41 protein-coding genes, 1 tRNA gene, 4 pseudogenes and 1 riboswitch (2 of these 47 cut by a window edge) are annotated in these 57,671 nt (G+C 57.6%); of the genes and pseudogenes, 21 read left to right on the top strand and 25 right to left on the bottom strand.

The window, feature by feature from the left end:
- Positions 1 to 634, bottom strand: the 5' portion of a protein-coding gene (locus LCH65_RS24690) for a MipA/OmpV family protein (protein ID WP_003435876.1). The gene continues 215 nt to the left of window position 1, outside the view; the window shows 634 of its 849 coding nt (coding positions 1-634); its start codon is at positions 632 to 634; its stop codon lies off the left edge, out of view.
- Positions 635 to 653: 19 nt separating this feature from the next.
- Positions 654 to 2,126 carry an efflux transporter outer membrane subunit gene (locus LCH65_RS24685; RefSeq protein WP_003372021.1) on the bottom strand — a complete coding sequence of 491 codons (1,473 nt, stop codon included), beginning with the start codon at positions 2,124 to 2,126 and terminating at the stop codon, positions 654 to 656.
- Between the two features lie 98 nt (positions 2,127 to 2,224).
- Between LCH65_RS24685 and LCH65_RS24680 the strand changes: the two genes are divergently transcribed.
- Positions 2,225 to 2,914: a response regulator gene (locus LCH65_RS24680; RefSeq protein WP_003435879.1), complete on the top strand. Its 690-nt coding sequence runs from the start codon at positions 2,225 to 2,227 to the stop codon at positions 2,912 to 2,914.
- A gap of 5 nt (positions 2,915 to 2,919) precedes the next feature.
- The gene (locus tag LCH65_RS24675; RefSeq protein ID WP_003435881.1) at positions 2,920 to 4,095 is read left to right on the top strand and encodes an ATP-binding protein; all 1,176 of its coding nucleotides are present in this window, start codon (positions 2,920 to 2,922) and stop codon (positions 4,093 to 4,095) included.
- A 23-nt stretch (positions 4,096 to 4,118) separates the two neighbouring features.
- On the opposite strand, the gene LCH65_RS24670 is transcribed toward LCH65_RS24675, so the two are convergent.
- Complete coding sequence (locus tag LCH65_RS24670) at positions 4,119 to 5,606, bottom strand: SulP family inorganic anion transporter (protein WP_003411446.1); 1,488 nt, start codon at positions 5,604 to 5,606, stop codon at positions 4,119 to 4,121.
- 428 nt (positions 5,607 to 6,034) lie between these two features.
- Here LCH65_RS24670 and mapR point away from each other — a divergent pair, with 428 nt between their 5' ends.
- The 5 genes and pseudogenes from mapR to LCH65_RS24650 all read left to right on the top strand — a co-directional run bounded on the left by mapR (position 6,035) and on the right by LCH65_RS24650 (position 9,847).
- A complete protein-coding gene (gene mapR / locus LCH65_RS24665) occupies positions 6,035 to 7,444 on the top strand; it encodes a GntR family transcriptional regulator MpaR (protein WP_058417309.1) in 1,410 nt (469 codons plus the stop codon).
- 543 nt (positions 7,445 to 7,987) lie between these two features.
- Positions 7,988 to 8,179, top strand: a pseudogene (locus tag LCH65_RS26355) (aldo/keto reductase); the annotation flags it as partial.
- 1 nt (position 8,180) lies between these two features.
- Positions 8,181 to 8,723, top strand: a pseudogene (locus LCH65_RS24660) (carboxymuconolactone decarboxylase family protein); the annotation flags it as partial.
- A gap of 23 nt (positions 8,724 to 8,746) precedes the next feature.
- Positions 8,747 to 8,866 (top strand): annotated as a pseudogene (locus tag LCH65_RS24655) (alpha/beta hydrolase); the annotation flags it as partial.
- A gap of 88 nt (positions 8,867 to 8,954) precedes the next feature.
- Positions 8,955 to 9,847, top strand: a pseudogene (locus LCH65_RS24650) (LysR family transcriptional regulator).
- 105 nt (positions 9,848 to 9,952) lie between these two features.
- Here LCH65_RS24650 and LCH65_RS24645 read toward each other — a convergent pair.
- The 4 genes from LCH65_RS24645 to LCH65_RS24630 form a co-directional block, all read right to left on the bottom strand.
- Positions 9,953 to 11,161 (bottom strand): glycosyltransferase family 4 protein, encoded by a 1,209-nt coding sequence (locus tag LCH65_RS24645; protein ID WP_122241543.1) that lies wholly within the window; start codon positions 11,159 to 11,161, stop codon positions 9,953 to 9,955.
- 54 nt (positions 11,162 to 11,215) lie between these two features.
- Positions 11,216 to 19,249 carry a calcium-binding protein gene (locus tag LCH65_RS24640; protein ID WP_226439878.1) on the bottom strand — a complete coding sequence of 2,678 codons (8,034 nt, stop codon included), beginning with the start codon at positions 19,247 to 19,249 and terminating at the stop codon, positions 11,216 to 11,218.
- 5 nt (positions 19,250 to 19,254) lie between these two features.
- Positions 19,255 to 19,752, bottom strand: a complete 498-nt coding sequence (locus LCH65_RS24635; RefSeq protein WP_226439877.1) for a hypothetical protein — start codon at positions 19,750 to 19,752, stop codon at positions 19,255 to 19,257.
- Positions 19,753 to 20,626: 874 nt separating this feature from the next.
- Positions 20,627 to 20,702 (bottom strand) — tRNA-Asn (locus tag LCH65_RS24630).
- 330 nt (positions 20,703 to 21,032) lie between these two features.
- Between LCH65_RS24630 and LCH65_RS24625 the strand changes: the two genes are divergently transcribed.
- Entirely contained in the window at positions 21,033 to 23,030 is a 1,998-nt protein-coding gene (locus tag LCH65_RS24625; protein ID WP_057403346.1) for a methyl-accepting chemotaxis protein, read from the top strand.
- Between the two features lie 41 nt (positions 23,031 to 23,071).
- Here the strand turns inward: LCH65_RS24625 and LCH65_RS24620 are convergent, their stop codons facing one another.
- The 5 genes from LCH65_RS24620 to LCH65_RS24600 are packed head-to-tail and all read right to left on the bottom strand — an operon-like array spanning position 23,072 to position 29,621.
- On the bottom strand, positions 23,072 to 23,914 hold the full coding sequence (locus tag LCH65_RS24620; protein WP_151342264.1) for an energy transducer TonB: 843 nt from the start codon (positions 23,912 to 23,914) through the stop codon (positions 23,072 to 23,074).
- Positions 23,911 to 24,357, bottom strand: a complete 447-nt coding sequence (gene tolR, locus LCH65_RS24615; protein WP_151342265.1) for a protein TolR — start codon at positions 24,355 to 24,357, stop codon at positions 23,911 to 23,913. The genes LCH65_RS24620 and tolR overlap by 4 nt, the downstream gene beginning before the upstream one ends.
- A gap of 9 nt (positions 24,358 to 24,366) precedes the next feature.
- Entirely contained in the window at positions 24,367 to 25,077 is a 711-nt protein-coding gene (gene tolQ / locus LCH65_RS24610) for a protein TolQ (protein ID WP_003435891.1), read from the bottom strand.
- A 55-nt stretch (positions 25,078 to 25,132) separates the two neighbouring features.
- The gene (locus LCH65_RS24605) at positions 25,133 to 27,067 is read right to left on the bottom strand and encodes a phytase (protein WP_065349616.1); all 1,935 of its coding nucleotides are present in this window, start codon (positions 27,065 to 27,067) and stop codon (positions 25,133 to 25,135) included.
- A 37-nt stretch (positions 27,068 to 27,104) separates the two neighbouring features.
- The gene (locus tag LCH65_RS24600; RefSeq protein WP_003435893.1) at positions 27,105 to 29,621 is read right to left on the bottom strand and encodes a TonB-dependent receptor; all 2,517 of its coding nucleotides are present in this window, start codon (positions 29,619 to 29,621) and stop codon (positions 27,105 to 27,107) included.
- Positions 29,622 to 30,186: 565 nt separating this feature from the next.
- On the opposite strand from LCH65_RS24600, the gene LCH65_RS24595 reads away from it, so the two are divergent.
- On the top strand, positions 30,187 to 31,101 hold the full coding sequence (locus tag LCH65_RS24595; RefSeq protein ID WP_003411459.1) for a GGDEF domain-containing protein: 915 nt from the start codon (positions 30,187 to 30,189) through the stop codon (positions 31,099 to 31,101).
- Positions 31,102 to 31,110: 9 nt separating this feature from the next.
- Complete coding sequence (locus tag LCH65_RS24590) at positions 31,111 to 32,148, top strand: AraC family transcriptional regulator (RefSeq protein WP_003435894.1); 1,038 nt, start codon at positions 31,111 to 31,113, stop codon at positions 32,146 to 32,148.
- 7 nt (positions 32,149 to 32,155) lie between these two features.
- Here LCH65_RS24590 and LCH65_RS24585 read toward each other — a convergent pair whose 3' ends face one another.
- The 3 genes from LCH65_RS24585 to LCH65_RS24575 are packed head-to-tail and all read right to left on the bottom strand — an operon-like array spanning position 32,156 to position 34,415.
- Entirely contained in the window at positions 32,156 to 32,830 is a 675-nt protein-coding gene (locus tag LCH65_RS24585) for a response regulator transcription factor (protein ID WP_003435895.1), read from the bottom strand.
- 20 nt (positions 32,831 to 32,850) lie between these two features.
- Positions 32,851 to 33,753, bottom strand: a complete 903-nt coding sequence (locus tag LCH65_RS24580; RefSeq protein ID WP_060707931.1) for a phosphatase PAP2 family protein — start codon at positions 33,751 to 33,753, stop codon at positions 32,851 to 32,853.
- On the bottom strand, positions 33,720 to 34,415 hold the full coding sequence (locus tag LCH65_RS24575) for a histidine phosphatase family protein (protein WP_003435897.1): 696 nt from the start codon (positions 34,413 to 34,415) through the stop codon (positions 33,720 to 33,722). The genes LCH65_RS24580 and LCH65_RS24575 overlap by 34 nt, the downstream gene beginning before the upstream one ends.
- A gap of 316 nt (positions 34,416 to 34,731) precedes the next feature.
- Positions 34,732 to 34,931: riboswitch (cobalamin riboswitch) on the top strand.
- A 129-nt stretch (positions 34,932 to 35,060) separates the two neighbouring features.
- On the opposite strand from LCH65_RS24575, the gene LCH65_RS24570 reads away from it, so the two are divergent.
- From LCH65_RS24570 to LCH65_RS24555, 4 genes are all read left to right on the top strand, one after another.
- Entirely contained in the window at positions 35,061 to 36,074 is a 1,014-nt protein-coding gene (locus LCH65_RS24570) for an ABC transporter substrate-binding protein (protein WP_003371964.1), read from the top strand.
- Positions 36,071 to 37,093 carry an iron chelate uptake ABC transporter family permease subunit gene (locus LCH65_RS24565; RefSeq protein WP_226439876.1) on the top strand — a complete coding sequence of 341 codons (1,023 nt, stop codon included), beginning with the start codon at positions 36,071 to 36,073 and terminating at the stop codon, positions 37,091 to 37,093. The genes LCH65_RS24570 and LCH65_RS24565 overlap by 4 nt, the downstream gene beginning before the upstream one ends.
- Positions 37,090 to 37,881, top strand: coding sequence for an ABC transporter ATP-binding protein (locus LCH65_RS24560; protein ID WP_058417304.1), 792 nt, complete (start codon positions 37,090 to 37,092; stop codon positions 37,879 to 37,881). The genes LCH65_RS24565 and LCH65_RS24560 overlap by 4 nt, the downstream gene beginning before the upstream one ends.
- Positions 37,882 to 37,986: 105 nt before the next feature.
- A complete protein-coding gene (locus tag LCH65_RS24555) occupies positions 37,987 to 39,993 on the top strand; it encodes a U32 family peptidase (RefSeq protein WP_003435903.1) in 2,007 nt (668 codons plus the stop codon).
- Between the two features lie 56 nt (positions 39,994 to 40,049).
- Here the strand turns inward: LCH65_RS24555 and LCH65_RS24550 are convergent, their stop codons facing one another.
- A complete protein-coding gene (locus LCH65_RS24550; RefSeq protein WP_003435905.1) occupies positions 40,050 to 40,544 on the bottom strand; it encodes a GNAT family N-acetyltransferase in 495 nt (164 codons plus the stop codon).
- 741 nt (positions 40,545 to 41,285) lie between these two features.
- Here LCH65_RS24550 and nirB point away from each other — a divergent pair.
- Both nirB and nirD read left to right on the top strand, forming a co-directional pair.
- Complete coding sequence (nirB, locus tag LCH65_RS24545) at positions 41,286 to 43,847, top strand: nitrite reductase large subunit NirB (protein WP_226439875.1); 2,562 nt, start codon at positions 41,286 to 41,288, stop codon at positions 43,845 to 43,847.
- Positions 43,847 to 44,233 (top strand): nitrite reductase small subunit NirD, encoded by a 387-nt coding sequence (nirD, locus tag LCH65_RS24540; protein WP_003435908.1) that lies wholly within the window; start codon positions 43,847 to 43,849, stop codon positions 44,231 to 44,233. Before nirB ends, nirD begins: the two co-directional genes overlap by 1 nt.
- Positions 44,234 to 44,301: 68 nt before the next feature.
- On the opposite strand, the gene LCH65_RS24535 is transcribed toward nirD, so the two are convergent.
- Positions 44,302 to 45,300, bottom strand: coding sequence for an alpha/beta hydrolase (locus LCH65_RS24535; RefSeq protein WP_003435909.1), 999 nt, complete (start codon positions 45,298 to 45,300; stop codon positions 44,302 to 44,304).
- A 216-nt stretch (positions 45,301 to 45,516) separates the two neighbouring features.
- On the opposite strand from LCH65_RS24535, the gene LCH65_RS24530 reads away from it, so the two are divergent.
- The gene (locus LCH65_RS24530; protein WP_003371946.1) at positions 45,517 to 46,446 is read left to right on the top strand and encodes a LysR family transcriptional regulator; all 930 of its coding nucleotides are present in this window, start codon (positions 45,517 to 45,519) and stop codon (positions 46,444 to 46,446) included.
- On the opposite strand, the gene pstB is transcribed toward LCH65_RS24530, so the two are convergent.
- From pstB to pstS, 4 genes are all read right to left on the bottom strand, one after another.
- On the bottom strand, positions 46,447 to 47,226 hold the full coding sequence (gene pstB / locus LCH65_RS24525; protein ID WP_002553918.1) for a phosphate ABC transporter ATP-binding protein PstB: 780 nt from the start codon (positions 47,224 to 47,226) through the stop codon (positions 46,447 to 46,449).
- Positions 47,226 to 48,110, bottom strand: coding sequence for a phosphate ABC transporter permease PstA (gene pstA / locus LCH65_RS24520; protein ID WP_003435912.1), 885 nt, complete (start codon positions 48,108 to 48,110; stop codon positions 47,226 to 47,228). Before pstA ends, pstB begins: the two co-directional genes overlap by 1 nt.
- Positions 48,107 to 49,102 (bottom strand): phosphate ABC transporter permease subunit PstC, encoded by a 996-nt coding sequence (gene pstC / locus LCH65_RS24515; protein WP_003371940.1) that lies wholly within the window; start codon positions 49,100 to 49,102, stop codon positions 48,107 to 48,109. Before pstC ends, pstA begins: the two co-directional genes overlap by 4 nt.
- Before the next feature lie 81 nt (positions 49,103 to 49,183).
- Entirely contained in the window at positions 49,184 to 50,203 is a 1,020-nt protein-coding gene (gene pstS / locus LCH65_RS24510) for a phosphate ABC transporter substrate-binding protein PstS (protein ID WP_003371938.1), read from the bottom strand.
- A 519-nt stretch (positions 50,204 to 50,722) separates the two neighbouring features.
- Between pstS and LCH65_RS24505 the strand changes: the two genes are divergently transcribed.
- Together LCH65_RS24505 and LCH65_RS24500 are read left to right on the top strand one after the other, a co-directional pair.
- Entirely contained in the window at positions 50,723 to 51,010 is a 288-nt protein-coding gene (locus LCH65_RS24505) for a hypothetical protein (protein WP_003371935.1), read from the top strand.
- A gap of 110 nt (positions 51,011 to 51,120) precedes the next feature.
- Entirely contained in the window at positions 51,121 to 51,423 is a 303-nt protein-coding gene (locus LCH65_RS24500) for a hypothetical protein (protein WP_054081064.1), read from the top strand.
- Here LCH65_RS24500 and LCH65_RS24495 read toward each other — a convergent pair.
- Positions 51,399 to 53,102 carry a VRR-NUC domain-containing protein gene (locus LCH65_RS24495; RefSeq protein ID WP_226439874.1) on the bottom strand — a complete coding sequence of 568 codons (1,704 nt, stop codon included), beginning with the start codon at positions 53,100 to 53,102 and terminating at the stop codon, positions 51,399 to 51,401. The two genes, LCH65_RS24500 and LCH65_RS24495, sit on opposite strands and share 25 nt — an antisense overlap.
- Before the next feature lie 168 nt (positions 53,103 to 53,270).
- Here LCH65_RS24495 and LCH65_RS24490 point away from each other — a divergent pair, with 168 nt between their 5' ends.
- Entirely contained in the window at positions 53,271 to 53,789 is a 519-nt protein-coding gene (locus LCH65_RS24490; RefSeq protein WP_003371929.1) for a nucleoside 2-deoxyribosyltransferase, read from the top strand.
- Positions 53,790 to 53,798: 9 nt separating this feature from the next.
- On the opposite strand, the gene LCH65_RS24485 is transcribed toward LCH65_RS24490, so the two are convergent.
- Positions 53,799 to 54,701: a LysR family transcriptional regulator gene (locus LCH65_RS24485; RefSeq protein ID WP_044308784.1), complete on the bottom strand. Its 903-nt coding sequence runs from the start codon at positions 54,699 to 54,701 to the stop codon at positions 53,799 to 53,801.
- Positions 54,702 to 54,807: 106 nt separating this feature from the next.
- Between LCH65_RS24485 and LCH65_RS24480 the strand changes: the two genes are divergently transcribed.
- On the top strand, positions 54,808 to 55,896 hold the full coding sequence (locus LCH65_RS24480) for an AbrB family transcriptional regulator (protein WP_003371924.1): 1,089 nt from the start codon (positions 54,808 to 54,810) through the stop codon (positions 55,894 to 55,896).
- 33 nt (positions 55,897 to 55,929) lie between these two features.
- On the opposite strand, the gene LCH65_RS24475 is transcribed toward LCH65_RS24480, so the two are convergent.
- Together LCH65_RS24475 and LCH65_RS24470 are read right to left on the bottom strand one after the other, a co-directional pair.
- Entirely contained in the window at positions 55,930 to 57,174 is a 1,245-nt protein-coding gene (locus LCH65_RS24475; RefSeq protein WP_003371923.1) for an AGE family epimerase/isomerase, read from the bottom strand.
- Positions 57,175 to 57,299: 125 nt separating this feature from the next.
- Positions 57,300 to 57,671: the 3' portion of a methyl-accepting chemotaxis protein gene (locus LCH65_RS24470; RefSeq protein ID WP_058417298.1), read on the bottom strand. 1,254 nt of this gene lie beyond the right edge of the window; 372 of the gene's 1,626 nt are visible here — the last part of the coding sequence; the start codon falls outside the window, past its right edge — the gene reads right to left on this strand; its stop codon occupies positions 57,300 to 57,302.

The raw sequence follows: 57,671 nt of genomic DNA, 5'->3' as shown, positions 1-57,671 counted from the left end.
TCGGGCTCACGCCGAAATAGGTCTGGTTGTAACGGCCGTCACCAGCGTGCGCATCGATGTCGAGGGTCACCGTATCGGTCTGACTGTGGTAGGCGATGCCCTCGAAACCCAACCGGTAACGATTGCCACGTTTTTCACCAGCCACCCGCAGTTCGGCCTCGGCACTGACGGACAGCCACGGCATGAGTTGCTGGGAAACCATGAAGTCGCCAACGGTCGCGCCCTTGACAGTGCCCATCCCTCTCAGCTCGTTGGAACCAGGCCGATTCGTACTGTTTTTCTCGGTACGACCGAAATCGTAATTGAGTGCAGCGCTGGCACCGAACCCGGAATCCGACTGCCATTGCAGCCCCAGACCGCGCGTGGTGTCGGCGAAGAAGATACCGCGCTGGACCGTCAGCATGGGCACCACCTGACTGCGGTATTCATCGGCCCCCATGTAGCGCGGCAGCACGGCCATGCCGAGCCCGAAATTGACGTTGAACCGGTCACCCAGCATCGACTGGCCTTCGGCAGTGCTGTCCTGGGCGCAGGCCTGACCTGCCAGGGTCATGGCCGCAGAGGTGATCAACACGGTCAGCACAGGTTTAAGCAGCGCAGACCGCAGGTGAGTACGAGAGATTGCAGGGCTCATGGGGATACTCCGGTGTCATTCAGGATTGGGGTGGGGTTGTCGGTTCTGCTCCGTGCAGCACTCGAAACAGATCGATGCGGTTTTGCTGCAGCGCATCGAGGGACTGGCGAGCGGCTGCGTCGGCTTCAGCAATACGGAGAGTGGAAACCAGCAATGCAGTGCGCTCGACGGCGCCCGCATTGAGTTCAAAGGACAGGCGCCGCACTTTTTCCTGGACCAGCGCAACCCGCTCGACCTCGTTGCGGACATGGTTCAGGGCCTGCTGACGGCGGGTCAGCACAGCGGACATTTCACGGAATGCGTTCTGCACAGCCTTTTCATACTCGGCCACCGCGATCTGCTGACGCACCTTGGCAAGGTCCAGGTTGGCCTGATTACGCCCGCCGTCGAACAGCGGCAGATTCAACTGCGGCGTAAACAGCCAGGCCCCGCTGCCGTTGCTGAACAAGGTGCGCAGGCTGTCGCTCTGCAAGCCCACGCCGGTACTGAGTTTTATGGACGGAAAGAACGCCGCACGGGCAGCACCAATGTTGGCATTGCTGGCCTTGAGGGCTTCTTCGCGCTGACGGATGTCAAAGCGTTCCAGCAGACGCTGAGACGGCAGATTCGACAGCCAGGACGGCGTCTCGACCAGCGCGGTGGTCAGCGCTGGGGTGTCTGGCGTGCTGACGGGCAATACCGTCGAATAGCCGGTGAGTAACAACAAGGCCTGCGACGCGTTGGCGTGATCGCTTGCCGCATCCTGCACCTGCTGTTGCGCGCTCAGGGTGTCGAGGCGCTGTGCCATCAGATCATCCAGCGAAAGCGCACCTTGACGCTGCTGCTCTTCGGCCGCCTTGACCAGCATCAGCCGGGCCTCGTGAACCGCCTGCGCATCCTGTTGCACAGCAGCGGCCAGACGCTCGGCCAGCCAGGCGCGGGCGACTTCCGCAATCAACGCACTGCGTGCCGCCTGCTGGCCGTAGGTGCTGGCCAGATAATCGTGCCGCGCCGCCTCTGACAGGCTGCGCACGCGCCCGAAGAAATCCAGTTCAAAGTCAGAGACGCCCACCGACGCGATGGAAATGTCCTGGCCATAACGCTCGTCGGCGGCCGCATTATCGAAGTGCTGACGATCGCGCTCGACACCTGCAGCAAGGGTCGGAAAGCGATCGGCGCGGGTAATGCCGCGCATTGCCCTGGCCTCCTCCACACGCAGCACCGCCACACGAAAATCGCGATTGAACGCGAGGGCCGATTGCAGCAACCGGCGCAGTTCGCCTTTTGGCGACAACTCGCCAGCCAGCGCTTCTTCGTCGGCACTGAGCACGACGGCGCTGGAGGTATTCGAGGCCGGGACCACAGCGGACGCCTGATCGACCGGGACCGGCAACGCCGGACGCTGATAGGCCGGTATCAACGAGCAGCCCGAAAGAGTCAGGCTCGCCAGCATGGCCAGGCAACGCCAGCGGCGGTTGCGGATACGCTTGGACAGCGGTGTACTCATCGGCATAGGATCTGTCCGCGACAGTGGGCTCTGGACAGCATCCTGAACGTCGACTTTCAACAAACCGTTCGTGAATTATCAAGATTTGATCAAGAGGCGCGCTCGTGTCAGGAAAACGCATTCTTATCGTTGAAGACGACGCCGACAGTGCCAGCATTCTCGAGGCTTACCTGCGTCGTGACGGTTTCAACGTCGGGCTGGCCGAAAACGGTCAGCGCGGTATCGATATGCACCGTCAGTGGAAACCCGACCTGATTCTGCTGGACGTCATGCTGCCGCTTGTCAGTGGCACCGACGTGCTGTCGGCCGTCCGGCGCTGCAGCGACACGCCGGTGATCATGGTCACCGCCATGGGCGACGAACCGGAAAAACTCGGCGCCTTGCGCTATGGGGCCGACGATTACGTGGTCAAGCCCTACAACCCGCGAGAAGTGGTGGCCCGCGTGCATGCGGTTCTGCGGCGCTCCCAGCAGAACGGCAACAACGAGCGTCATTTGCGCTACCAGAACCTGCTGGTGGAGCTGGATGCGGTCACCGCGATCATTGAAGGTCAGGATGGCGCAGAGACCGTACTCGACCTGACACCTACCGAGTTCAAGATCCTTTCAACGCTGCTGAAAACGCCGTCCAAGGCCTTCACTCGCGAAGAACTGCTGGAAATCTGCCTTCCCGACAGCGAGGCGCTGGCCAGGGTTGTCGATGCGCATGTGCATAACCTTCGGCGCAAACTGGAGATCCATGGCGTGGAAAATGTGCTGGTCACCGTCCGTTCGGTCGGCTATCGGTTCAGGTGATCTTCATGCGAGATTTTTTCAGGCACAGACAAAAACCGTTGTGGCACTGGGTCGGCATGCGCATGAGCATGCTCGCCGTCGGTGCGGTCATCGTCATCGCGTTCTGCATGTGGCTACACGTCACAGTCTCTGACTGGCTCACCCTGCAGGCAATGCCGGCCGACGTGCGCATGGAGTTCCTGCGGCTGCAGGCCGAGCCCACCCTGGACATGGTCAAGCTGCGCGAACTGTTCTTCGAGTATTACCCGATCGAAAACCTGCTGCCGGGCATTGCCAACAAGGAATGGTGGGTGCTGGCAGCGCTGGTGTCGATCGCGATCCCGATCATCATATTCTTCGGCTTTCTGTTTTCCCGTCCGCTTTCCAGCCAGTTCTCCTCGATTGCCAGAGGCGCACGTCAGGTCGCCCAGGGTGACTTCAAGACGCGCCTGCCGATGAGCGCCAACGACCCGGACGAATTGCAGGCGCTGGTCAGCGACTTCAATACCATGACCACTCAGCTCGGCCGTTACGAACTGGAAGTCAGCGAGTCCAGTGCCATGATTGCCCATGAGCTGCGCACGCCACTGAATGCCGCCATGGGACGCATACAAGGCATGATCGACGAAGTGTTCCCGCGTGACCTGGCACAACTGGAAATGGTCCACCGCCAGCTCGGCCAGTTGAACAAACTGGTGAGTGATCTGCACCTGCTCTCGCTCGCCAGCGCGGGTCAGTTGACCCTGGACAAGACGGAGTTTTCCCTTGAGAAACTGGTGGTCGAACGTCTGGGCTGGTTTGCCACGCCGCTCGATGAGGCAGGTGTCGCCGTGACGATCGACATCCCGCGGAAATTGACCGTCAACGCCGACCGTGACCGGATCGGCCAGGTCGTGAATATTCTCGTCGATAACGCGCTGCGCTATTCGGCGATGGGTGGTGAGCTGCTGATTGTCGGCAAAGCCAGCGCAGGGCGCATGGAACTGACCGTCTCGGACCGCGGCCCCGGCTTTGACTCGGAGAACCTCGAACAGGTGTTCGACCGCTTCTGGCGTGCCGAACGTTCGCGGGCGCGCTATTCGGGAGGCAGCGGCCTTGGCCTGTCCATCGCCAGGGCGATTTGTCTCGAGCACGACGGCACTATCGAGGTCCGCAACAGGCCAGGCGGAGGATCCGTCATCCGCCTGGAGATTCCGGGCTGAGCCTGCCTGTCCGGCCCCGCAGATCAGTGCCCCATCAACGAATCGATACCGTCCGGCTTGTCATGCACACCAAAGCGGTCCACCAGCGTAGCGGTGGCCCGGTTCATACCGATAACGTCGACGCTGATGCCCGCCTTTCTCAGTTTCAAAACCACCTTGTCCAATGCGGCCACAGCGGTGATGTCCCAGAAATGCGCCTCGCGCAGATCGATGACCAGTGTCTCGAGGCTTTCACGCAAGTCGAATGAAGCCATGAAACGGTCAGCGGAGGCGAAGAATACCTGGCCGGTCACGTAGTAGGTGCGATGGCTGTGGAAGGGATCACGATGCGACGTGACATCGAGGAAGTGAGCGATCTTGCTGGCAAAGAACATCGAGGCAAGCAGAGAACCGACCAGCACACCATAGGCAAGGTTATGGGTCGCCACGACCACCACCACGGTGACCACCATCACGATGTTGGTCGAGAGCGGGTATTCCTTGAGGTTGCGGATCGATCCCCAACTGAAGGTACTGATCGATACCATGATCATCACCGCCACCAGCGCCGCCATCGGAATACGCGCCAGCCATTCGCCCAGAAACAGCATCATGATCAACAGCAGTAAACCTGCGCTGAGGGTTGAAAGACGTGTTCTGCCGCCAGACTTCACGTTGATCATCGACTGGCCGATCATGGCGCAGCCAGCCATGCCGCCGATCAGACCCGTGGCGATATTGGCAATGCCCTGCCCCTTGCACTCACGGTTTCGGTCACTGGTGGTATCAGTCAGGTCATCGACGATGGTCGCGGTCATCATCGACTCCAGCAGGCCCACCACGGCCAGCGCGGCGGAATACGGCAGAATGATCAGCAGTGTGTCGAGATTGAGCGCGACGTCCGGCCACATGAAGGTCGGCAGACTGTCGGGCATTGCGCCCATGTCACCCACGGTTCGTACATCAAGCCCCATGTAAATGGAAATTGCGGTGAGCACCAGAATGCACACCAGCGGCGAAGGCAGCAACTTGCCCAGCACCGGCACGCGCGGGAACAGGTAGATGATTGCCAGGCCCGCTGCGGTCATGGCGTAAACCGGCCAGGTCACATGGGTCAATTCCGGCAACTGGGCCATGAAAATCAGAATCGCCAGTGCATTCACGAACCCGGTAACCACCGAGCGTGAAACGAAGCGCATCAACTCACCCAGGCGCAGATAGCCGGCGATGATCTGCAATACGCCGCAGAGCAAGGTGGCGGCCAGCAAATACTGAAGCCCGTGCTCTTTGACCAGATTCACCATCAGCAAGGCCATCGCACCTGTAGCCGCAGAAATCATCGCCGGGCGCCCGCCCACAAACGCGATGACCACGCAGATACAGAACGACGCGTAAAGCCCGACTTTCGGGTCTACCCCGGTGATGATGGAGAACGCGATGGCCTCTGGAATCAGGGCCAATGCAACGACAAGCCCGGCCAATACATCGGCACGAACGTTGGAAAACCACGTAGCTTTGATTTTTTCGAGCATGGAAATACCTGTGACAGACGCAGCAAGACGCACGGCAGCGATTGCCGGACGAGCAGGAGCATCGGTTTTCGATTAAGTAGTCAGAGTGGGAGTGGCGGCGACCAAAAAACGGGCGCAGCAACGGGCGACTGCAGCAAGAAGGCAGTCAAGTGTTGCGAGGGGGGGCGTAGCGCTAAGGCGGCGTAGGCAGCCAGTTGGAACGGGACACGTCTATTTCCTTCGATGGGTCGTAAGGCGCTGGCATCATAGACCTATCCGTTTGAGTGATTCAAGCGCAAGTCATCTCCCCGAACGACCTGAGTGACGGATGACGCAACACCCTGAAACACGTGAACAAGCCATCTGATTCTGTTTTTTACAGTTGTTGTGTCTCTGTTCGTTATGGCCGGTTTCGCTCATGATGCAGCCTTGTTCATTCGATGCCGCTTATGAAACGTTACGAAAAATTCGCCGCCGACATCTCGGAAATGATTCGCAGCGGCGTCCTGCCCGCCGGGGAAAAAGTCCCGTCCGTACGCGTCGCGAGTCGCACCTGGTCCGTCAGCCCGGCGACGGTCTTCAAGGCCTATTACCTGCTGGAAGACAAGGGACTGATTCAGGCCCGCGCACGCTCCGGGTATTACGTACGCGAGCATGCCGCCAATGCACTGACCGAACCTGAACTGATCAGACACGCCAGCGAAGGCACCGAACTGGGTGTCAGCGACCTGATCTTTTCAGTGCTCGGCTCGCTCAAGGACCCGGACACCGTGCCATTTGGCTCGGCGTTTCCCAGCCCGCACCTGTATCCGTTGGCGAGCCTGGCAAAGTCGATGGCTTCAGCTGTGCGTGCGCTGACGCCTGCGGGCATCGTCAGCGACATGACCACCGGAAACCCCGAGCTGCGCCGACAGATCGCCCTGCGCTACATGATCAGTGGCGTGCGCTTGCCCGCTGACGAACTGGTCATCACCAATGGCGCCATGGAAGCCCTGAACCTGTGCCTGCAGTGCGTCACCGAGCCCGGCGACCTGGTCGCCATCGAAGCTCCGGCGTTCTATGCCTGCCTTCAAGTGCTGGAGCGTCTGAAGCTGAAAGCCGTCGAAATCCCCGTGCATCCGCGTGACGGGGTGGACCTCGATTCGCTACAGGACAGCCTGACACGCCTGCCGATCAAGGCTTGCTGGTTCATGAGCAGCTTTCAGAACCCATTGGGCGCGAGCATGACTCAGGAAAACAGGATCAGGCTCTACGACCTGCTGGAACAGCATCAAATCCCGTTGATCGAGGACGATGTGTACGCCGAACTGTATTACGGCGCCAAGGCGCCTCACCCGGTCAAAAGCCTGGATCGCAGCGGACTGGTGATGCACTGCAGCTCGTTTTCCAAGACCCTCGCGCCCGGCTATCGGGTCGGCTGGGTGGCAGGCGGGCGTTACACCGAGCAGATTGACCGCCTCAAGCTCATGACCACCCTCTCCCCTTCGGTCCCCGCTCAGGCCGCGCTCGCCGACTACCTCAAGCACGGCGGCTATGACCGCCATCTGCGTAAGCTGCGCGACACCCTCGAACTGCAACAAGGCGCGATGCTCGCTGCAGCCGCCCGCTATTTCCCGGCGGCGACACGCGTCACCCGCCCCGTCGGCGGCTACTTTCTGTGGTTCGAATTCCCCGAGCAGGTTGATTCGCTGCAGCTCTTTCAACTCGCACTCGCGCAGGGCATCAGCCTGGCACCCGGCCCGATCTTTTCCGCGTCACGGCGCTTCAAGAATTGCGCGCGCCTGAACTACGGCACTCCCTGGGACGAACGCAGCGAGCAGGCCATGGCAATGCTGGGCCGTATCATCGCGTCGTTCTGAGCGTTTTCATGCCTTGCACAAAGACAACTGATCCGTATTTTTAAGCTGTTTCTGAATCTGTACCAGAATCTGTCCGAGCACGATAATGGCAGCGCATTGAAACGCGCAGGCCAACCGCCAAGAGTGGCGCCTGCGACTCGTTACAGACAGATCGATCAGCAGGAGACGCTCATGGGCAAGCTCGGACTTTCATTGATAGGTTTTTTGTTATTGGCGATTGCGGTGGGTTTGCTGGGGACTATTTCGCCGTATTGAGCATTGATTACCGCCGTCGTGCTCATCGCTCACGTTTGTACACACACGTCCTGATGACTATCGCGCCCATGCTGCGCATGGGCGCGGAAATCTGCTCGAAACTCGTTCAGCAGCCGATTAATTAGTCTTCCTCATATACCCTTGCCGATTTACCCGTCTAGTACCTCAGCCTTCCCTCGCATAACTTCCTCTCGACCGATGTTGCTGCAGTGAAATCGTCAATGAGAACAGCCCATCCATGTTTTTTCGCCCGCGAGCTTTGCTGGTTCGTTCCACGGGAGGCACACAATGCAAAAACGTAATTTAGGCAACAGTTCTCTTCAGGTATCGGCGCTGGGCCTTGGCTGCATGAGCATGACCTAGGCCTACGGCCCGGCCGCCGACAGGCAAGCCATGATCAGCCTGATCCGCAGCGCGTAAGAAAGCAGGGTCGACTTCTACGATACCGCGGAAGCCTACGGCCCGTTCAGCAACGAAGAGGCTCGACGCTGGCCTATCCATCAGCGAGGCCAAGGAGATTCTGGTTCAGCTCTACGCCTATGCCGGGTTTCCGCGCAGCCTCAATGCGCTGAACGAACTGATGAACACGGTCGAGGCACGCAAACAGCGCGGTATTCAGGACGCACCCGGAAACGACCCCGGCCGGGCGATCCCCACAGGCGAGGCGTTGCGTGAGGCAGGAGTAGTCAATCAGACACGCATTCCCGGTGGCACCGTCAAAGGGCCTTTATTTGACTTCGCCCCTGTCATCAATCAGTTCCTGAAAACGCATCTGTTCGGCGACATCTTCGAGCGCGACAACCTCGACTGGCAAAACCGCGAGCTGGCCACCGTCGGTGCCTTGGCAGCAACGCCGGGTGCCGAGCCGCAGTTGCGTTCCCATATGCTGGCGAGCATGAGCATGGGCTTAAGCGCTGCACAGTTGCGCGAGGTGACCAACATACTCGCCGAGCAGGCAGATGAAACCATCGCCATACGCGCACGCGAGGCGCTGAAACAAGCACTCGAAACGTCAGAGGAATGATTATGAACGTGGCAAGCAACCTTCTGATTCACCGTCCTGAAATCGGCATCAAGAGCAATACGCACTTCCCGATGTCCGACCTGAACAACGTCCAGATTGCAGACCTGGTAGCGAAGTTTCTCGCCGAGAAGAATCTGGACTGACAGGTCATCGGCAACGCACGGCGTATCGGCCGATACGCAATATGCTCACATGAAGCCTGGTCCGTTCAACTCACCAAAGAACCCCTCAATGTCTCGCGCCAACCTCAACGGTCTGCAAGCCTTCGTGGTTATTGCCCACGAGGCAGTTTCACTCGCGCTGCGGCACAGCTGGGCGTATCGCAATCGGCGGTCAGCCACACCATGCGCGCACTCGAAGCGCGTCTTGGTGTGCGGCTGCTGACCCGAACCACGCGCAGCGTGTCACCGACCGAAGCGGGCCAGCGCCTGTACCAGTCGATGGCACCACGCTTCGAAGAAATCGAACTGGAACTGGCAGCCATCAGGGAGTTTCGCGACACGCCTGCGGGCAATGTGCGGATTTCCGCTTCAGAACATGCCGCCAATAACATCCTTTGGCCGAAACTGCTGAAGGTGCTTCCAAACTTTCCAGACATCCATGTAGAAATCACCGTCGATTACGCCCTCACCGACATTGTTGCGCAGCGCTATGATGCCGGTGTCCGCCTGGGCGATCAGGTGGCCAAAGACATGATCGCCGTGCCGATCGGCCCCAGACTGCGCATGGCGGTCGTGGCCTCCCCCGAGTACTTTCGCAACTACACGCCACCTGTCACACCCGGCGATCTGGCAGAACACAGCTGCATCAACCTGCGCCTGCCCACTCACGGCAGCCTGTTGCAGTGGGACTTTGAAAAGGAGGGTCACGAGCTGAAAGCGCGCGTCGAAGGGCAATGGACATTCAACAGCAGCGCGCCAATTCTGCGCGCAGCGGTTGCTGGCTGTGGCCTGGCCTTCCTGCCGGAAGACATGGTTTTAGCGCAGCTTGCCGAAGGGCGTCTGGTGCGTGTACTGGAAGACTGGTACCAACCGTTTCCCGGATACCATTTTTACTACCCCAACCGTCGCGAGCAGTCGTCAGCGTTGGGCGTCGTGATAGATGCTTTGCGCCATCAGCCCTGAATTCATCTGAGGTTGCGGCTGATTTTTTGATCGAGCAAGCCCTCTGGTGTGCAGCAACAGATAACGAAATGGTCTTAAGCCGTTTTGTAAACACATACAAAAAAATTAGATCACCACGCTATGGATGACATCCCAATATGCTGAATTGCCTTCATTGCTACTGTAAGCTCGGGCGCTCTTCTGTGCATTTCCCTTTATATATTCCTGCTTATCCAGATTATTTAAAATTGACAGCGTTTGATCGGCGATACCGGAACAATCAAAAAAGTCCACCAAGTATCCATTGACGCCATCAGTAACAACCTCTTCGACGGGCCTGGTTCTTGACCCCAAAACAACGCACCCCATCGCCATCGCCTCCAGCAATGACCAGGACAACACAAATGGATAAGTCAAGTAAATGTGCACTGATGACAATGACAACACCTGTTTGTATTTGGCATAGCTGACTTTTCCGAGAAAGTGAATACGCTTTAAATCAGATGAACTCATATCAGAAGTCATTTTCTCCCTCCAGCCTGAAGAACCGTGAGGGCGAGCTCCATAGCTGACGCTGTCACCACCGACAATCAGAACTTGTACCGAATCATGGTGATTGAGTATTCGTGACAAAGAACGCATAAATACATGAAACCCCCTATAGGGCTCAAGATTTCTGGCAACGTAGGTGATGACAGGGTCACCACAACGAATAACCTGACCATTCTCTAAAATCAAGTCACTACGGTGAACATTCATAAGCCCATCAAGATCAATTCCTTCATGTATGACTTTTATCTTGTCTCGATAGGCAGCCGGATGAAGGGAGTGCTGCCAGCGGGTCGGTGTGATACCTACATCACACTGTTCAAGGTTGAGTAAGTGAAGAGAATTGATAATCCGTAGTCGAGCACGGCTATCGGCTGATGCAGGAAACTCGGGATCAAATCCTGTATCAGCACCCATAGCATGATAGTAGTACTCGCAAAAATTAATAAGCGGCGTGTCCGGAAATGCATCTTTTATGAATAAAGCTTCTCCCCATCCTGGGTGCGCCAGAATAACAGCAGGACGGTAGCCAGTTCTTTTCAGTTGCAACAGCACTCTGAGAACCTGCTGACCATGAAGCACAGCATCCTCAAAGGTTCTTAAATAATTATGGGTCGTACTTGATACCGACCTCTTGGGCCTGTACCTGATGTGACGCACACCGTGATAGACAGGCGTAGTATCCCGAGAAATGACGGTCAACTCACACGTTGAACGACGTGAAATATCACGAACCAGATTCTTGAACTGGCCCGGAAAATTCTGATGAATAATCAATATATTCAAGTTTCTTCTTCCTGAAGCCAGCATCCAGGCACAGCGTGCCTGGATGCTGAAAGGTCACATGACAACGGGCGTAGAGTAGTTAATCCAGTTGGAGGCGATCAACGAATCAAAAACAGCTTGCTGGTCGCCGGTCAGAGTTATAAGACCATTGACGGGTTCGCCCAGCGTCGACATGACCTCTACCATGTCTTCAATGCCTTCGGCGCTGACGCTGTAACGCGGAGTTGACATCTGATCAATTTTATAATTCTCACCTAAATACCAATCAACAACAGTGACCGAATCAGACGTACCCAAATGTGAAATAATTAAGTCAGTATTATTTTTGGCAAACCAGATCGTTTTGATATCCATCACATCTAACATCAAGGAATCTTTATCTGAAGACACGGTGGAGTAGTTATTAATGACATCTTTACCCGTATCACCCCAAAAAATATTTAGATAATTGTCGTTCCCTTTTCCGCCGATAAGGTAATCATCACCGCCACCACCATACAAAACATCATCACCCGATGACCCCTCAATAAAGTCGCCAAGCTGAGTACCTACCAGAAACATATTATCGTGCCTGGCAACCATAACATTTGAATAGTCGCGCTCTTCCGGAAGGGAAGAATAAACATCAGAAATAGTGCTTGTCGATGTGTTGATACCGTATGCAGAAGCAATCGCTGCCGATGCAACGGCTCCGTCATCAAAAACTATACTTTCTATTGTAGAGTCACCGCCGACAAACCAGTTTTCGAGCGTAATAGAATCAGATGAGGAATTGACATTAATAACCAGATTATTGGCATCTTTAACCAAACCACCACTGATATCTGCACCATTGATGCCCACCAGTCGCAAAATATCTTTCCCGCCCCCGGTGTTATCAATAACATCCTGACCATCACCTTTGGCAAAAACGTAAATATCGTCACCACGACCGCCTATCAGTCTGTCGTTTCCAAGTCCCCCTGACAGCAAATCATTGCCATTCCCTCCGCTAAGCCTATCGTCTCCCCCACGCCCCAACAAAGTATCCGAGCCATTGAAGCCAAATATGTCATCGCGGACGTCAGAGCCGTTAATGACAGAATCAGCGTCTGCCAAATCATTGATACGCGAATCATAAGCAGAGGAAGAAATTAACGGCATTACGACATTGAATATATCAAATATTTTTTGAGCAGGTATGACATCACCTGCCTGGGTCACGAATTGTTCGACCAAAAACTCACCTCCGAGGAAAAAGTTTTTGACAGTCACGTGGCCGGCTGAGACAGCGTTGAAATCGAAAAGTAGATCATTGCCAACTTTCCTGACCGAAGCAGCAAGCAAATTAGCATCAACCCCTCCTTCAAATACAACAGCGTCGCTCGTGCCTCCACCCTCCTGAACTTCAAGTTGTTCGCCCATAGAGAAAAAGTATCGATCACTGCCGGCGCCACCATGAGTGTCGTCGACACCACTGTAGCCATAGATATCTTCTGGCGCATCAGAACCAAAAATCATATCGTTGCCCAGGCTACCTTGAAGTGATTGGTTAGGAATCGGCATTTCGGTCAGCATCATACTTATTTGTTCTTTACTGTAAGCTTTTCCATCAGCGGTACGTACCGTGTAGTCACCCGACCCGACAGTGCTAAAATACTCATCTATCACTGTTATTTTATTAGTATCAGAATCTACAATAATAGCCAATGACGCTGCCATTTTATGAAACGATAATCTCTCAGCAGTGACGCCATTACGAAACAAGATGCTGTCGTGTCCCTCAACAGCACCGATTACATTAGTCCAGATATCACCATTCAAAACGATAACATCGTCGCCAAATCCACCATCGACTGATGAAGCAACAGTGTTAACCACTAACGTGTCATTACCGTCCCCGCCGTATAAATAGGGCGAATACTGTCCTTTGTTAGCAACAGTCTCAAGGTAGTCGTCACCACCAAATCCATAGGCGTCATATCTGCTCGTAGTAATAGTATCGTGACCGGCGCCGCCAGCAAATGGTAATTTTTGATCAATGCGGGCACCTAACAACCCGGTGTATTCTATGTTGACTCCGTTTAAATAGAGATCGGGCACACTACTGAAGCCTTTATTAGCCATCAAATCTTTTAAGGAAATTTTCGTACCGTCAGAAAACTCGATTTGCTCAATACCCGAACCGCGCGGATCGTTAGAGTGCGGAAGCACGATTTGAACTTTGTGCCCACTCCAATTAAGGTCTAAGGTATTATAAGCCATAGCGGCTTTGGCGGCTTGTACAGCATTCGAGAATTCTGTTTCTGGAGTTTTTAATAGATCAAGACTCAAGCCCTCTAGCAACACAGTGCTCTGGGTAAGTTTCAGATCACCAATAGCGACACCGTCAGGCAGAATGACGGTATCGAGGGCGTCAAGCGAATACTCTTCATAGCCAAATGTCCAAATATGTTTATTGTCTGCAGTCCAACTATCATGATCATCAGGCTCTGGAAAGTCGGCAATAACATCAGTACCACTAAATTTATCTATAACGTAAGTGTCTTTTCCGTTACCACCAAAAAATACGTTATTTCCGCCGCCGCCAATTAAAACATCGTCACCATGATGACCGACTAACGTATCATTGCCGTCACCACCTGACATCATCGTCCCGCCGTACCAAAGATCACCATGATACGAATCTAGGGCGTAAGCGACTAATAGATCATCTCCACTACCTGCATAGAAAATATTACCGTGCTCAACATCAACTCGCCCGCTCACATTGTCGCCATAAACAATCTTATGGGTAAATGTCGTCAAGCTAGTAGACACCGAAAAAAGCTTGGAAATTTGTGTGGAGCCTTCAGGAATACCTTTATAGGAATTCGAAGAGGCCGAATTGGCTGGGGGATAAACCCACCACCCATCCGGCTTTCCAGTAACATCGTTAACCTCAACTATAGTGCTACCCAAAGCAAAATCAAATCCAGTGTTAGACACGCTAGGGTGAAACACTGCACCTGATTTTGGAACAAAATTCGATCCTGTTGAGTGGCTAGGAGCGACAGAAATAATAGCGCTATTCTCAACGCGCTTACTGGAACTCGTATCTTCGAAAAGTACAGCTACCGCTGGCTGTTTATGATGCATAGATCCGACCGGAGCTTCAACATGACCAATGACAAACTCACTGTTCCAGTTCTTATAGGAAACCCAACTCGAAAAAGCATTGTCGCCCCTGCTGACCCATTGAAAGTTACCGTCCCCCAATGAAGTGTATACATCACTGGTAAGCCGTAAAAACAAATCATTCTGGACGCTGTCAATAAATTGCTGTTGATAAGACGCGTACGCCGAAGTTTCTTGAAAAGCGGAAGCTTCAAGGACCTGATCAAACCCCTTATAAGTCACACCGGCTAAAACCGCGCTCCAACTTTGATGTAGGGTGTAATAATCCTTTAATGTAACGCTTTCTGGCCCGTTACGGCTGGTGAGAACAAGATCAGCACCCGATTGAGTTACCAGCACGTCGGACAACTTATAGTCCGAGCCGAAAATCAATGTGTTATTCGATGCGCCGTCCGCGATGAATGTGTCATTCTCCATACCTCGCGAAAAATAGAATGTATTATCTCCAGCGCCACCCTCCAACACATCGTTACCTGAACCGCCATCGAGACGATCATCGCCATCCCCACCGTATAGGTGGTCATCACCATAGCCCCCATACAACGTATCGTCTCCCTGTCCGCCTACGATACTGTCATTCCCTAAGCCGCCGTAGATGAGGTCTGCCCCGTCTTTGCCATCAAGTTGATCATCAGCATCTGTGCCGGTAATCGTATCTGCGCCGTTGCTGGAAACAGCCGGTGTTGAAGATACTATTTTCATCACGTCAGCGTGAGTGAGCACCGATCCATCAGCAAAACTATACTTCGCGATGACACTTTCAAAACCGCCTAGAATGGTTAATGAGCCGCCTGGGTACTCTACCAAGAGAACTTTCTGCAATGAAAACGTCAAGGCCTCCTTAAAAAGAACATTATCTCTGGTGATCCCCTGCCCAAAACGGACAACGTTTCCTGAAATATCACTGTCTGCAGCTACGGCATTGTTGGCTTGTTCAACAGTAAGTGGAGTGACTGTGCTAGCGGGAACCCAAACGCTATCAGATATTATGTCATCACCATCGTTTGCATTGACGATATATGTATCTGCGCCCTCTCCGCCATCTAACAGATCGTCACCGCCTTGGCCATTGAGGGAATCGTCACCGCCTTCACCATTAATGACATCAGCTAACATGGTGCCATATACAAGCTCAGACTTTTCAAAGCCGGTGTATTTCAAACTATTTTCGGAGAGTTTTATAAGCTCGGCATAGCTTAATGTAGCCCCATCGACAAAACTAAAACTGGACGTTGACCAGGCTGGCATGTTAGCGAGCAAAACATAACTGCCCAATGAGTCGCCTACATGAAGATACTGTTGACCCAACGACGGAGTTGAAATCCTGACTTCAAGAGAGTCGACCGAAAATTTACCACCAAAGAAAATCTTGTTATTGCCTCCGCTGTCTTCGATGGTGTCTGCGCCGTCCCCGCTGTTAAATAGGTACACATCATTGCCGGTAGAAGCCGAAATAAAATCGTTGCCCTGCCCGCCTTCCAGAACGTTATCTCCCATCCCCCCGAATAACACGTCGTTATCATTACCGCCGAATAACGTATCGTCACCGCCTGCACCTTGAAGGGTATCCTCGCCATTTCCTCCATCAAGGTAATCATTCCCTTCATATAAAGTTGTCAGGCCAGGAAAATCTCCCTCAAGAAAATCCGCACCTTCTCCACCATACAAGGAGTCGGAGCCGCCTCCACCCCATAGGCTATCGTTGCCTGCCTCACCAAAGATCAAATCATCCCCATGCGACTCTGCGGCAACGTCACGACCATCGCCCAAGAGAGTGTCGTTCTCGCCCCCTCCGAAAAGGGTATCGTTGCCTCCCATACCCTGAATTTCGTCATTACCTTGACCGCCATACAAGACGTCGTTGCCGTGCTGGGCTTTCGGTGCAGACGTTTCATCTCCGAACAGAAAATCTTCGCCATCGCCGCCATAGAGAGTGTCGTTATCTTGGCCTCCCATCAGATAATCCGAGCCGTCTCCTCCATCCAGGAAGTCTTGACCTGGAAGATCGTCTCCTCCAAAAAAATTATCGCCCCACAAGGTATCGTTGCCAGTGCCCCCAATTAGTATGTCGTTTAAAGCTGATCCGATCAGTTGGTCATTGCCATCACCGCCATCCAGGTAATCAGCCCCTTTTCCCAAATTTCCAGAATAGTCCAGGCTGTCTCCCGCTAGGAAATCGTCTCCCGTGCCTCCAAAAAGTGTGTCATTTCCATCGTCACCATCAAGTATGTCATTACCGGAGTCGCCACTTAGATAATCGTTTCCAAAACTCCCCCAAAGCATGTCATTTCCTGCACCACCGTACATGACGTCATCACCGCCATCCTCAATATCGTCATTCAGCCCTGCTTTAAACGTGTTGAGTAACATCAATCCATTGTTTTGCAAATCCGTAGTAAAAGACCAATCTGCATCAGGAATACCTCCTATCTCGTCACCGCCAAGAAAATCATCACCATTGCCACCTGCCAGGGTGTCCGCTCCTTCACCGCCAAGCAGCATATCCCGTGATGAGGATCCGATAAGTAGATCATCTCCTTTACCAGCATCTAGCCAATCCTGGAAATTGGCCCCATTCTTGGTTGACGTTGACATTATAAAGTCGTCTAGCGTTGTTTCCACTTCAGCATATAATTCATCATCACCATCGCTGGAAATGAGAATATCTGTTCCAACACCACCGACCAAGGTATCATCACCGACACCACCTGTTAACGTATCGTCTCCACTACCGCCATCTAGCCTGTCATCGCCACCCTGTCGAGACGTTAACTCGTCGTCACCGCCCAGCCCTAATAAATTATCATTCCCAGGGGTATCGAATAATCTATTTTCGCGGTCCGGATCTGCGACGCCAGGCATGACTATTTCATTACCCCAGCCGTCAAGGCCGACCTGAATATCCGCCTCCGTGACATCCTGATCTTCAGGTTTCAAATCTCCTTCAATGGTAGTTAAATTACCAAAACTTCGATCAGGCTCAATGTAGTCACTTAGGGTGATTCCAAAAGTACCCATTACGAAATTATCAATGACTATCCGATCGCCGTCTCCATAAAACATCGACAAGCTTTTACGGTCACCACCTTCGTCACTTAAGGAAAATCTTACATCTCCCGTTTCACTCAACCAGGTGTTAGCACCAGGACCAACTTGCTTACCACCGTGCACAGCCGCTTCATTTATTTTTATTAAACCATCCCCGTCAATAATGTGATCAAGACCGTCGCCTTTGAAGAAGCTATAAGTATCAATACCCGCCCCCCCTTCAAGCTGATCATTTCCTGAGCCGCCGGTTAAGGTATCGGCTCCGCCCATACCGATTAAACGGTCATCGTCTCGTCCACCATTCAGGTGGTCATTACCTTCCCCGCCCTCAAGCAGATCATCGCCATCACCTCCGTACAAATAATCATTACCACTTTCGCCATAAAGATGATCACGTGCCAAGCTTCCAAGCAGGTTATCATCAGCCCGAGAACCAAAGAGTATTGATTGCCGATCTATACCTTCGTTGACATAAAGAGTGTTGTAGGTCGTATTTCCTTCTTCAAACAGGAAAGCGTGCTTTGACAGCGTTATCAGAGGAGAACCCAGTGCCGTATCAGCACCTTCAGCATCAGCTTTCAATAGCAAACTCAAGTATAACGCTCTATCTGACACCCATGCCGAAGTTATATTACCTGTGCCTGTCGCCTGATTGTAATCATTCAGAGTATCGATCCCTTGCATGCCCTGATAAAAACTGTCGTTTTTCAACGCAAAACCATTAAAGTTGTAGGCTGCGTATTTATAAGCAACGTTGCTATACATGAGACTTTCGATTGCGTTAGCAGATAAACCTACCAACGAAGTAACAAAAGTAGTGGGCTTATCTCCAGCCACCCAGTGATTGTTCATAGACAATATATTTTCGTACATATCGTCACGTGAAAGCTCACTAACCCTTGCGGGCTCCTTGACAGGGCTTGAATTGATAATCGCGCTTAAAGCCGATACCACGGAGTCCAGTGCCAGGTTTTCATTAAGCGTGCTGCTGGACAATATACCTGCAATAGCACCAAGGGTCAGAGAGGGGTCAAAAAAGTGCAATAATGATGCAACTGCAAGTGCATCCGAAAGATTGACAATAGAGTGTGCCCCCACTATATCTGACAGTTCATCGAAGCTTTTATAGATGATCCCTGGCACGGTACCTATTTTGGACACCATATCGCCAGGAGATACCAGATTGGTTATTTTTTCCGGCGAGAACTTGGTACCAATCGATGTGGCTCCAGTCTCCGCAACCTGCAATGCAGCTAGCGTGTTAAATAACCATTCGGTATTATTAGCCGCGGGAACAAGTGCCGTATCGAAACCCGGCGCATTGTATGTAAATACCGATTTTACACTGTCTTCTGCCAACCTGCTCAGCACGATCGACAGGTGCCCTCCCAGAGAATGGCCTGCAATATTAAAACCACTTGAACTTAATTTATACCCGTCGCCTGCAATCTTGACCTCAGTTGTAATTCCTGCAGGAACGATGGTCAACCCGAGAGGCGTGTAAATACCCGAGCTGTAACTATAAGCAGTGTATGCTTGGCCTGCCGGCGTAGTAAGCTCTTGGTAATAATTGAATAGATCAATGCTTTGCCAAGTTGCAATTCCATTGAATCCAATCCCAATTGCGTCCGCCTCAACCATATCGTTAAAATCGCCTTCGGTCCCTCGGATTGTAAACGTAACCTCATGTGTAATACGATTTTCAAATATCGCAGCGGCAAATCCATTTTCTGTATTCTGCTGGTAGCTGACCAGTTCGTACTGCTCAACAAAATCTGTAGCTTGTACCTCCGAAAAACCTCCCTTGTCAGGATTAATTAACGCACTAATTACATCTGTATCTGCTAAAGAATAAAAAAGCCCATATGATGCCTGCGCTAACAAACTATTTACTGCATAAATTTTAATATTCTTTTCATTTCCCTGCTCAAGATAGGAGGAATAACTTCCTCGATGATGTTTTTTCCATTCAAATCACCGACACACTGCGCACTTAGCCCCACCCGATCAGCCGAAAAGAAAGAAAATAGCAAATCTTGTATTATGCCTCCATTGTACTGAACAATTATTGACTCCCCTAATATCTGATCAGAGTCTATTTTCCTTACTATGTTTTTGTCGATTTTGCCGCCGCCTAACATTTTTATATGCTTGGACTCGTACTGGTAAACACTTTGAATTTTTGTAACAGCCTCCTTATTTACATCCCCATCTTCCCCTTTATAAAATCTATATATTTGATCAGAGGCAGGCTTCAACTTGGCAAGCTCTGCACCTTCGACAAAACCATACCCCTTATTCAGAAAATATTTAGACTCTACTTGCCTAATACGAGGATAGAAAAACCCCTGCACAGGCTCTTTAGCATAAACATGCAGCCCTGCCATAGTAGCGCATGCCACTTTCCACTCAGCATACGAATAAAGCTCAGACCCATAGAATATAAACGACAAACAGAGAAATCTTATTACAACGTGAACCTTTCTTACATTACTCGAGTAACCCCACAGAGAAACTTTGCAAATAAACCAGAAAGCAAGAACATAGTATAAGTACAACAACGGCATTACGAAGATCGCCAAATTTTCACCTCTCCCTTATCATCAGAGCACGCTGATGCCACAACATTATTTAAATAAACATGCAGACCAAGTGATCTACATTCGATAACGCTATAATGCAAATGAATTCAACACGTAGTTTTCAAACCAACGTGCTGATCCAAACAGTAAAGCGCCTGGCATGCATTTTTTTGCATGCCATGAGTCCTAATAAATATCGAAAAGACATCGGTGGAGGGTCTTCTTCAGCCACCTACAACGGCCCTCGTCGACCTGTATCAAATCTTGTACAAATCTGTAGAGGAAGTAAATTGCGCTCCGTGCTGGCAGATTGCTTTTATTGCAAATACCGAATAAATCCGACGAACGGTTTGAACCATCTGCTACAGGCTCATCTGACTGCGGCTGCAGCGGCCGCGCGAAATCGCCCTTCGCTGAAAAAAACGCTGGGTTTTCCAAGAAAGGGTCTATTGGATTAGGGTTTGACGGCGGTTCGGGCGAGAGGCGAATTCAACACGTGACGACATGCGCTGTAGCACGCGGTGCTCAAGGCTATGACGCGAAAAGTGCTTGAAAAGGGAGGAGCAAAGCGAGATTTAAATTCATTACTGCCGCGAGTAAGGCTCCAAACCCTAGCTACCGCGGTTAAGTGATTGCAGAGCAATCACTTAAATCAACACTGAACTTGCATTACGGAAGGTGGCTCCACGACCTGGACTCGAACCAGGGACCCAGTGATTAACAGTCACTTGCTCTACCAACTGAGCTATCGCGGAATGAGCGCTATGTTACTGATTAGGAAAAGGAAGTCAAGCGAGGGACTGAAAAATTTTCTGCGTTGCGGCTTGCGCGATATCGGTTGTTCCTCATGCACCGTATGCAACGATCTTGCTTCCGGTTCCCGGCAGATCGCGAGCAATGCGCGGCGGCCCGGTAGCTCCCACGGCCTCCGGCCCGAAGCACGAGAAAATACCTCTAGTGCCCTACGCGACACGGGACGCAGCTGATCGTACTGAAGTTGGCACTTTTGTCACATCAAGAAATATCTATCCCGGTCGACACCTGAGTCAGGCAATTCCTTTCCTACGGACCAGGTATAACAAAAAATGGCCTCGCTCAAGACAGTACAAGCTCGCTACACCGCAACCTTCGTAGGATTCATGGCGCTGGTCATCGTTCTGACGGTTTATGGAATCGGTCAGTTCGTCTCCCCCAGGCTCACCGCCAACGATGAAAACATGCTGACCGCCAAGGCAGCAGATATCAGTAACGAGATCAAGACCGAACTGGCCCGCGTACAGGCGCAGGCGCGGGTCATTACCGAACTGGTGCCGCAACTGTCCAGTGACGATATCGATCGCTTGCTGCCGTTCATGGTCAACCAGTACGGCGAAGCCAAGGTATTCGGCGGCGGGATCTGGCCTTTGCCGAACGTGCGCACGCCCGGTCGTGCCAAGCACAGCACCTTTTACCATCGCGATGCGTCGGGCAAGTTGATCGTCAACACCCATTGGAACTCGCCTGAGTCGCTCAACTATTTCGAACAGGGCTGGCACAAAGGCGGCTTGAACTCGCCTGCTGGCCAATGCGCCTGGGCGCCCGCCTATCAGGACGCCGCCAGCCCGGAACCGCGCACCAACTGCGCCATGGCCATCACCAAAGACGGCCAGCCGTGGGGCGTGTCGACCATCGACGTGACGCTGGGCTTCTTCAACAAGCTGGTTGAAGCCAAAGAGCAGGAAGTCCACGGCCGGATCATGATCATCGAGGCCGATGGCAAGATTCTGTCCAACGTGCCGGGCAGCAGCGACAAGATCGTGCTGCGCAATGTCTCCGAACTGGCGGCGCAATCGCCGTTCATCAATGGCATCAAGTCGGCACTCGCCGCCAAAGGTACTGGCACCTCGCGTCTGACCTACCAGAACAGCGATGGCGAGGAATCGACGCTGTTTCTGATCCCGGTCACGGGCACGCCCTGGTTGCTGGCCGTTTCGCAAAACACCGACCTGCTGAAAAGCCAGAGCGAAACCGTCCTCAAGACCCTGGCCTGGCTGCAGATCCCGATGGTTCTGGTGCTGCTGGTGCTGATGATTGTTGCGTTGCGCACGCTGATGAACCGCCTGGGCGTGCTCAAAACCAACATCGACACGCTGTCGGCCGGTGATGCCGACCTCACCCGGCGCATTGCCGTCAAAGGGCACGATGAAGTGGATCAGGTGGGTGAGTCGGTCAACAACTTCATTGCCTACCTACAACGCATGATGCTCGACGTCAGCAGTTCCACCAGCGAGATTGCCAGCGGTATCGAACAACTGCGCAGTCAGGCGGGCGTTACCAATGCCATTCTGATCCGTCACGCCAACGAAACCGATCAGGCCGTTACTGCGATCACCGAGATGTCCTCCACTGCGGATGAAGTGGCCCGCAGCGCGGCGCAGACCGCAAGCTTCACGCAGTCGGCCAACGAGAACGCGCAGGTATCGAAAACTGTGGTTGCGGACGCTTCTGACAGCGTGAATGCACTGATCAGCGAGGTCGATTCGGCCACCAGCAAAGTGCAGTCGATGGAGCAGGACGCCAAGCGCATCAACGCGGTGCTGGCGGTGATTGGCGAAATCGCCGGGCAGACCAACCTGCTCGCGCTTAACGCCGCCATTGAAGCCGCGCGCGCCGGCGAACAGGGCCGTGGCTTCGCGGTCGTGGCCGATGAGGTGCGCGCCCTCGCCGCTCGTACCCAGGCCAGCACGTCGGAGATCAACGAAATGCTCGGCAGCCTGCAACAAGGCGTCAGCGCCGCAGTAGCCGCGATGGAAAAAACCCGCCAGAGTTGCCAGACCACAGCGGGCAAAACCACCGCCGTAACAAGCGGCCTGGACGACATGACTCGCTCGGTTCTGCAGATCAACGACCTGAGCACGCAAATCGCCACAGCGGCCGAGGAGCAAAGCGCGGTGTCAGAGGAAATCAGCCGTAACATCATTGCCGTTCGGCACATCGTCGAAGAGCTGGTCGAAGGCGGCTCCAGCAACGAACGCAGCACCGCTGCCCTTTCCGAGTCCAACACTCGCCTGATTGCGCTGGTACGGCGCTTCAAGGTCAGTTAAAACCTCAGCGGGCCTGTCGCAGCTTGCGTCAGGCCCGCTGTCTATTTGATCCGGTAGTGGAAGGTATTCTTCACCCCGGACACGGTCACCGCCCTGCCCTCGACAACCCGTGGCTGATAACGAAAGGTTTGCGCTGCGGCCAGTGACGGACGGATGAACAATGGATGGCACGCACCCTGCACTTGCGGGTTGACCACCGTGCCTTGCGGCGACACGTCGTAGACCACCGTGCAATCACCCTCGATGCCTTTGTCCAGAGCCCGTTCGGGATAGTCCGGAGCCTCCTTGCTGAGTGGCTGATACTGGCTGCTGTCAGCGGCGGCCTGCTGTTGTGCTGATTGCTGCGCCTGGCGGGCGCGCTCGGCAGACTGACGCGCCTGTTCGGCCTGACGTTGTTGCTCAACCTGCTGACGTTGCTGCTCGGCCAGCCGCTGCTGTTCCTGGCGCTTTTGCTGCTCGGCTTCGTGCAGGCGCTGAACGCTCTGTTGCTGTTCACGCTCGCGCTTTTGCTCGTCAACGCGCTTGCGTGCCAACGCCGCCTGTTCGACCTGGCGCTGCGGCTCTGCCTGCGGTTTTGCAGCTTCCACCGGCTGAGTGATCGGCAGCGAGGCCGGTGCAGGCGGCGGCAGTTGAACAGGCTCGACAACCGGCGCAGCGGCGACTGGAACCGGCTCAGGCGCTGGCGGCAAAATCACTAATTGCGTGGTCAGGGTTCTGGTCTGTGCGGGCGGTGCTTCGTGCGGGCTCCAGCCGAACATAAGACCGCCCAGCAGCGCGCCATGCAATGCCAGCGCGATGGCAGCAGCCAGGCCATTGCTGCGCAGCCAGGGCCCATTCACCCATTCGCGGCGCGGCATGTGGTAATCGAGGGCCAGGGTGTTCATTGCGGGGCCTCGGTCACCAAGCCCAACTGCGTTACACCACTGCGTTGCAGCGCCGCCATGGCGGCGACTACCCGGCCATAATCAGCCTTGTCATCAGCACGGATGAACACTTGCGTGTCCTTGCGCTCGGCAACCAGTCGGGCAATGCGCTCCTGCATGTCTTCAAGGCTCGCGGCCTGATCGGTCTGCGCCTGAGTATCGACCGTGTCGCCCAGGTTCCAGTAGTAGCCGCCCTTCGCCTTGACGGACAACGTCACGATACGCTGCCGGGTGTCGGTGACGAGCGCTTCGCTGGCGACTTTCGGCAACTCGATTTTCACGCCCTGGGTGAGCATCGGCGCCGTCACCATGAAAATCACCAGCAGCACCAGCATCACGTCGATGTAGGGCACGACATTCATTTCGGCCTTCGGGCCATGTTTGCGTTGCGGTTTGACCAGCATGACAAGTCCTCAGGCCGCAGCGGCCATGTTGCGTGTCAGGCCTTGCAGAGTGCGGTTCAGGCGCACCTGCAGTTCATTGCCGAAGCTGTAGTAACGCGCCGTGAGCGTCTGGCCACGCGCAGCAAAACGGTTGTAGGCGATAACGGCAGGAATGGCGGCGAACAGGCCGATGGCCGTGGCGATCAGCGCTTCGGCAATACCCGGCGCGACCGTCGACAACGTGGCCTGCTGCACCTGCGACAGGCCGATGAACGAATTCATGATCCCCCAGACGGTGCCGAACAGGCCGATATACGGGCTGACCGAGCCTACCGTGGCGAGAAACTGCAGGCCTTTTTCCAATTGCAGCTCTTGCTCGCTGATGGCGACCTGCAGCGAGCGCTCGACGCCGGAGAGCACCACATCAGGCTCGATACCCGGCCGCTGCTTGAGCTGCATGTATTCGGCGTAACCCGCCTGAAATACGTCCTCGATCCCAGTCGCATCGCGCTGCGCAGAGGATGCCTGCGCCTGCAGCGTCGCCAGGTCGGCGGCACTGCGAAAGCGTTGCTGGAAGGCATCCAGTGAGCGCTCGTAATGACGCAGGACAAGGCTGCGCTGGATGATCAGAAACCAGCTGACCAGCGAGGCGAGCAGCAAAATCAGCATCACGGCCTTGACCAGCAGGCTGGCATCGCTGATCAGGCCCCAGATGGTCATGTGTTCGAGAGTGGCGTGCATCGGGGTAGTCCTCTGTAATGGATCGAATGATTAGCACCGCTTGATGACAAACGACTTACGGCAGCTTCAAGGTCTTCATGACCTCCGCCCACGGCACGAACTTGAAGTTCTGCGCCTGCTCGGGCATGCGCTTGCGCCCGTCCTGAACCACCAGCATGCCTTTGCTCCAGGGGCCGCCGAGGTTCATGGCGGTCACTTCGATGCCGTCGGTTTCCGAGGTGCCGTCGATCCCCGCCTTCGCGTTCAGGCCGACCCGAAAGGCGCCGCGCAGTGCATAAGGCGGCTCGGCATCCACCACCACATAGCTGTCGTTGCCCTGACTGGAAATCAGCAGATAGTCATGGCCATCGCTCTGGTACAGCGCCAGCCCCTCGACATCGGCGTGCACCACTTCACCCACCTTGATCACGCTGGACAGCGTTGCAGGCTGATCCGCCCGCGCATCGACTTCCCAGACACCTACGTCTTCTTCGCCGAGAAACAGGCGCTGACGCTGGTCATCGGCCACGCAGCCTTCCGGTTGGGTGTCGACCTTGAAGCGGCGCACCAGCTCGCCTTTGGCCTTGCCGTCCGGGGCGCTGAGCCGGTATTGGAGAAAGCTGCCGTCCTTGCCGTTGGCGAAGGCATACAGCTCGCCACTGGCAGGCTTGAACAGGCAGACGCCGTAGATTTCCGCCAATGGCGTGGCAATTTCCCCCGCCTCGTGAAGCGTGCCGCTGGCGCGGTCGATGCTGAACAGGCTCAGGCTGTTGCGATCGCGATTACTCGCCACGGCCAGGTCGACGTTCTTGTTGCCCAGCATGAAACCGGGGCGCACATCGACATTGTTCAAACGCCCGACCGGCAGCTCCTGTAACTGCTTGCCGCTCAGGTCGTAAGCCAGCAAACCCTGCTTCTTATTGGTACCCAGCACCCGGCTGAGTGCCGGATTTTTCGGGTTGACCCAGATCGCCGGGTCGTCGGCGGCGTCACCCTGACGCCCGACCGACTGGCTCTGGATGGCCGGCATGACACTCGGCAGCGGCGCAGCAACCGCGACCGGTTTGGGCGTCCAGTTCAGCGCCCCCTGATACAGACGCTCACCGTCCTTGTCGTTGACCAGCACCTGCAAACCACCCTTGTTCTCATGCACCGAGAGACCTTCGGGCTTCTTCAGGTTCATCAATGACAGATCGGCCACCGGCACCCAGGCTGCCTGCTGTTGATCATCCTGCTGCTGATAGAGATGCAACGACTTGCCCTTCGGGTCCAGCGCCAGCAGACCGCCAGGCACAACGGCCATTGCCCCAGCGGCCTGTTTCAGCTCGCCAAACGGCTCGCGCAGCGCCACCGGCTGCCGGGCGACATCGGCCTCGGGATGCGCCGGGTAAGCCCACCAGCCGATGTTCGCTTCATTGACGAACAACCTGTGCGCAGCATCGTCGACCTGACAAAACTCGGCGTTGGGAGGCAGCGGAAGATTGCGCACCAGGCGCGGCTCGCCATTGAGCCGGTTGTTCGCACCAATCAGCCATTGCTCGCCCTTGCCCTCTTCGCCCACCAAAAATACAAACAGGTTGCTGGCGTCATCGCGATACAGACACAGGCCGGCCACTGAATAGTCGCGTGCCGGCAGGTAGACCGGCTTCGACCAGTGCATCTTCGCCGGGTCCAGCTGGGTCAGCAGTGCCTGTTGCCGTGCGTTGTCCAGCGTCGCGAGCAAGACACTCTCGCCCGTTGAGCGGCTGTCGAGCCCTTGAAATGAACCGGGCATGCTTGCCAATTCGCGGCCCTGCTCATCCAGCAGCAACAGGCCGGCCTTGATGCTCGCGGCCAGACGCCGACTGCCGTCACTGTCCGGCAAGAAGGCGACAGACTGAGCCTTGAACGAGGCGTTTTCAGCCCAGCGCGTCAGGTTCAGATCCATCGGCGACGAGGCCTGCGCAGCCCCGGCCGTCAGGCAAAGCAAGAGCGCCAGGCACACTGGCTTGGGTAATAGCGAAATCATCATGAACGGTTGAATCCTTTGAATGAGCGCTTCAGATCGATCAGAAATGGGTGAAGGTCAGGCCGACCTTGTAAGTCGGGCCGTACTCTTCGTACTGGCCGTTGTAGGCGCGATGGCCGCTGTAGACGAAGTACGGCTGATCGGTAAGGTTCTGGGCCTCGAAGCTGACCTTGAGGTTCTTCGTCAGTGAATAGCGCGCGCTGAAATCAACGAAGGTCTGCGCGTCCACATACTGGTCATGGTCCTTGTCGCCGATCGCCGCCAGCTCGTAGAGGTAGGCCGACTTGTAGTTGGCGGACAGACGCAGACTGAGCTTGTCGTTCTCCCAGCCGAGCATGACGTTACCGACGGTTTTCGACTGGCTGGGCAGGTCGATATCGCGTTTGCGATTGCTGCCGGTGCTCTGGTCGAAACCGTTGATGCTGGCATCCGAGCGGCTCAACGTGGCATTGGCGCCCAGCAGCAGACCGTTCCATGGCGCAGGCAACCAGTCGAGCTTCTGCGAGTAGGCCAGCTCCAGGCCATACAGCTTGGCCTTGTCGCCATTGGCAAAGGTGTTGGCCTCGGAGAAGTTCGCCCACTGCCCGGTGCCGGCCAGGTCGGTGTTGTAGACGAAATTCTGGATGTCCTTGTAGAACACGAACGCCGACACCGTGCCTGCACGGCCCATGAAGTGTTCGATGCCCAGGTCCAGGTTGCTTGACTCCAGCGGCTTGAGATTCGGGTTACCGAAAGACGCTTCGTCATCGTCGATCACAAAACCCGGTGCCAGTTGTCCGAACGTGGGACGTACCACGGTTTTGGTCCATGCAGCGCGCAGTTGGGTACTCTTGTCGATCTGATAACGGGCATGCAGGCCCGGCAGCCAGTGATGATAGCGACGGCTGGTGGTACTGGACTCGAACGCGCCATCACGCACACCAGTGCCCTTGGCGTCCATTTCCGTGCCTTCGTAGCGCAGTCCGGCGATGAAGCGCCACTTGTCGACATCCAGGGTATTCATGAAGTAACCGGCGTTGATGTCTTCGTTGATCTTGAAGTCATTGGCGCGGCTTTCGGCCTCGTCGTAGGCGTCAGCAGCGTTGAGGCCACCGATCAGCCCCTTGATCGCACCGGGGCTGATGCCGCTGCCGAAGTTGCCCAGCCGGTAGTCGATGTTGCCTTTCTGGAACTGCGTCAGGTTGAGTTGCTGGTCGCTGAAGCCCAAGTCATCGAAATCCTCGTATTTCCAGACTTCCAGGTCATTGCTCTTGTCGCGACGGCTGACCTTGCCACCAAACTTGAACTGCGAGGCATAGCCCTTGAAATCGTAATCACGGGCCAGGTCCAGACGCAGGTTTTTCTCGGTGTCCTTGGTGTACTGCTTTTCCCAGTCGACCTTGTCCAGGGTGAAGTTCGAGTTGTCGTAGAACGAGGAGCCGACAATCGGCCGCGGCTTGTCGCGGTCGTAGAAACCGGTGTCGGCAAAGTCATCGTTGCCGACGAACGTGGCGCCTGCGATATGGCCAGGGCTGTCCTCGCTGGATTCGCTGTAACCGGCCTGGCCGCTGAGGGTCCACAGGCCGACCATGCGCTCGCCACCGAACACGTAGGACTGGATTTCCTGGGTTTCAGTACGCGCCTTGAGCTTGCGCGTGCCTTCGGCATCGCCTGTCTGCCCTGCGCTTTGCGCATCGGCAAACTCGAAACCGTTGGTGGTGCGGACTTCGTCGTCCTTGAAGCGGCTGTACAGGGTGCGCAGGTAATACTTGCTGACGTCATCGGGCCGGTAATCGAAGTTCAGGCCGCCACCGGCGCGCTCGCGACTGATGTCGTAGTCGCGCTGTTCGAATGATTGCAGCCGCGCGCCATCCCAGTCACCGCCGGTTTCGACGTTGTCGGAGCCGAAGTCACGCTTCTGCCAGCTCAGCGCTGCTGCCACGCCGAAGTTGTCGATGCCGTCGCCGAGGCTGAAACGATTGCTCGCCGCGCCGGAAAACTTGGGACTGGTCTGACGGGTGTTCTTGTCGTAGCTGGCCTCGCTGCTGCCGGTGTAGAACAGGCCCTTGTGGTCGAAGGCCGAGAGGCTCTCGACATCGATGGTGCCACCCAGCGAATTGGCGTCCATGTCCGGGGTCAGGGTCTTGATCACTGACAGGGACTGCACCAGTTCGGCGGGCAGGACATCCAGCGCCACGGCGCGTCGATCACTTTCCGGGGCAGGCACCATGGTGCCGTTGATGGTCACGCTGTTCAGGTCGGGGGCCAGGCCACGAACGGTGACAAAGCGCCCCTCGCCCTGATCGCGCTCGACGCTGACGCCCGGCAGGCGCTGCACCGCTTCGGCGACGTTCTGGTCCGGTAACTGCGCAACACCGTCGGCATGCACCACGCTCTTGATGCTATCGGAGCTGCGTTGCTCCTTGAGCGCGTTGTCGATGCTCGCGGCCTGGCCGACCACTTGCACGTGCTCGGTGGTATCGGCTTCGGCGGCCTGCAAACGTTCGCTGCCGATGGCAAACGCCAGCGCGCTGAGTGTGAAACCGACCAGTTGGGCCCTGCTGCGACGCCTGTGCATGTAAGTCCTCCCCCATAAACCCGACAGACCAGGCAAATGGCCCGGCAACTGGAGGCGCAAGCTAGAGTCGTGCAGTGACGGTTCTGTGACAGTTAACGGGCCCAGGGGCTGAAAACAGCGGGTTTGAGGGGAATCGAGCAGGTAAATGAGCTGATTTGACTTTCAGGCGGGGCTGGAGCTGCAGGCCGTACTGATGCTCGGTGTGTCTGGCGCATTGCATGTATCGACTCTAATGTCGGTTCCCGACAGATCGCGAGCAAGCTCGCTCCCACGGCCGCTGACCAGAATCAAACGCCGACAGGCAGGTAACTCTGATGCGACACAACCTCATGCGTTACCCACAACCGCTGCCAACGCAGCAATGACACTGACGACGCAGAGTGCGACGTAAGTGACGGCTGAGTCCTGGCGCTGATCAGAGGTGGCTTATACGTCAGATGCGAAGCAAAAACCTGTAACACACGTGAGCTGATTCGACCTTTCGCGGTTCGCGTTACCCGTCACCGAAGTGTCATGTGCATCTGTTCTGCTGGCCGATAATCAGCACCTCGGGAGCCGTCTGTTCATGTTCAGGATCATCCAACCTCATCGCTGGAAACTCGCCGTGCTGATGGTCGCCTCCAATCTCGGCCTGCTGGCGTTTCTGGCATTCGGCACGCTCAAACATGTCAGCGAATGGCAGTGGCTGGACATCGTCGGTGAAGGTGGCTCCGCCCTGCTGTCGCTGGTCTGGCTGTTTCTGGTGTTCAAGAGCAGACCGGCCGGCCGGGTGACCAATTACCTGTCGATCGGCCTGAGTTGCGTGTTCTTCTCGTGGTGGATCGACGCGCTCGACGAATTCATCCGCCTGCCCGCCGCGATCGAATGGGATCACTGGCTGGAATCCGGCCCGATGCCGGTCGGCCTGATTCTGTTGACCCTGGGCATCTACCACTGGCATCGCGAACAACTGGCAATCAGCGCACAAATGGAAAAGCGCGAGCGCGGCTTCCGGGAGCACCGGTTGTACGACAAACTCACCCCGCTGGGCAGCGCCGACTACCTGAAGCGCCAACTGGTGGTCAGCCTGGAACAGAGTGTCTGCCAACAGCAGCCGCTGTCGCTGCTGGCGCTGGACGTGGATGGTTTCAGCGCGATCAACAATGCCTTCGGGCATGCCGAAGGCGATGAGGTGCTGTCGGCGCTCAGCCACTTGCTGGTGCTCAATCTGCGCCGTCAGGACCTGCTCTGCCGTCTGGCTGGCGACCGTTTCGTGGTGTTGTTGCCCAACACCGGAGAAAGCCAGGCAAAGCTGCTGGCGCTGGAGTTGCAGCAGGCGGTCGCCAGTCTGGCGCACAAGACCCGCCAACAGGGCGAACGCATTCACCTGTCGGCCAGCGTGGCGGTCGTCATGGCACTCAATGAAACGCCGGACAACCTGCTGCGCCGCCTCAATCTGTCGCTGGCTCGCGCCCGACGCCCTCTGACCTGCACTGCCTGAGCGCCTGCCATGACGCTTAAAAGTGACTGGTATGAAATCGACAGCCGCTTCATCCCCGGCCACTACCAGCCGGCAACGCTGATTGATCTGGCGTTGTCACGCGGTATTGACAGCCATCGCCTGCTCAAAGGCACCGGGCTGTTTTACGAGGACATCGTTGCGGGCAAGACGCGCCTGAGCCCGCAACAGTTTTTCGTCCTGATCGGTAACGCGCAACGTCAGATGGAAGCCGACGACACCAGCTTCCTGTTCGGCCAGCGGCTGTTTCCCGGCCACTACGGCGCGGCCAGTCACGCGCTGCGTCATGCGCAAAACCTGCATCAGGCGCTGGAGATACTGATCCGCCAACAGGCGCTGCTCAGCCCGCTGCTGATACCGCGTCTGGAGCTGGACGAACAGTTCGCCTATCTCTACTGGCTGGACAGTTGTGGTGCAGGTGAACAGCAACGCTTCCTGCTTGAAGCCGGCATGACCGCACTGGTGGCGATGAGTCAGTCGCTGAGCGGCGAGCGTTTGCCGTGGGAATGCAGTTTCTGTCACGAAGAGCCACGCTACATCGAGCAGTACTGGGTTCATCTGGGCGAAAACACGGCATTTGGCCGCCCGCTGAACATGATGCGCCTGCCCAGGTATTACCTTACCCATGCCTGGCCTGGCGCATCGCCCATTGCGGTGCAGGTCGCGCAGCAGGAAGCCGACGGGCAACTCGCCGCGCTGGGCATGTCGTTCAGCCTGCTGGACCGCTTGCACCAGCACCTGCGTGAACATGTGCGACAGGCCACCAGCCTGGAACAGGTCGCTCACGCTTTCGCCATGAGCCCGGCCACGCTGAAGCGCAAGCTGCACAAGCACGGCACGCACTTTCAGGCGCAGCACGACCTGGCGCGCAAGCACGTCGCGTTGTACCTGTATCAGATCAAGGGGATGAGCAACGAAGCTGTGGCGGACTACCTGAACTTCAACGACCCGGCCAATTTCCGCCGTTCATTCAAACGCTGGACCGGCAGCACACCGACCCTGATCCAGCGCCTGTTCAACTTCGAATGAGTCCGCCTCAGCGCTGCGCGCACAGCTTGTAACCCAGGCCATGGGCCGTGTGCAGCAACGGCGTGTCGTGCCCGCCATCCAGTACCCGCCTGAGCACGTGGATGTTGCTGCGCAAACTGCTGCTGTTCGGGGCATCACGGCCCCAAAGCGCCTCTTCCAGCTCGGCCCGCTTGACGATATGCGGGCTTTTGCGCATCAGCAGTTCCAATAGCTTCATGTTGGTCGGGTTGAGCTTCAAAGGCACGCCTTTGCGGGTGACCTCCAGGGTGTCGAGATCGAACTGCAGGTCGGCAACCACCATCATCCGGTTGTCCTGGCGCTGCCGTCGGCTGACGATCGCTTCTACCCTGGCGAGCACTTCGGACATTGCAAACGGCTTGGTGATGTAGTCGTCGGCCCCCACCTTGAAACCGGTGAGCCGATCATCCAGTTCATCGCGCGCGCTGAGCATCACAATCGCGACTTCCGACTTCGAATACTGGCGCAGGCTGTGGCAGATCTGGTTGCCGTCGATGCCGGGCAGCATGATGTCGAGAATGATCGCATCGAAGCGTTTCGACGCGGCCAGATGCAGCCCGCTCAGGCCGTCCAGCGCCCCTTCTACCGCATGCCCCCTGAGCTCGAAGAATTCCAGCAGGTTATCGTGGATATCACGATGGTCTTCAATAACCAGAATGTTCATTGCCGCGCCTTGTTGTTGTTCTACCCGGCCGACCGGGAACCTGTTGCCAGTGCGTCTGCAGGTCGAGTGACGAATGCATCAGGTTTGTTGACGACCAACACCTGGCGAATCGGCTGTTGCAACCTTGATCGGCCATAGAAGCACAAGGCAACCAGCAACGTGCTCAGCCACACCACAATACCTGCCCAGAAGGTGTGCGACATGAAGTGCCAGCCTTGCAGCACCCGCGTGGTGCCGTAAATCATCCCGAGCAGCAGAATGGTCGCCAGCAGAGTATTCGAATGCCGCCAGCAATAGCGACGAGCCACGAAGTACAGGGCCAGCAGACTGAACGCGCTTGACGCGTGACCGCCCGGCCAGCATCGCCCGGCGCCGGCCTCGTGCAGCAGGTTGAAGTTCCTGAACCACTCGATGTGCGCCTGACTGCCACCGTACAAGGTAGTCTCGACAGGACAGTAAACGCTGGTATGGCTTTTCAGGTAATGGATCATGGCGGTGCTCAGCGCAAAGGCAACGATGACGAAAAAGAAGTCCAGCCGGTGCCTGCGTGCAAAGCGCAGGAAGGTGCCCAACCGAGAGCCCGTCAGCCGCCTCGCGAGGCGCGAATCATCATATTTTTCCAGCAACGGCCAGACAAAGGACAGCATCGCACCAATGATCGCCAGCTCTCCGGTCCAGTTCGGAAGGATCCGCGCCCATCTGTGTGTGATGTTCTCGAACAGATGGCTCTGGCCGATGGGAAACACCCCGGCCGTCGAATCAAAAAACAGGTCACTCAGTTGCCGGTCGATCGTGGTCAAGTCGAAGGTGACGAAGACCAGTAACGCGAAAAACACCGGTACACCCAGGTTGATGCCGTAGAACCGCAGCCTGGCGCTGGAAGATGTCGTCAATTGAATTGCTCGCTGTTGAGGTTTGCCCATTGCCCGGCATTCAGGGAGCCGAGGATTTTCGGCGGATGGCTGCCGTCTATTTGTACGAAAAACGCCTGGGCGTACTCACTGGAGCGCTCGCCGCCAGGTACGCCGACCTTGCGCTCGAACTGATCGATGCAGCCACTGTGAGTCACCAGCACCATGTTCTCGCCGCTGACCTTGTGGGCCTGCACCGCTTTCATGAAACCGCTGTCACAGTCGTTGATCCAGTCCTGGCCAGCCACCGCGTGCCCGGCCAACAGTTGCGCAGTCTGTTGCGTGCGGGTCTTGGGGCTGGCGATCATGCGCGCGTGGTCCATGCCCATTTTCTGCAACCCGGCGCCCACCGCCAAAGCGGCGTCGCGGCCGTTGGAGGTAATGCCGTCGGCGTCGCTCATGCACGGGTTGCTCGAGCGGTCACAGCGTTCGGCGTGGCGAATCATCACCACCACATTGCCTTGCCGCCAGTGCTCGCGAAGGCCGGAAACGCTCAGGTTGCTGCCGACCCCCAGGTCCACCACATGCACGCCTGAGAACGCCGAGTAGAACCATGCACAGATAGCCGTCAGCACGACGGCAACGGACATCGATACGATGTGCCGATGCAATTTGTAGCGCTGACTGATGCCCGAACGGGGAAGTACATTCTTGTTGATTATCGTGTCGGTCAAAGGACCACTCCTGCCATGAACCTATGTGTGGCGTTGACCCAGGGAGTGCCCGAGGTCTGTGCCGCTCCCATGCAGGCAAGATAGGTTCAGCATCGTCCCGATGCGGTGAAGAAGATGTGAAAAACGTGTTGTGGCCCAGCGCCATGTTTTTCACGCGAACGCTCTGGAATGGGCCTTTGCGGTTTTACGGACGTGAACATGAAGATAATTTAAGCGTTTTTCCCGAAAGTTCAGTGCCCATCGGGACGGTTTTGGACTCACAGACCGTCTGCTGCAGCAGCTGTGCGCAAAGGATTAGCCACTAAAACGCTTATCGTTTACCATGCCGCGCGTCGGTTTCCGAGAGGAACTAACAGGGAATTCGCACGCCTTTCTCACCAGGCGAAAAACGAAACTGCCCCCGCAACTGTAAGCACCGAGCCTGCTCCATGACTGCCACTGGATCGTGATCCGGGAAGGCCGGAGCCTGGCGCTGACGTGTCAGTCAGGAGACCTGCCGACCCGCTTCAACCCACTAACCGGCGGGGTGTCCGGGAAGGACATCCGCACGCGTCGGCATTTCCTGTCGTGCCCGGTGATCATCCGGGGATGTGTTTCCTGATGTGCATTGCGCCCTGGCACCTGCTCCAACGGAGACCGCATTTCATGTCGCTGCCCCGCCTCGCCGCACTCGCTGCCAGCCTGACGCTGTCCACCCTGGCCCTCGCCGCCCCCACTCAGTACCCGCTGACCCTTGAAAACTGTGGCGCGACCCTGACCTTCCAGCATGCGCCGACCAAGGCCGTCACCATTGGCCAGGCCGGCACCGAAATGCTTTACGAACTGGGCCTTGGCGACAGACTGGTCGGCACTTCCCTGTGGTTCAACAATGTATTGCCACGCTTCAAGGCGCAGAACGACAAGGTCGAGCGCCTGGCCGACAACGAGCCCAGTTTCGAGGCAGTGATTGGCAAGCGACCGGAACTGGTGGCCGTGCAACTGGAGTGGATGGTCGGCAAACAGGGCGTGGTCGGCACCCGCGAGCAGTTCCATGACCTGAAGATACCCACCTACATCCTGCCGTCCGACTGCGAAGGCAAGGACAATCTGGTCGGTGCCGATGGCACACGCCTGGAGCCGTTCCGCATCGACACCATCTACAAGAGCATCGAGCAACTGGCGCAGATTTTCGATGTGCGGGATCGCGGCGACGCGCTGGTTGCCGACCTCAAGGCCCGCCTGAGCGCAGCGATTGCCAACGTCCGGCAGAACAAGGCCAATGACGTCTCGGCGCTGTTCTGGTTCTCCAGCTCCGACCTCGCCAGCGACCCTTTCGTGGCCGGCCGCAAAGGCATTCCGGACTTCATGCTCAACAGCCTGGGCATGCGCAATATCGTTCAGTCCGACGAGGAATGGCCGACTGTGGGCTGGGAAACCATCGCTAAGGCCAACCCGAGCATTCTGGTCATCGCGCGCATGGATCGCCGCCGCTTCCCGGCCGACGATTACCTGAAAAAAATCGAATTCCTCAAGACCGACCCAGTGACCCGCAACATGGACGCGGTCAAGCATGACCGGATCGTGATCATCGACGCCGAGGGCATGCAGGCTGGCCTGCGCCTGTTCACCGGGTTCGAGGAACTGGCTGACGCCGCCAACCGTTTCAACGCTGCCAAATGAGATTGCCGATAGCGTTGGTTCATGTGCTCTGGGTCTCGGCAGTGCTGGTGCTGGCGATCATGATCGGGGCCGCGATCGGCGAAACCTCGATCAGCCTGAACGTGGTTTTCCAGGTGCTGGCCAACAAACTCTGGGGCGCTGGCTATGTACTCGACCCTATAGACGAAGGCATCGTCTGGAACTACCGGCTGACCCGCGCTATTGTCGCGGCGGCCTGCGGGGCCGGGCTGGCGATCTGTGGCGTGGTGTTGCAGTCGCTATTGCGCAACCCGCTGGCAGACCCGTATCTGCTGGGGATTTCCGCAGGGGCTTCCACCGGTGCAGTACTGGTCGCCATTCTGGGCTTCGGTGCAGGTGCGATCTCGATGTCGGCGGGCGCTTTTGTCGGGGCCGTGGCGGCATTTTCGCTGGTCGCCCTGCTGGCGCACTCTTCACGCGGCACCACGGCAGCCGGGCAGATCATTCTGGCCGGGATCGCCGGGTCGCAACTGTTCAATGCCCTGACCTCGTTTCTGATCACCAAATCGGCAAGCTCCGAGCAGGCACGCGGCATCATGTTCTGGCTGCTGGGTAACCTCAGCGGTGTGCGCTGGCACTCGGTCTGGCTGGCTGTGCCGACAGTGCTGGCAGGCCTGCTGGTGTGCCTCTGGCACCGGCGAGCGCTGGACGCGTTCACCTTCGGCAGCGACTCGGCGGCATCACTGGGGATCGCGGTACGGCACGTACAGATCATCCTGATCGCCAGCGCTGCGCTGGTCACCGCGGTGATGGTCTCGATTGTCGGCTCCATCGGCTTCGTCGGGCTGGTGATCCCGCACGCGGTGCGGATGCTGGTCGGTGTCCGGCACGCCCGGCTGGTGCCGTTGAGCGCCTTGAGCGGCGCACTGTTTCTGATCGCTGCCGATATCCTTTCGCGCACCCTGATCAAGGGGCAGGCGCTGCCGATCGGTGTGATTACCGCACTGATCGGCGCACCGGTCTTCGCTTTGATTCTTATCCGGGGCAACAGCACGCGATGAATGCCTTACCTCATCCGCTCAGTGCACCGGTACTCGGTTGTTCCGGTCTGGGTTATTCGGTACGTGGCGCAGCTCTGCTGCGCGATGTCGACCTGAGCATTGCCGCAGGTGAAACCCTGGCCGTGGTCGGTCCCAACGGCTCGGGCAAATCCACCCTGCTCAAGCTACTGGCCGGTATTCAGAAGCCGGTCAGCGGCTCGGTCAGCCTGGGCGGGCAAGCACTTGAGTCATTGAGCCGCAGGGACGTGGCGCGCCTGCTGGCGGTGGTCGAGCAGCAGGCTGAAACCAGCGACGCCGTGACCGTGCTGGACGCCGTCGAACTGGGCCGCACGCCCTGGCTGTCGGCACTCGAGCCGTGGAGCGCCGAGGACGATGCAATCGTTCGCCAGGCGCTGCAGGATGTGGACATGCTGCACCTGAAAAAACGCGCCTGGCACACCTTGTCCGGTGGCGAGCGGCAACGTGTTCACATCGCCAGGGCGCTGGCGCAACGGCCGCAGATCCTTCTGCTGGACGAACCGACCAATCATCTGGACATCCAGCATCAACTGACCATCCTCGGCCTGGTCAGGGCCTTGCCGGTGACCACCGTGATTGCCCTGCACGATCTGAATCAGGCGCTGGACTGCGACCGTGTGGCGGTCATGGAAAAGGGTCGGCTGGTCGCGCTGGGTGCGCCGCTTGAGGTACTGACTCCGGAACGCTTGCTGAGCACCTTCGGCGTGGTGGCGCACTGGCTGACCGACCCCAGTGACGGGGCGAAGATTCTGCGCCTGCGCTCGCGCTGAACCACGCCGATGGTCAGTCCGGCACCTGCTGCCATCTGCAACAGGTGCACCGCGCGGTCTGTGGCACTACAATGCGCGCTTTGCCCGCAGCCGGATCCCGTTGCCATGTCGTTACCCAAGCACCACCTGGAATTGCTCAGCCCTGCACGGGATGTGACCATCGCCCGTGAAGCCATCCTGCATGGTGCCGATGCGGTGTATATCGGCGGGCCGAGCTTTGGTGCGCGGCACAATGCCTGTAACGAGGTCAGCGACATTGCCGAGCTGGTCAAATTCGCGCACCGCTACCACGCGCGGATCTTTACCACCATCAACACCATCCTCCATGACGACGAGCTGGAGCCCGCGCGCAAGCTGATTCACCAGCTCTACGACGCCGGCGTGGATGCGTTGATCGTGCAGGACCTCGGGGTGATGGAGATGGACATTCCGCCCATCGAGCTGCACGCCAGCACGCAAACCGATATTCGCACCCTGAGCCGGGCGAAGTTTCTCGATCAGGCCGGTTTCTCGCAGCTGGTGCTGGCCCGGGAACTGAATCTGCAGGAAATCCGCGCAATCGCCGATGAAACCGATGCGGCCATCGAATTCTTCATCCACGGCGCCCTGTGCGTGGCGTTCTCCGGGCAGTGCAATATTTCCCACGCGCAAAACGGCCGCAGCGCCAACCGTGGCGACTGCTCGCAGGCCTGCCGCCTGCCGTACACCCTCAAGGATGATCAGGGTCGCGTTGTGGCCTTCGAAAAGCATCTGTTGTCGATGAAAGACAACAATCAGAGCGCCAACCTGCGTGCTTTGGTGGACGCCGGCGTGCGCTCGTTCAAGATCGAAGGGCGCTACAAGGATGCGGGCTACGTGAAAAACATCACGGCCTATTATCGCCAGCGTCTGGACGAGATTCTCGAAGACCGCACGGACCTCGCACCCGCTTCCAGCGGCCGTACCGCGCACTTTTTCGTGCCGGACCCGGAAAAGACCTTTCATCGCGGCAGCACCGATTATTTCGTCAGCGACCGCAAGATCGACATCGGCGCGTTCGACACGCCGACCTTCACCGGTCTGGCGGTGGGCACCGTTGAAAAGCTCGGCAAGCGCGACCTGATCGCCGTGACCCACGAGCCGCTGTCCAACGGCGACGGCCTCAATGTGCAGATCAAGCGTGAAGTGGTGGGCTTCCGTGCCAACATCGCCGAGCTCAAGGGCGAGTTCGAAGAGGACGGCCAGAAGCGCTGGCGCTATCGCGTAGAGCCCAACGAGATGCCCGCAGCGCTGTCGCGCGTACGCCCCAATCATCCGCTGAACCGCAACCTGGACCACAACTGGCAACAGGCGCTGCTCAAGACCTCGGCCGAACGTCGTATCGGCGTTCAGTGGCAGGTTACGCTGCGCGAAGATCACTTGAGTCTGGAAGCCACCAGCGAAGAAGGCGTGAGCGTCACGGTCGGTCTCGATGGACCGTTTGGCGCGGCCAACAAGCCCGAACAGGCGCTGGATCAGTTGCGTGACCTGCTCACTCAACTGGGCACTACGATCTATCATGCCCAGGACGTCAGCCTTGACGCGCCACAGGCGTTCTTCGTACCCAACTCGCAGCTCAAGACCCTGCGCCGCGACGCCATCGAGGCACTGACCGAAGCGCGAATCAAGGCTCATCCGCGCGGTGGCCGCAAGGCGGAGACGACCCCGCCACCGGTGTACCCGGAGTCGCATCTTTCTTTTCTGGCCAACGTCTACAACCAGAAGGCTCGCGACTTCTATCATCGCCACGGCGTACAGCTGATCGACGCGGCCTACGAGGCCCACGAAGAGACCGGCGAAGTGCCCGTGATGATCACCAAGCATTGCCTGCGCTTCTCGTTCAACCTGTGCCCGAAACAGGCCAAAGGTGTGACGGGCGTGCGCACCAAGGTCGCGCCGATGCAACTGGTGCACGGTGATGAAGTGTTGACCCTCAAGTTCGATTGCAAGCCTTGCGAAATGCACGTGATCGGCAAGATGAAAGGTCACATTCTCGACTTGCCGCTCCCCGGCAGCGCGGCGGCCAAATCGGTGGTCGGCCATATCACACCGGAAGACCTGCTCAAGACTGCGCGTCAGCGTTCTCCGCACTGATCGGTACAAGGGGGTTGGCGCCCTGCCAGCCCCTTTCGTCTTCTGACAAAGCCCTCTTAAAGAACGCGCTCCATATGGGTCGTGTTCCACACCGGATCGCTCTCCACATCGGTCACGGCAAAGCCTTGTTTCTCCCAGAAACGGATCGCGCCGGGCAGAAACGGATGGGTATGCAGGTACAAAACCTCTATGCCACCTGCCTCGGCATGGGCCCAGAGCGCCTGACATAAACGGCTGGCCAGCCCGTCGCCACGAAACTCCGGCCTGACGAACAGGCGCACGATCTCAACGGTTCTGCGCCCGCGATAATCGAGCTGCGGGAAACGATGATCAAACGGCAGGTAGCCCACAGCCGCGATGATCTGCCCTTCACTGCGGGCGATCAGAAACTTGCCGTCCTCCCCGTGCAGATACACCTGCTCGAAACCGGCCAGATCGGGCGGAACGGTGACAGTGTCGAGCAAGGGAAAGATTCCGGCACGCGCACGCATGACGAAATCGACGGTGTGCGGGATCTCGGAGGGGTGTACCTCAGTAATAGTGATGTTCATGAGCACGGACTTATTGGGGGAATTGCAGGGTGATACAAATGTTACGCCAGACTTGGGCTTTTGAACGCACTGCTTAACTATAGAACAAGCGGTGCGGCGCAGAATTGTGACGCAGAGCGTCACGACAGGCATTCCCACGCGGAGCGTTCCGCGTTGTACGCAAGTCCGCTTTTGATTCTGGCCGAAGGCCGTGGGAGCGAACTTGTTCGCGAAAGGGCCGGTACAGTCTGAGGAAATGCGTCGTCTTACCCACCGTCTTCGCGAACAATGAGGATCGCCGCCCCGGTCGCTCCTGCGCCCTGCGGGCAGAATCAATGACAGACCGCAGGCACGCCGTTATCGTGCCCACGCTCCGCGTACGGCGCACAGCTTTACAGCGCAAACCCTTCGATGCGCACCAATGCAAGGCAGGAAAAGTCATGCGCCGGACGCCGCCGTAAACGCTGCGCAGCCTTGCGTGCATTGCCAATTCGGGCTTGGAGCGCTGCCGACGCAAGCTGGCACAACCTCTGCATAATCCTCAACAACCCCACCATGAATGTGGTCGGGCCGCCCCGGTTGATCGACGTGGATCGCCAGTCTCGCAGAGACCAGAGGGCTACTCGGGTGCTTCCGGCAACGTGGCTCGATGGCACCCCCGAATACCCAATAAGACAACAGGCAAAGGCGCCTGGAACCGAACGGTTCCGGGCGCTTTTTTTTTGCTTTGAAAAACCTGATTGGCCTCGGCCGGGACTCGCTATGAACACCACAGTCTTCCCCCTCAACGATGTAAAAACCCTGATCGTCGTCGGTAATGGCATGGTCGGGCATCATTGCGTCGAGCAGTTGATCGCAGGCGGCGCACTCGAACGCTATCGCATCCACGTCTTTGGCGAGGAAACACAGCGCGCCTATGACCGCGTGCACCTGTCCGAATACTTCACAGGCCGCGACGCCGAATCGCTGGCCATGAGCGAGATGTCTGTCTACGAACAACCCGGCCTGACGTTGCACCTCGGCGTACCGGTGCTGGAAATCGATCGTGATCGTCACGAAATCATCACCGCCGAAGGCTGCTTCGGTTACGACAAACTGATCCTGGCCACGGGCTCCTACCCGTTCGTACCGCCTATCGAAGGCGCGCGGGGCAATTCCCGGCTGGTCTATCGCACACTCGAGGATCTGGACAGCATTCGCTATGCCGCGTCGAAGGCCCGACGAGGCGTAGTGGTCGGCGGCGGTCTGCTCGGACTCGAAGCGGCCAATGCGCTTAAATCCCTGGGGCTGGAAGCCCATGTCGTCGAGTTCGCGCCGCGTCTCATGCCGGTGCAACTGGACGACCTCGGTGGCGCTGCATTGAAGGCGCGTATCGAAGCGCTGGGCGTCGGCGTGCATTTGTCCCGCGCCACGCAGTCGATCAGCGACGGCAAGCAGTATCGCTATCGGATGAACTTCGCCAACGACGAGTTTCTCGAGACCGACCTGATCGTGTTCTCCGCAGGTATTCGTCCGCAAGACGCCCTGGCCCGTCAGTGTGAGCTGGCGCTCGGCCCACGCGGTGGCATCGCAATCGACGAGCACTGCCGCACCAGCGACGCTGATATCTATGCCATCGGCGAATGCGCAGCCTGGAACGGCAGCGTGTTCGGCCTGGTCGCGCCCGGCTATCAAATGGCCCGCGGCGTGGCAGCACAGTTGTGCGAACAGGATACCGACGCGTTCTTCGGCGCCGACATGTCCACCAAGCTCAAGTTGCTGGGTGTGGATGTCGGCTCCATCGGTGATGCGCACGGTGCGCTGGCCGGGGCCGTCAGTTATCGCTTCATTGATGAAGCCACCGCCAGCTACCGTCGCCTGGTGGTGTCGGCCGATGGCAAGCAGGTACTCGGCGCTGTGCTGGTCGGCGATAACAGCTATTACGACACGCTGCTGCAATATGCGCAGAACGGCATCCCGCTGCCCGCCGATCCATCGAGCCTGATTCTGCCGCGTGGCGAAGGCGCGCCGACGCTGGGCGCCGATGCCCTGCCCGCGACAGCGACCATCTGCTCCTGCCATAACGTCAGCAAAGGCGCCGTGTGCTCGGCCATCGACAATGGGTGCACCGATCTGACCGCAATCAAGTCCTGCACCAAGGCCGCCACCGGCTGCGGCGGTTGCACCGCACTGCTCAAACAGGTTTTCGAGCATGAACTGTTGGCTCGCGGCGTGGCGGTCGATAAAAGCCTGTGTGAACACTTCGCTCATACCCGCCAGGAGTTGTACTCGATGGTCCGCGTCGAAGGCATCGAAACCTTTGACGAGCTGCTGACTCGCCATGGCAAAGGCGCGCATGGCTGCGACATCTGCAAGCCCGCAGTCGGCTCGATACTGGCGTCGTGCTGGAACCGCCCCATCACCGAGCCTTCGCTGGTGCCTCTGCAGGACACCAACGATACGTTCATGGCCAACATGCAGAAAAACGGCACCTACTCGGTGGTGCCACGTATTCCGGGTGGCGAGATTACCCCTGACGGCCTGATAGCGATTGGCGCGGTGGCGAAAAAATACGACTTGTACACCAAGATCACCGGCGGCCAGCGCATCGACCTGTTCGGCGCGCAACTGCACGAGTTGCCGGATATCTGGAGCGAGCTGATCGAGGCAGGCTTCGAGACCGGCCATGCCTACGGCAAGTCGACCCGTACGGTTAAATCCTGCGTCGGCAGCACCTGGTGCCGCTACGGCGTGCAGGACAGTGTCGCCATGGCGCTGCGCATCGAGGACCGCTACAAGGGCCTGCGCTCGCCGCACAAACTCAAGTTTGCGGTATCCGGCTGCACCCGCGAATGCGCCGAAGCGCAGAGCAAGGACGTCGGCGTGATTGCCACCGAAAACGGCTGGAACCTTTACCTGTGCGGCAACGGCGGCATGCGTCCGCGTCACGCCGAGCTGTTCGCCACCGATCTGGATGATGAAACCCTGGTTCGTTACATCGACCGTTTCCTGATGCTCTACATCCGCACTGCCGACAAGCTGCAGCGTACCTCGGTCTGGCGTGAATCGCTGGAAGGCGGCCTCGACTATCTCAAGGCGGTCATCATCGACGACAGCCTGGGCCTGGCCACAGAGCTGGAGTCGCAGATGCAACTGGTGGTCGACCGCTACGAATGCGAATGGGCCAACGCCCTCAAGGACCCGGAAAAGCTCAAGCGCTTCCGCACCTTCGTCAACGACGGGCGTGCTGACCCCGACGTGCAGTTCGTCAAGGAACGCGCCCAGCGCCGGCCGGCAAAACCCGAAGAGCTGGCCCTTATCCCGTTGTTCAAGGAGGTGGTGTGATGAACGCGTCTCAGACAATAATCGCCGGCAACAATGCGCCCGCGGCAGCGCAGTTACACTGGCAGCCCCTGTGCGGACGCGCGGATCTGGTTGCCAATTCAGGCGTCGTGGCGTGGCTGGACGGCGCGCAGGTCGCGCTGTTCTACCTGCCCGAAACCGCACAGGGCGAGCAGCTCTTTGCCATCGACAACCGCGACCCCAAATCCGGGGCCAACGTGATCGGGCGTGGTCTGATCGGGCAGATCGCGGGCGAGCTGGTCATCGCCTCGCCGCTGTACAAGCAGCACTTTCGCCTGCACGACGGCAGTTGCATCGAATACCCGGAACAGCGGCTGGACGTCTGGCCGGTGAGGCTCAAGGGTGATCTGGTAGAAATTGCCGTTTAATCTGCAGTGCCGGTCGCAGGCAACCTGGTGGCTGTCGGACCAGGTTGCTGCATGGCATGACGTGCAGCTTATTGAAGCTCGGAGACCAGTGCCTTGTTGAAACCCTGCGGATCCTCCATCTGCGGGGCATGGCCCTTGCCCTTGAACTCCACCAGCCTGGCGCCTGGAATCATCTGCGTCACCTGCTTGCCCAGTACCTTGTAATTGCCGATCTTTGCCTTGACCTCAGGCGGCGCGATGTCGCTGCCGATGGCAGTGGTATCGGCATCGCCAATCATCAGCACCGTCGGCACCTGCAACCTGGGAAACTCGTAGAACACCGGCTGGGTGAAAATCATGTCGTAGATCAACGCCGAGTTCCAGGCCACGATCTTGTGCCCCGGCCCTTTGTTCAGACCGGCCAGCATGTCAACCCACTTGTCATATTCCGGCTTCCAGCGGCCATCGTAGTAGGTCTTCTGCTCGTAAGCGCGAATACCTTCGGCGGTGGTCTTCAGCTCTCGTTCATACCATTGATCGACGCTGCGGTACGGCACGCCGAGTGCTTTCCAGTCTTCCAGACCGATAGGGTTGACCATCACCAGCTTCTCGGTCTGCTTCGGGTACATCAACGCATAACGCGTGGCCAGCATGCCGCCCGTGGAGTGACCGACTACCGACGCCTTGTCGATACCCAGTTTTTCCAGCAACGCATGGGTATTCATCGACAACTGCTGGAAGCTGTACTGGTAGTGCTCCGGCTTGGTCGAGGTGCAGAAACCGATCTGATCCGGTGCGACAACGCGATAGCCCGCAGCGCTCAGCCCCTTGATGGTGTCTTCCCAGGTCGCAGCGCAAAAATTCTTGCCATGCAGCAGCACCGCTGTGCGGCCATTGGCCTTGCCGCTCGGCGCGACGTCCATGTAACCCATTTCCAGCGTCTGGCCCTGGGACTGGAAACTGAATTTATGCAGCGCGTGAGGGTAAGTAAAACCCTCCAGTTGCTGGCCATAACCGGGCGTCTCAGCCAGTGCTGCGCCTGACAGCGTCAGCGACATCAACATACCGGCAATCTTTGCAGCCCGCATAAGGGGCACCTCCTGTAGCTAGGGATCGGGAATCCAAGGCGGTTTTTACGTTAAACCGCAGGCCTGCCAGTAGACCCTGTTTCCCCTTACAGATTCGCCCTTTTCCTGCCCGAAGAACCGTAAGCAGACGTTTCATCATGCAGAGGCAAAATGCTGGACGCCTTCTGCGTGGACTGCCTAGACTTGGCCGTCCAGGTCTGATGCCAAGGAACAGCAATGAATCGAAATGAACTGCGCAAGGCCGACATCAACCTGATGGTGGTATTCGAAACATTGATGCAGGAGCGTAACGTCACCCGCGCAGCCGAAAAACTGTTTCTCGGCCAACCTACGATAAGCGCTGCCTTGAATCGCCTGCGCAGTCTGCTCAATGACCCACTGTTCATCCGCGTCGGCCATCGCATGGAACCCACCGCGCGCGCTCACGAGATTCTCAAGCACCTGACGCCTGCGCTGGACGCCATGTCCACAGCGCTCAGCCTGACCACCGACTTCGACCCGTCGGTCAGCAAGATGACCTTTCGCATCGGCCTGACCGATGACGTCGAATTCGGCCTGCTGCCGGCGATGCTCAAGGCCATCCGCCAGGAAGCGCCCGGCGTGGTGATCGTGGTCAAGCACGTCGACTACCTGAATATTTCCGAGGTGCTGATGTCCGGCGATATCACCGTTGGCGTCTGCCTGACCCGTGAACTGCCCGCCAATGCCAAGCGCAAGACGCTGCGTAACGTGCAGCCGAGGCTGGTGCGCGCCGACAAGCCTGCCAGCCCCATGAGCCTGGACGAATACTGCTCGCGCCCACATGTTGTGGTGTCGCACGTCGCGAGTGTCAGCAGTTTCGCCGATGAGTGGCTGACCGCGCTGGGGCGCAAGCGTCAGGTGGTGTTGTCGGTGCCGCAGTTCGCCACCCTGCCCGCATTGATGGCCGGCACCGACATGATTTCGGGGCTGTCCGACTATGCGGCAAAGGCCATGAGCGCATTGGGCTTGCTGTATGACGAGCCACTGCCCTTCCCCACACCGGGGCTGGACCTGTCGATGACGTGGCTGAGTGTGATGGACAGCGACCCTGCCGAGCGTTGGCTACGCAGCAGGATCGAGGAGTTCATGGGCGAGCGCCAGGAAGCGCCCGCCCTGGCCGGATGATCAGCCGAAACGACCAGTGATGTAATCTTCGGTCTGGGTCTTGGAGGGCTTGGTGAAGATGGTATCGGTGTCGCCGTGCTCGATCAGTTCACCCATGAACATGAAGGCGGTGTAGTCGGAGCAACGCGCCGCCTGCTGCATGTTGTGAGTCACGATGATCACGGTGAACTGCTCTTTAAGCTCGGTGATCAGCTGTTCGATACGTCCTGTGGAAATCGGGTCAAGTGCCGAGGTCGGCTCGTCGAGCAGCAATACCTGAGGACGCAGCGCGATGGTACGGGCGATGCACAGACGCTGCTGCTGACCGCCGGACAGGCCGGTCGCGCTCTGCTTGAGCTTGTCCTTGACCTCGTCCCACAAGGCCGCGCCACGCAGGGCCTGCTCGACGCGATCTTCCATTTCCCGACGCGACAGTTTTTCGTGGTGCTTGATGGCGTAGGAAATGTTGTCGTAGATCGACATCGGGAACGGCACCGGCTTCTGGAACACCATGCCCACATGGCTGCGCAGGCGGTTCATCGAATAGCCTGGGGCCAGGATGTTCTCGCCATTGAGCAGCACTTCACCGCGCGCTTCCTGCTTCGGGTACATCGCGTAGATGCGGTTGAAGACGCGCAGCAGGGTCGATTTACCGCAACCCGACGGGCCGATGATCGCCGTGATGCGCTTCTCGGGGATGGTCATGTCGATGGACTTCAACGACTTCTGGTTGTTGTAGAAAAACTCCAGACCGCGCACTTGGATCTTGGTTTTTTCGTTGGCCAGGGAAAGGTTGTTCATCAGGACGCCCTATTGCGCAGAAGAATTAAGCGAGACAGCAGACTCAGTATCAGTACGAACAACGTCATGACCAGCGCACCGGCCCATGCCAGGGAGTGCCAGTCATCGAAAGGGCTCATGGCGTACTGGAAAACCACCACCGGAACACTGGCGATGGGTTTGAGCAGATCGCTGCTCCAGAACTGGTTGCCGAAAGCGGTGAACAGCAGCGGCGCGGTTTCGCCGGTGATGCGTGCCAATGCGAGCAATACGCCGGTTACCACACCAGCCTTGGCCGCGCGAAGGACGATTTGCAGGGTCAGCTTCCATTGCGGCACGCCCAGCGCCAGCGCAGCTTCACGCATGGTCGAGGGTTGCAGTTGCATCATTTCGTCAGTGGTACGCACCACCACAGGGATCACCAGCAATGCCAGCGCCAGCGCACCGGCAATCGCAGAAAAGCCCACCTGATGGCCTGTCACCGCGTTGAGTGGCAGTACCACGACGGTGTAGACGAACAGACCGAGCACAATCGAAGGTGCCGACAGCAGGATGTCGTTGATGAAGCGCACGGCGTTGCCCAGTTTGGTGTAGCGGGCAAACTCGGCCAGCCAGATGCCGGCCATCAGACCGATCGGCGTACCGATCAGCAGGCCGATGCCGGACATCAGCACACTGCCGTAGAACGCGTTGGCCAGTCCACCTTCGGTACCAGGCGGCGGAGTCATGCCGGTGAACAGTTGCAGGTTGAGCGCGTCGATGCCCTTGATGATAGTGGTCAGCAGAATCCACACCAGCCACAGCAGGCCGAAGGCAGTGGCACCACAGCTGAGCACCATCGCAATCTTGTTCTTGATGCTGCGAACCCGATACAGGTGCTCGCTGCCGGTCACATCCTTACTCATAACCCCTCCTTACGCGAAAGGCGCGACAGCATCAGGCGTGCAAGGGCCAGCACGATGAAGGTGACGACGAACAACAGGAAGCCAAGGGCGATCAGTGCCGAACGGTGCAAGTCGGTGTAGGCCTCGTTGAACTCGTTGGCGATCACCGAAGCGATCGAACTGCTCGGCATCATCAGCGAAGCCGAGAACTGATGCGCGTTGCCCAGTACGAAGGTTACCGCCATGGTTTCGCCGAGCGCGCGCCCCAGCCCCAGAAACACACCGCCGACCACGGCCGATCGGGTGTACGGCAGCACGATATCCCAGACCACTTCCCAGGTTGTACCGCCCAGTGCATAGGCCGACTCTTTGAGGGCCACGGGCACGGTGCGGAAGACTTCCTGCATCACCGAGGTAATGAACGGCGTGATCATGATCGCCAGTACGATACCGGCTGTCAGCATGCCGATACCCAACGGCGGCCCTTGGAACATCGGACCGATCAGCGGCAGTGCGCCAAGGTTTTCGGTGATCCACGGCGACAGGTGTTCAGCCATGAACGGGCCGAAGACGAACAGCCCCCACATGCCGTAGATGATCGAAGGGATACCGGCCAGCAGCTCGATGGCCGAGGCGATCGGCATGCGCAACCAGGGCGGCGCCACTTCGGTAAGAAAGATTGCAATGCCGAAACTCACCGGTACGGCGATCAGCAAAGCCAGAAAAGAGGTCACCAGGGTGCCGTAGATCGGAACCAGAGCGCCAAACTTGCCGGCGTTCACGTCCCACTCGGTACTGGTCAGAAAGCCAAACCCGAAAGTCTGGAATGCCAGACTGCCGCCCCACAGGGTCGACAAGGCAATACAACCCAGCAAAGCAAGCACCAGCATCGCTGCAGCCTGCAATGAACGCTTGAACCACAGGTCATGACGATGATCCCGTTTGGCGCGCTTCTCGCCCTCGGACTCACCAGCGGAGACGTTAGCGGACAGGTATTGGGTGTTTTCAGTCATGTTGAGGCCACTCGCAAGGAAAAGCCCCTGTCACCGAGCCGATATCGCGACTGATGACAGGGGTGGTACGGGTTGAATCACTTACTTGGTGAATTCCGTTTTCCAGTAGCTTTCCACGCGATCAACCAGCGATTTCGGCAACGCTACATATTCCAGTTTCTCGGCCTGCTTCTGGCCGTTTTCCAGGGACCACTTGAAGAAGTCGAAAGCAGCCGTGCTTTTCTCTTCGTTCTTGGCTTTCTTGTACATGATGATCCACGTGGTCGCGGTGATCGGCCATGCAGCCTCACCCGGCGCGTTGGTCATGATCAGGTTGAAGTCTTTGGCGCTTGCCCAGTCGGCAGTGTCGGCGGCGGCAGCAAATGCCTTGGCGTCAGGCTTGATGAATTTGCCGGCAGCGTTTTTCAACTGGGTGTAGGACAGCTTGTTGGTGGTTGCGTAGGAGTACTCGACGTAGCCGATCGAACCCTTGATCTGCTTCACGTAGGCCGAAACACCTTCGTTACCCTTGCCGCCCACGCCTGCTGGCCACTGCACGGTCGAACCGAACTTCAGCTTCTCGTTCCACTCCGGGCTGACTTTGCTCAGGTAGTTGGTGAAGTTGTACGTGGTGCCCGAACCGTCCGAACGGTGAACGACGGTGATTGCGGTATCAGGCAGTTTGACGCCCGAGTTCAGCGCAGTGATTGCCGGGTCGTTCCACTTCTTGATGTCGCCCATGAAGATCTTGGCGATGGTTGGACCGTCCAGCTTCAGCTCGCCGCTTTCGACGCCTTCGACGTTGACGATCGGCACGATACCGCCGATCACGCTTGGGAACTGACCCAGGCCGCCGGCCTGCAGATCTTCTGCAGACATCGGGGCGTCGGATGCACCGAAGTCAACGGTCGCAGCCTTGATCTGGGCGATACCACCACCCGAACCGATGGACTGATAGTTGATACGGTTATCCTTGCTCTTGCTGTAGTCCTGGGACCACGCCGAAATAACCGGGTAGACGAAACTCGAACCAGCGCCTGTTACATCAGTCGCGTGAGCCACACCGCTAAGGCACAGCGATGCGATCAGAAGCGACAAGCGTTTTTTAGTCAGCAGAATCACGGTAATACCTCAGTCCAGGAGATTGTGTGGTGGTCCACTTAAGGAGGCCCGAGGCGGATTTAAAACCTCAAATGTTGCTGTTTAATGACAATCCAACGAATCGTGTCGTTAGGGGAACTTTTTTGTAAGTAATTTCCTACGTCGCCAGCTACGAAAATCCCTTCCAAACCCAATGTTTACGGGACATTTTCGACGCGCAAACCCAAATAGCCTTCTGCCACCACTCATCAGGTAGCGGAATGCCCGCTTCGTTATAAAAATGTAAGAAAGTGTGATTTTAAGAATCTTTGTAAATGACCGAGCGGTCAAGTTATAGCTAAATCAACTTAAAACTTCGCTGTCGACGGCGTTAAGGGGGGGCGTGGATGACCGAAAAGAGCGCGTGATGACTCTCACGGCGGATAGCAACGGCGTAAGCCTTGATGCATCGAACATATCTACCGTTCGTCGGGTTCGACGGCACCTATGGCCACTGGCCAATGACCAACGTGAGTACTTTAAAACAACGGAGTAATCATCATGATCAAGACCAAACTGACTGCCCTGACTCTTGCTGGCCTGATGGCTGTAGCTTCGGGTGCCGCCTTTGCCGAGTCGACCACCACCCCTGAAACCCCGATCAACAAGAATGCGACCAAACTGCCGGGCACCAATACCCAGCCGATGGACCGCACCTCGTCCGAGACTCCAGGCGCGCAAGCTGAAAGCAAGGAAGCGGCAGCCGAGCGTTCGATGAAGCACGACAACAAGACGACACACGGTACGCACGACAAGAGCACCACCACTGAAAAGACCAAGACTCAGTAATCAGGCGTCTTACGCGGGTAGGACCATGCCCTGCCCGCGGGTCTACCCTTCTCGCGGTACAGTTTCAGTCAACGTACTGTTTCGATCAAAGTACTCACGGAGTTTGCACCATGATCAGGAATAGATTGGGGGCGATAAGCCTGGCGACATTTTTGGCCCTGTCGGCGACCAGTGCGCTTGCAGGTTCGACCGGACCGACCAACCCGGTCAGCGACGGTCCGAAAGTCCCGGGCACCGGAATGGAAAAGAACGTCGACGGCACCAGCCCCGGCGCACCAGGCACAAGCCCCGGCACCAAAGGCATGGACCCCTTGCCGGGAAAGAACGGCAGCGCGGACGACAAGCCTCATGATTCGAAACAGCCCCATGATGCGGATCATCAGGACACTCAGGACGGGCACAAGGCCCCTTGATGATCTGACAGGTCGCTACTGACGCAGGCACTGTCGTCAGTCGCCCATTGCACGTAACACACCTCCACCGGCATGCCATGCTCGGCACAGAAGTCCAGCCAGCGCAGTTGGTTGTCCTGGAGGCGGTCACCCGGCCCCTTGACCTCGATCATTCGATAACGACGCTGCTCCGGAAAAAACTGGATCAGGTCGGGCATCCCGGTCCGGTTGGCTTTTATGTCCTGCAACAGCCGACGAAACCAGCGAAGCAAGTGCTCTGCCGGCAGGCAATGAAGCGCCTGTTCCAGAAGCTCCGGCGTCAGTGCTCCCCAGAATACAAAGGGTGATTGCAGACCGTATTTGCTCTCAAAATGCTCACGAATGGTTGTCAGGTATTCATCAGACTCCAGTTGCGTCAGACAGGCATCGAACAACGATGCTCTGCGCTGATAAAAGTCAGGGCTGTACAGGTCACTCGGCGCACTGTGAAACGGATGAAAGAATGCACCCGGCAACGGGGCGAAAATGGCTCGCCAGCACAGCAGCCCGAACAGTGAATTGATCAGCGCATTCTCGACGTAATGCACCTCCCCGCCCTGCTCTTCTTCGAGATGCAGGCGTATCAAACGCTCGACACTCATGCCCGACACTGGCGTGACCTTCACGTCCAGCCGCGCAATGGCCCGCACCGTGCGCTTGCGCGCGGCAGTCAGGCCGAGCTTGCGTTGCAGGCGTGGCAAGACGCGTGACAGGTGCTGGACCTCGGCATCACTTTCCGGAGCGAGGCGGGCCTGCTCCGCCAGCGCCAGCGCCGCTGCGTACTCAGCGTTGCGCTCCAGCACGCGGATCTGCCTTGAACGCGCGCCGGGGTAACTCGACTGACGATACACCGCCATCGCCAGAGGCCAGTCCTGCATGCGCTCGGCCTGTTGCCCGATACGAAACAGCAGTTTGCCACGACGCATGAGCAACCATGGGTTGCCGCATTCGATGGCAATGACCCGCTCGGCCAGCGCATGCAGTTCCAGGCAGGTTTCCAGCGCTTCACGACAGGCATGCAATTGCAGACACACATCGATATCCGCACGCTCGTTGATGCCACGCGACTCCAGCGAAAACTCGACTTTTTCGTAGCGGTAGATACCCAGGTCAGCCAGCACGAATTCAGACCATTCCTGGTACAGATTGCCGAAGTACAGCAAGCGCAGGCGATCACACAGCGGCATGATCTTCAGGCCGAACACGGCGTCGGGCAACGTCGGATGCCATTGTTCGAGGGACTGCGGCGACGGGTACATGGGCTGCAGGCGCTCGAACCAATCCTGCTTGCGCTCAGGGCCCTTGACCGCGTGGTCCTTGAAGCAGTGGCTCAACTCATCCCGACGCAGCAGCTGGAACAACTCGCTCAGGCCCAGTGGCGGAGCGATGTCGACCCACTCCCGCGCCAGCAGCGGCAATACGGCGTCGTGAGGGTCGCCAATCTCGACATAACCGAGTTTGCTGGCCCGAAACAACACACCCTTGCGCATCACCATGCGCACCAGCAACCCCTGGGCGGGGACCGGCAGCTCGGCAAACTCGCTGATGAAGCGGCGCTCGGTTGCGTCGAGCAGGTCATCGTAGCGCCGGGCAATCCAGTCAAGGACCTGACGGAAGTTTTCCAGGTAGTAAAACGGATTGTCGAGGGGCGAAGTATTCAAGGCCAGCGTTCACATGACAAATGAGCAGACTGAACAAGGATACTGGTTATCCGTACAGATTCCAGTGCAAACGCCTGCTGATCGTGTTCGACCGATCAATGGCATGTATCGCGGGCAGACGGTCGGCCTTAGAATCGGCGCGACAACATCTGCAGCCGAGAGACGAATATGCACGCGCCACTGGTTTATCTCGCAGGCTTCGACGTGTTCAGGACCGATGCCGTGGAACATGGACGCTATCTGAAGGCTCTGTGCGCCGCACACGGACTTGAGGGTCTGTACCCGTTTGACAATGAGGTCACGCACGGACGAACAGCGCATGAAACCGCACAGCAGATTTACTCGATGAATGTCGCGATGATCCACCGCTGCTCAGCGATGCTGGTCAACCTCAACGTGTTCCGTGGCCTGGAGCCGGATTCGGGCACGGCCTTCGAAGTCGGTATGGCGGTCGCACTGAACAAGCCAGTGTGGGCGTACTTTGAACCGGTGGCGTCGCTGCGCGAACTGGTTCCCCACGATGAAAACGGTCTCGACGCCAATGGGTTTACGGTTGAAGACTTCGACCTGCCGCGTAACCTGATGCTCGCCTGCAGCTGGGCGGGCACCAGCTCAACCGTGGAGCTGGGTGCAGAGGCGCTGGCAAAGTACCTGAGTGGCTTTCAGGCCCTGCCCACAAGCGGCTGACCGGTGCGGTCAGCCCCACCCCAGAAAGTCCCCGCCGTTATCGCGCAGCATCTGCAACATGCCTTCTGCTGCGGGTGACAGGTAACCGCCCTTGCGCAACGTCACACCAATGGTGCGTTTGAGGGTGGTTTGCTCCAGCGGCACTTCACGCAGGTGCTGCATGGTCTTGCCGAACTCCAGCGACTCGCGGGCAATGAAGCTCAACAGGTTGCTGCGGGCAATCAGCCCCGGCAACAGCGAGATCGAGTTCGCTTCGATCTGCACCGTCGGCAGCGGCAGGCCATGAGCAGCGAAGGTTGCGTCCAGCCATTTGCGCGATGAAACACTCACAGGCGGCAGTACCCAGCGATACGCGCACAGGTCACTCATTTTCAACGACGGCTTGAAGATCGGATGATTCTTGCTGGCGACCACCACGGCTTCGTCCCTGAGTATGGCAAAGCTGGTGACGTCTTCACTGTCGGGCGCCAGCGCGCAAATGATCATGTCCAGTTGACCGGAGCGCAATGATTCGCGCAACAGGTCATCCTGACCTATCACCAGTTTCAAGGTGACGTCCGGGGTGCGCTGCAACAAGGCGGACGTCAGTTTCGGCATCAAATATTCCGCCATCGTCGCGGCGCAGCCGACCCGAATGTTGCCCACCATGCCACTGGCGAAATCCCGCACCTCGCGCTGGGTCTGGGCAATGCTTTGCTGCAACTCCTTGCCGCGCGCCTGCAGCAACTCGCCCACGGGCGTCAGCTTGATCCTTCGGCCGTCACGTTGAAACAGTCGCGTTCCGAATGACTCCTCGAGGCGCTGAATGCTCTTGGTCAGCGCTGGCTGGCTGCGATTTAGCTTCTCCGCAGCACGTCCGAGATGCCCCAGCTCGGCAATGGTTTCGAAATAGGTGAGATCGCGCAGGTCCATATCTATCAACCAAAGTTATCAATTCATGATTATTAGAAAATAGACTTGATGGGTTGGGAAGTCGATACTGTTTGCATGTGATTCACCCCAATCAAGGAGAACGTCCTTGTCAAACGCTTCACGCTTTTCGCTTTCCTCCCTTTCCCCGCTGACTCAATGGGCGGGTCTGATCCTGATGGCCGGCATTGCCGGGCAACTGCTCAAACTGTTCGATATGCCTGCTGCGATGTTCCTCGGGCCGATGCTGGTCGCCATAGGCTTTGGCGTATCAGGTGCCAGCATCCGCATGCCCAAGCGGGCCTTTCAACTCGGTCAGGGCACGGTCGGCGTGCTGATCGCGCATGCCATGTCGGTCAGTGTGCTGCTCACCGCCCTTCATTCATGGCATGTCATGCTCCTGGCGACCATCCTCACGGTGGTGCTGAGCGCGGCAGTTGGACTGGTGCTGGTGCGCTTTGCCGGCATTCCGAGCAACACGGCAGCCTGGGGCACGTCACCGGGCGCGGCCTCGGCGATGGTCGCGATGTCCGAAGATTACGGTGCCGACTCACGCATTGTCGCCACCATGCAATATGTGCGCGTGGTCTGCGTGGTCACCATCGGCGCGCTGGTCAGCCATTTCATCGGCACCCCGGATTCCGCTGCGGCCCTGCACAGCAGTGCGGCGGTCTTGCCCAGCCTTGACCTTGTCGATCTGGCGCTGAGCCTGGCGGTGATTGCCGCAGGCGTGGCACTCGGCTCGCGTCTCCCGGCAGGTGCCCTGCTGGTGCCGCTGATGCTCGGCGGCGCGCTGCAACTGAGTGGTGTGATGCAGATCAGCGTTCCAGCCTGGTTGCTGCCCATCGCTTACGGTGCCATCGGCTGCTACGTCGGCCTGCGTTTCGACCGGCCAACGGTGCAATACGTCTGGAGACGACTGCCGATGATGATTCTGGCCTCACTGCTGTTGATCGTGCTCTGTGCTGTGTCGGCCTGGCTGATTGCGGTGATGATGGGCAAGGATTATCTCTCGGTATACCTGGCGACCAGCCCGGGCGGCCTGGACACCATGGCCATTATTGCCATCGATACGCATGCCGACGTCGGCTTCGTGCTGGCGATGCAGACCTTGCGCCTGTTCGGCGTGATCCTGACCGGAAGCTTCCTGGCCAGGCAGATCATCCGCCTGACCGACAAACGCATCCCTGCGCTTTGACTTCCGATCTCAAGCTCAACAGACGCTAGCCGTTCATTCCAGCCCCGCCAGGGCGCTGGCCAGGCTAGGTGCCAGCGGCAACACCGGCAATAACGTGGCCTGATAGGCGTGATAAAGGTCCGGCTTGCCGGGCCATATGTCTGCGCTGGGCTCGTTGCGCTCGTTCAGCTCATGGCGCCAACTGCCATGTTCGTGATCGATGAACAGTGTCTCGTTGAACTCCCAGAAACAGCGATACCAGTCTTCATACTGTTGCTCGCCGGTACGTTGCAGCAATGCGGCAGCAGCAGCGGCCGCTTCGCAGTGAGTCCAGTGCAGACGATGACGGACTACCGGCTGGTTCTGCCAGTCGAGGGTGTAAACGATGCCCGGGGCACCGTCGACATCCCAACCGTACCGGCAGGCATTGGCAAACAGTTGGCGGGCGTCGTCCAGCAACCATTCGGGGTTGGCGCGTCCGGCCTGACGGCGTGCAGCCTCCAGATGCAACACCAGCCGAGCCCACTCGAAAGCATGCCCCGGCGTGGTGCCGAAGGGCCGGAAACCGTCCGCCGGATTTTCCCGGTTGTAATCGGCCAGCGGCTGCCAGTCCTGGGTGAAATGCTCGACGACCTGAAAATTGTTGGCACCGGCATGCTCGTGGATAACCCGCTCGACGATGCTCAGCGCCCGGTCGAGCCACTGCGCGTCGCCGGTCACATCAGCGAGCGCGAGGAAAGCTTCGGTGCTGTGCATGTTGCTGTTGGCACCGCGGTAGGTCTCTTCATTGCTCCAGTCCCGCGCGAACGACTCACGCATGGCGCCTTCCTGCTCGCTCCAGAAATGCGTCTGGATGATCTGGATGACGTCGGACAGCAATGCCTGCGCCCCAGGCCGCCCCGCCACCACGGCGGAACTGGCCGCCAGGGCAACGAACGCATGCAGATAAGCCTGTTTGTCGGTCTTGCCGCCGTCTTCGAGCGCGGCGCTGAACCAGCCGCCATGTTCGGCATCGTGCAACGGGCCTTGCAACGCGGCGATACCGTGATCGACCAGCGCAGCACAACCGGGAATGCCCTGCGCATGGGCCATGGCAAAACAGTGGGTCATGCGCGCAGTGTTCATGGTTCCTGCGGTGGCACCGACCATCAGCCGACCGTAGTCATCAAGACTGCCAAAGCCGTTGTCCAGTCTGGAGGCCTTGGCGAAGGTCAACAGACGATTGCCTTCCAGGGCCAGCCACTGGTGATGGGCTGGCGAGCGCAGCCAACTGCTGAAGGTTTGATTATTGTTATTCATGAAGCGATGCCGCCCCCTTCGATAAGGTTGTGCCCAGACTGTACCGGAGGTCATTTCGACCGAGGGCATAATGCGCGTCCGGTCGATCGTCGGCAAGCGGACACAACCTGTATCAATGTAGGGTTTTACACCTTGAAGCGTGAGACCACCTGATTCAGGTCAGCGGCCAGACGCGACAATTCATGGCTCGACGCACTGATCTGGTTGGCGCCCTGAGTCGACTGCATGGACAGATCGCGAATGTTGACGATGTTTCGATCAACTTCACGCGACACTTGCGCCTGCTCTTCAGCCGCGCTGGCAATCACCAGATTGCGCTCGGAGATCTGGTTGATCGACGAGGTGATTTCGCTCAAGGACTCACCCGCGCCCTTGGCCAGTGCCAACGTCGAGTCGGCCCGGTCACGGCTGGTGTTCATCGAGTCGAGTGCCTGCGCCGAACCGCTGCGCATGGCGCTGACCATCGAATCGATTTCCAGGGTCGACTGCTGGGTGCG

It is taken from the genome of Pseudomonas sp. MWU16-30316, assembly GCF_020515645.1.
Classification (GTDB): domain Bacteria; phylum Pseudomonadota; class Gammaproteobacteria; order Pseudomonadales; family Pseudomonadaceae; genus Aquipseudomonas; species Aquipseudomonas cerasi.
The sequence above is the reverse complement of the archived record's forward strand: the minus strand, read 5'-3'. Positions and strand labels throughout refer to the sequence as shown.

What these genes read in the sequence shown, in the direction of transcription:
- LCH65_RS24685 (WP_003372021.1), bottom strand. Translation starts at nt 2,126, where the DNA reads ATGCCGATGAGTACACCGCTGTCCAAGCGTATCCGCAACCGCCGCTGG.
- LCH65_RS24675 (WP_003435881.1), top strand. Translation starts at nt 2,920, where the DNA reads ATGCGAGATTTTTTCAGGCACAGACAAAAACCGTTGTGGCACTGGGTC.
- LCH65_RS24670 (WP_003411446.1), bottom strand. Translation starts at nt 5,606, where the DNA reads ATGCTCGAAAAAATCAAAGCTACGTGGTTTTCCAACGTTCGTGCCGAT.
- mapR (WP_058417309.1), top strand. Translation starts at nt 6,035, where the DNA reads ATGAAACGTTACGAAAAATTCGCCGCCGACATCTCGGAAATGATTCGC.
- LCH65_RS24635 (WP_226439877.1), bottom strand. Translation starts at nt 19,752, where the DNA reads ATGGCAGGGCTGCATGTTTATGCTAAAGAGCCTGTGCAGGGGTTTTTC.
- LCH65_RS24625 (WP_057403346.1), top strand. Translation starts at nt 21,033, where the DNA reads ATGGCCTCGCTCAAGACAGTACAAGCTCGCTACACCGCAACCTTCGTA.
- LCH65_RS24620 (WP_151342264.1), bottom strand. Translation starts at nt 23,914, where the DNA reads ATGAACACCCTGGCCCTCGATTACCACATGCCGCGCCGCGAATGGGTG.
- tolR (WP_151342265.1), bottom strand. Translation starts at nt 24,357, where the DNA reads ATGCTGGTCAAACCGCAACGCAAACATGGCCCGAAGGCCGAAATGAAT.
- tolQ (WP_003435891.1), bottom strand. Translation starts at nt 25,077, where the DNA reads ATGCACGCCACTCTCGAACACATGACCATCTGGGGCCTGATCAGCGAT.
- LCH65_RS24605 (WP_065349616.1), bottom strand. Translation starts at nt 27,067, where the DNA reads ATGATGATTTCGCTATTACCCAAGCCAGTGTGCCTGGCGCTCTTGCTT.
- LCH65_RS24600 (WP_003435893.1), bottom strand. Translation starts at nt 29,621, where the DNA reads ATGCACAGGCGTCGCAGCAGGGCCCAACTGGTCGGTTTCACACTCAGC.
- LCH65_RS24595 (WP_003411459.1), top strand. Translation starts at nt 30,187, where the DNA reads ATGTTCAGGATCATCCAACCTCATCGCTGGAAACTCGCCGTGCTGATG.
- LCH65_RS24590 (WP_003435894.1), top strand. Translation starts at nt 31,111, where the DNA reads ATGACGCTTAAAAGTGACTGGTATGAAATCGACAGCCGCTTCATCCCC.
- LCH65_RS24585 (WP_003435895.1), bottom strand. Translation starts at nt 32,830, where the DNA reads ATGAACATTCTGGTTATTGAAGACCATCGTGATATCCACGATAACCTG.
- LCH65_RS24580 (WP_060707931.1), bottom strand. Translation starts at nt 33,753, where the DNA reads ATGGGCAAACCTCAACAGCGAGCAATTCAATTGACGACATCTTCCAGC.
- LCH65_RS24570 (WP_003371964.1), top strand. Translation starts at nt 35,061, where the DNA reads ATGTCGCTGCCCCGCCTCGCCGCACTCGCTGCCAGCCTGACGCTGTCC.
- LCH65_RS24565 (WP_226439876.1), top strand. Translation starts at nt 36,071, where the DNA reads ATGAGATTGCCGATAGCGTTGGTTCATGTGCTCTGGGTCTCGGCAGTG.
- LCH65_RS24560 (WP_058417304.1), top strand. Translation starts at nt 37,090, where the DNA reads ATGAATGCCTTACCTCATCCGCTCAGTGCACCGGTACTCGGTTGTTCC.
- LCH65_RS24555 (WP_003435903.1), top strand. Translation starts at nt 37,987, where the DNA reads ATGTCGTTACCCAAGCACCACCTGGAATTGCTCAGCCCTGCACGGGAT.
- LCH65_RS24550 (WP_003435905.1), bottom strand. Translation starts at nt 40,544, where the DNA reads ATGAACATCACTATTACTGAGGTACACCCCTCCGAGATCCCGCACACC.
- nirB (WP_226439875.1), top strand. Translation starts at nt 41,286, where the DNA reads ATGAACACCACAGTCTTCCCCCTCAACGATGTAAAAACCCTGATCGTC.
- nirD (WP_003435908.1), top strand. Translation starts at nt 43,847, where the DNA reads ATGAACGCGTCTCAGACAATAATCGCCGGCAACAATGCGCCCGCGGCA.
- LCH65_RS24535 (WP_003435909.1), bottom strand. Translation starts at nt 45,300, where the DNA reads ATGCGGGCTGCAAAGATTGCCGGTATGTTGATGTCGCTGACGCTGTCA.
- LCH65_RS24530 (WP_003371946.1), top strand. Translation starts at nt 45,517, where the DNA reads ATGAATCGAAATGAACTGCGCAAGGCCGACATCAACCTGATGGTGGTA.
- pstB (WP_002553918.1), bottom strand. Translation starts at nt 47,226, where the DNA reads ATGAACAACCTTTCCCTGGCCAACGAAAAAACCAAGATCCAAGTGCGC.
- pstA (WP_003435912.1), bottom strand. Translation starts at nt 48,110, where the DNA reads ATGAGTAAGGATGTGACCGGCAGCGAGCACCTGTATCGGGTTCGCAGC.
- pstC (WP_003371940.1), bottom strand. Translation starts at nt 49,102, where the DNA reads ATGACTGAAAACACCCAATACCTGTCCGCTAACGTCTCCGCTGGTGAG.
- LCH65_RS24505 (WP_003371935.1), top strand. Translation starts at nt 50,723, where the DNA reads ATGATCAAGACCAAACTGACTGCCCTGACTCTTGCTGGCCTGATGGCT.
- LCH65_RS24500 (WP_054081064.1), top strand. Translation starts at nt 51,121, where the DNA reads ATGATCAGGAATAGATTGGGGGCGATAAGCCTGGCGACATTTTTGGCC.
- LCH65_RS24490 (WP_003371929.1), top strand. Translation starts at nt 53,271, where the DNA reads ATGCACGCGCCACTGGTTTATCTCGCAGGCTTCGACGTGTTCAGGACC.
- LCH65_RS24485 (WP_044308784.1), bottom strand. Translation starts at nt 54,701, where the DNA reads ATGGACCTGCGCGATCTCACCTATTTCGAAACCATTGCCGAGCTGGGG.
- LCH65_RS24475 (WP_003371923.1), bottom strand. Translation starts at nt 57,174, where the DNA reads ATGAATAACAATAATCAAACCTTCAGCAGTTGGCTGCGCTCGCCAGCC.